Source organism: Shewanella sp. ISS20 (assembly GCF_056522965.1).
The window spans coordinates 114837-172507 of record NZ_JAWRZK010000001.1 but is presented as its reverse complement, the minus strand read 5'-3'; the positions used below and the strand labels follow the sequence as shown (position 1 = coordinate 172507).

Sequence of the window (57671 nt, the reverse complement as noted above, 5' to 3'; positions counted from 1 at the left end):
TTGGCATCTTCTACCGCTTTCAAGGTCTTGATCACTGAGAACTTCTCAATGGTTTCATGCACCTTACTGCGACGTCGAACCCCAGCGGTATCGATAATGATGTATTCACGATCATCACGTGCCAAAGGAATGTAAATACTGTCACGGGTGGTACCTGGCTCATCGTACACCACCACACGCTCTTCACCGAGAATACGGTTGGTCAGGGTCGACTTACCTACGTTAGGCTTACCAATAATGGCAAGCTTAATCGGTAAATCTTGTAGTTTAGCCTGCTCAGCTTCCGCTTCTTCTTCAGTGTAGAAACGCTCATTAGCTTGTTCTTCTGAATCTTCATCACGAACAATGCCCATGGCTTCTGCATAAGGCGCCAGTGAGTATTCAATCATGTTAGTCACACCGCGGCCTTGGGCAGCCGCCATGTGATACACTTCGCCTAGGCCTAATGCCCAGAACTCAGCACACGCAGAATCAGCATCAATACCATCAACTTTGTTAGCAACCACGAAAGTTACTTTTTGACGGCTACGTAAATGCTGAGCAATACCAATATCGGCAGCCGTTAAGCCGGCGCGAGCATCACACAAAAACAGTACAACATCGGCTTCTTCAATGGCGGCAAGTGATTGCTCAGCCATTTTGGTTTCGATGCCTTCTTCAGTACCATCAATACCACCAGTATCAACCACGATAAACTCGTAACCTGACAGGTAAGCGCGGCCATATTTCCGATCGCGAGTCAGACCAGGGAAGTCAGCCACTAGCGCATCCCGGGTGCGAGTCAGACGGTTAAATAGGGTTGACTTGCCCACATTGGGACGGCCTACCAGTGCCACTACAGGAATCATGTTCTTGCCTCATTATTTTCTTCAATAAAAAACCCCCGGAAACTTCCAGGGGCTTTATCAAAATACGCTTTGATTTATGGAAGTGTTACGGCCGCAATTTTACCACTGCGACCCTGTACGTATAATTTGTCGCCAACCACAGTAGGTTGACTGTACAGTCCATCGTCATCAATCAAGATACGGCCAACGATCTTGCCGTTAGCACGGTCCAAAAAGTGCAGGTAACCTTCAAAGTCACCAACCACTAAGTAATCGCCAAACACTACCGGAGCAGTTAATTCGCGATGAGTTAATTCTGAATTGCTCCAGCTTTCAAGGCCATTACGACGGTCTACCGAATACACACGGCTGCTGTCATCAACTAAATATAACTGTAAGCCGCTACTCGCTAAATTATGGAAACTAGAGTATTTGCGCGCCCAAACGACACGGCCTGAACGTAGCTCCATCGACACTAGGTTGCCATTATAACTGACTGCGTAAAGATTATCGCCCAAAATTAGCGGCGTCATATCTACGTCGGCCATACGAGTAAATTCGTTGCCACCTTTTGGTGAGAACACAGCTTGTTCCCACGCAGGCTGACCATTGGCTTTAACTACGACGGCAATTTTGCCATCAGCAGTACCCACAAAGAAACCACCGGCTTCATAAGATGCAGAACCTGTACCGCGCAGCGTTAACGCCGGTAAATTGGTTTCAAAACGCCATAAGTCTTTACCCGTTGCCACTTCAAAGGCTTGTAAAGCGCCAGAGCCAGTATTCACCACCACCACATCTTCAGCGACAGTAGGCTTTGACATTAATTCGCCATCGGTCTCGGCATACCACTCAATCGCGCCAGTTTCAGCATTGAGCGCGCCTAAGTAGCCAGACTCACTGCCGATAAACACTTTATCGCGCGCGGCGGTAATACCAGCGGATAAGCGTGCACCTTTGTTTTTCACTAACGGCTTATCGTTAAAGGCCTGAGTGAAATCCTGAGTCCAAACTTCTTGACCTGTGCTTTCATCAAATGCGATCACTATGCCGTTTCTGTCAGCGACAAAAACTTTACCGTAACCTGCAGCAGGTTGAAGTTGGGAGTAAAACGCCCCGACGCCATCGCCAACATTGGCACTCCAACTAATGGTTGGAAAGACAGTGGCATTAATCTCTGTCAGTTCGCTAACGGGCTCTTCTTCTACATCACTAGACGCACATGCTGTCAGTAATGAGGCTGCCATAGCGGCTGCCAATAGGGTTTTACACCAGGATGTCATCGGCCTTTTCCTTATGCCTTATTGAGGTTATCAATTTTCATTTGCAGTACTGGGCTAGCATTCAAACCGCCAACATCCGCTGCCGCTTGATAAGCTAAGCGAGCTTTATCCAGCTCCCCTTGGCGTACCAGAAAATCACCTTTTAGTTCATCACGTTGAGCAGCAAAAGCTAGATCAGTCACTTGATCTAATGTGGTTAAGGCCACAGCATATTGCTCTTGTTGCGCTTGGATGCGAGCCAGACGGATTGTCGCTATCATGTCCAAACCAGCGCCAGGCTTATCAGCAATCACTTGCTTTAACGCAGTTTCTGCTTCGCTAAACTTACCAGCTTCAACGGCAGCTTTAGCTAACATCAGGTCCATCATGGCCTGATAACCCACTTGATTAGTCTCTTTCGAGTACTGCGCAGCCTTGGTAATGAAAGCCGCGCTATCGGCTTGATTTACCACTAAAGCTTGGTAATGTTCTGAAGCAGTTTCAGCGGCTTGTAATTGCTGGTCAGAGTAATAATTCCAACCATATAAGCCACCTAAACCCACCACAGCACCTAATAAAATGGAGGTGCCATAGTCTTTCCAAAACTGTTTGATTGCGTCGACTTGTTGTTCTTCTGAGCTATAAATTTCCACGCGCATCCCCTACGTTTTTATTCTTTATTTATTAAATCAGACCGGTTAACACCTGAACTAATTGATCTCTATCAATCAGTTGTTGCATATCATTGGTACGCAGCGACTTAAGCGCTACCTTACCTGCGGCTAATTCATCTTCGCCAAGAATAAGCGCCACTTGAGCACCACTCTTGTCAGCACGCTTCATTTGCTTCTTAAAGTTGCCACCACCGCAATGAGTCATTACCTTAAGGCTTGGGTGAGTGTTTCGCAACTCTTCTGCTAATTGAGTCGCAGCAATTAAACATGCGTCACCAAATGCCATCACGTAAACATCAACCGCTGGGCCAATATCTTGGGTCAATTCGAGAGTTTCGAGCAAGAGCACAATGCGCTCCAGTCCCATAGCAAAGCCAACGGCAGGGGTATCTTTACCGCCTAATTGACCCACTAAACCATCGTAACGACCGCCTGCCAATACTGTGCCTTGTGAGCCTAAGCTCTCTGTGACCCATTCAAATACGGTGCGGTTGTAATAATCTAAACCACGCACTAAGCGCGGGTTAATGCGGTATTGGATACCAACACCATCAAGAAGTTCACACAACTGCTGGAAATGATTTTTAGATTCTTCACCTAAATAATCCATCAAGGCTGGTGCGCCGACTAATAAGGCTTGGACGGCTTGATCTTTAGTGTCTAACACGCGCAGCGGGTTAGTGTACATACGGCGCTGACTGTCTTCGTCCAGCTGATCTTTAAACTGCTCAAGGAAAGCAATTAAGGCATCGCGGTACTGAGCGCGCTCACCCGGGTCGCCTAAGGTATTGAGCTCTAATGTTACATGCTCAGTAATGCCCAGCTCTCGCCATAAGCGGGCTGATAACAATAACACTTCAGCATCTATGTCAGCGCTACTTATACCGTAAACTTCCACACCAAACTGGTGGAATTGACGATAACGACCCTTCTGTGGGCGCTCGTGACGGAACATAGGACCCATGTACCATAAACGCTGCTCTTGGTTATATAGCAAACCGTGCTCGTTACCGGCTCGTACGGTAGAGGCTGTGCCTTCTGGACGTAAAGTTAAGCTATCACTGTTGCGGTCGGCAAAAGTGTACATTTCTTTTTCAACGATATCGGTCACTTCGCCAATAGATCGCTTAAATAGATCTGTGCTTTCAACAATCGGAGTTCTGATTTCACTGTAACCATAGGATGCTACGGTATGGCGTAAAACTGCTTCTACTTTTTGCCAAATAGGACTTTGTGTTGGCAGAATGTCATTCATTCCGCGAATCGCTTGGATCTGTTTTGCCACGTTAGACTCGTCGATATCGTTGTAAATTAAAAACCGCCCGCATTATATACTTAAACCAGCGCAAAAGGCGAGGTTAACGGCGAGGAAAGCGCCGCAACTCTAGGCGTATCAATACTCTGCTAACCTAGTTTGCAAAGACCGCTGGCTGGTAAAAAGGCGAGCACCTATAGCTAATGAGCCGATGCTATGCATCGGCTCAGGGGGATAAAAGATAACTCAGTGGGTGTTACGCGTCGCTCGTTGGGATTCGGTTAGTCAGTAAACTGGCTTTAGCTCGAATTTTCTTTTCGAGTTGGTCAACTAAATCTTCATTATCTAAGCGCTCTTTTTGGCGCACACCATCAACGTAATAACCGCTCTTACGGTTACTACCAGTTAAGCCTATGTGAGAAACAAGAGCTTCACCTGGGCCATTAACCACGCAGCCGATAATAGACACATCCATAGGTGTCACTATATCTTCTAAACGCTGCTCTAAAGCATTAACCGTTGAAATTACATCAAATTCTTGTCTTGAGCACGATGGGCAAGCAATAAAGTTAATGCCGCGAGAGCGAATGCGCAGTGACTTTAAAATATCAAAGCCCACTTTAATTTCTTCAATAGGATCGGCGGCCAGTGAAATCCGCAACGTATCGCCAATGCCTTCTGCCAGTAGCATGCCTAAGCCAACCGCTGATTTAACTGAACCCGCGCGCGCCCCGCCCGCTTCAGTAATGCCAAGGTGCAACGGCTGAATAATTTGTTTTGCCAGTAAGCGATAAGACTCCACCGCCAAGAACACATCTGAAGCTTTAACGCTGACTTTAAATTGATCAAAATTCAAACGGTCTAAAATATCCACGTGGCGCATGGCTGATTCTACCAGCGCCTCTGGCGTTGGCTCGCGGTATTTGTCCATTAGGTCTTGCTCTAATGAACCGCCGTTAACGCCAATGCGAATAGGGATATTCATGTCGCGAGCGCATTCAACCACAGAGCGAATGCGCTGTTCATTGCCGATATTTCCAGGGTTTATGCGCAGGCAGTCAGCCCCGTATTCAGCCACTTTTAAAGCGATACGGTAATCAAAATGAATGTCAGCGACTAACGGCACATTGGACTGCAGTTTAATCAGCTTAAATGCTTCAGCGGCATCCATGGTCGGCACAGACACACGCACAATATCAGCGCCAACTTTTTCAAGAGCGCGGATTTGCGCCACCGTGGCTTCAACGTCTGTGGTACGAGTGTTAGTCATTGACTGAACAGCAATCGGCGCGCCATCACCGATAGCCACGTTACCTACATAAATCCGGCTGGATTGACGACGCTTGATAGGAGATTCACTAAACATCTAATACTCGCTTATTCACTCATAGGACTTGGCAGCGTAAAACGGGCAACCTTGTCTTGATAGGCAGATAAAGAAACTGGGGCGCCATTAAAGGTCATGGTCACTGCGTTAGGAGCGCCAATAATAATTTTAAACGGCGTATTCCCTTGTAATTCATCACTGAACCGGCCGTTTTAACCCCATTGACTAAGGTCTTACCGCTACCATCAATGATTTTCATCCAGCAATCACCACTCAAGCTAAGGCTCAGTTCGCCCTGACCTGTGCTCACATTCACATCAGTGGCTGCAGTACTTGCCGGTTGCGTTACTGGGGTAGCCATTAGCGTCGCGGCAGAGTTTGCCGCTGAATTGATAACTGGTGCAGTTGATTGTGTATTTGTGGCTGGCGCAGTAACCGCAGAGGGTGTTACTGCTGGCGCAGATTGTGCGCCAGCATTGATTGTGGATGATGCGGCGCCATCGATAGGCGCGTCTACTGTAGCTGCGGTATCTTCAGACTGTAATTGCTCAGCGGTGATTCCAGGAGCTAAGGCATCAGCCTCAGTCGCGAGCAGTAAATCGGCATCGTGGGCTAAACTTGGCGTCGAATGAATCGCCGCCACTTCTTCAATACTTGGCTTAGATAAATCTACTAAGGTGTCAGTATTGGATTTTTGCACCCACCACAGCACCATTAATGCCAATAACACAAACGCAATTAACCAAGTCACTAACATCAAGCGGCTATCGCGCGCTTTAATGGTGGTTTTGCGCGAAAAACTTTGCATCACCGGCTTTTCTTCACTCGGCAACTGCGCATAAATACTCGCTTTAATGGCCGCTTCATCGGCGCCAACAATACGAGCAAAGTTTTTAACATAACCTTTGACATAAATAGGCGAAGCTATGTTGTCAAAACAATCACGCTCGATATCTTCAACTATCGAGGGCCGTACATGCATGCGGGTGGCGACATCGGCGACCGACAGATTTTTAGCTAAACGCGCCGCTTGTAATATAGGACCCGCTGGCGGTATTACCTCGGGGGTAACGGCTGGGGTTGGTTCGGATATTTCAGTGTGTGATTGTGTCATTGCTGTAAACTATTCCGATACTCTTTGGCCTGATTGGAGGAAGGAAATGTGGCTAGCAATTGGATCCCATATCGCTTAGCCGCCTCCGAGTCATTCAGACCTTGTTCAATCCGTATCCCCAACTCAAGACTTTGCGGCGTATCTGCAGCTACACGTTGAAATCTCCCTAAAAACTGTTTAGCTTCGACAAAATCTTGTTGAGCTAATGGGATTTCAACTAACGCCAGCAAGGACGTAATGCGTCGGGGGTCATATTTAAGTGCAGAATTAAAGTAGTCCTGCGCTTTAGTCAATTGTCCAGCTTCTTGACTGCACAGCCCTAAATTTTCATAACTCGAGGCTGCTCTTGTATATTCTGGTTGTGCAATAGCCTGTAAAAATCGTTTTTCAGCTTGGGCATATTGTTTTTGTTGGCATAAATACACGCCAAAATTATTTAACGCATCACCGCTGACATTCGAGCTTTTAACGGCATCTTCGTAGGCGGCCAAGGCACGTTTATCATCACCCACTGATTGATAATAATACGCCATGGCCACATGGACTTCTTCCAGATTAGGCGCAAAAGACACAGCCTTATCTAAGTTAAATTTGGCTTGTTGACTATTACCCTTTTGTAAATAGGTCAAACCTAGTTGAACTCTTTCTTTCGCAGCTGCCACGGGATCAAACGTGCGCTGTTTAACTTGAATATCTGTGCCTGAATAAGTTTGCTCAGTTACGCAACCAGAAAGAGCAGCAGCTACAACCAATGTCATCAGTAACTTTGACTTATGCTGCATAGTAAGTTTGCCCTAATTAAACGTAAACAAAGAGTTAGTCTATTCTGACTGAAATTTGGCTTTGTTGCATTTGTTTTTTTGCCAGACGCTTAGTTCTGTCTCGAATATCCCCCGCCAGCTGACCGCAGGCAGCATCTATGTCATCGCCACGGGTCTTGCGCACAATCACAGTCAAACCGTATTCCATTAATACTTTTGAAAAGCGATCGATGCGAGAATTAGACGAGCGACCATAAGGCGAACCTGGGTACGGGTTAAATGGGATCAAATTCACCTTGCAAGGTGTGTCTGCCATCAACTTAGCTAATTCATGGGCTTGGTCTGTGCTGTCGTTGATGTGATCGAGCATCACATATTCAACGGTCACGCGGCCACGGTTAGCATTAGATTTTGCGATATAACGCTGAATACCGGCTAAAAATTCATTGAGCGGGTATTTTTTGTTAACCGGTACCAGTTGATTTCTGAGTTCATCATTGGGGGCATGAATACTAACGGCTAAAGCGACATCTATCGCATCACCTAATTTATCTAACGCAGGTACAACCCCTGAGGTTGATACGGTTACGCGGCGCTTAGATAATGAAAAACCAAAATCATCCAGCATGATGTCTAAGGCAGGGATCACATTGGCTAAGTTGAGCAGCGGCTCACCCATACCCATCATCACTACGTTAGTCACAGGGCGCTCACCGGTTTCTTTAGCAAAACCTAAGAAATGGCACACACGCCAGATTTGACCGACGATTTCAGACACAGTCAAGTTACGGTTAAAGCCTTGCTGGGCGGTCGAGCAGAAAGTACATTCCAGCGCACAACCTACTTGTGATGACACACATAAAGTAGCGCGGTCTTCTTCAGGAATATAAACAGTTTCAACTTCCTGACCTTCGCCAACATTAATAGCAAACTTAATGGTGCCATCAACAGATTTTTGAAAACTAGAAATTTCAGGCGCGATAATTTCGCAGCGAGCAGCCAACTTTTGACGCAATACCTTATTGATATTGTTCATTTCTTCGAAGTCGCTGACACCAAAATGATAGATCCATTTCATCAATTGATCAGCACGGAATGGCTTCTCTCCCATTTCCGCGATTAATGCCCGCATCGCTTTACGATCCAGGTCTAATAAATTGATCTTCTTTTCACTCATTTGGCTAACCTCAACAACGAATTCTGGCCACGGGGCGGCGAATTATACTCATGCAGGCCCTATTACGCTAGTCACAGTTAGGCTATCGGGCGATTAGCACTCGATAAACCCCGTACAGGGAATGATGCCGCCATGCTTATTAGCATGGCTAGCCGCACGACTCTTGCGCTCAGGTATTAATGTAGGGGAATGCTAGTCAGCGGTGATTTTTGTCAATGTGGGTTATGATTCTATGGTAAGATTGCTCTCGGTCAATGTTGGCCTAAATTTCGGAGTTATAATTTAATCATTATGATTACCCTCATCATAATCATCCTTGTCGCTGTGTTTGTTTCTTTTCTGTGTAGCGTATTCGAAGCGGTATTACTGTCTGTAACACCTAGCTATATTGCCAACTTAACTCAAACTAATCCCAACGCGGCTGCCAAATTAAGCAAGCAAAAAGAAAATGTCGAATCGCCTTTAGTGTCTATTTTGACGCTAAACACAGTAGCCCACACTGTCGGTGCTGCAGTAGCAGGCGCGCAAGCAGCTAAAGTATTTGGCGATGATATGCTAGGGGTGTTCTCCGGCGTATTAACCTTTATTATTCTGTTCTTCTCCGAAATCATTCCAAAGACTATTGGGGCAAACTACTGGCGTTCATTAGCGCCAACCGTTACCTATATTTTGTATTGGATGGAAAAACTCACCCTGCCATTAATTTGGATGTCTAAGCAAGTGACGCAGTTAATGGGTAAAGGCGACGATGGCCAATATATTCGTCAAGAAATGAGTGCCATGGCCAAAATGGGGCATGAGAATGGTGAGCTAGAAGCGCAAGAGTCAAAAATTTTAACTCAAATGTTGCAGGCCAGAGATGTGCCAGTAACAGCTATCATGACGCCAAGAACCGTGATGTTTTCTCTGCCAATCAACATGAGTCAGCAAGAGTTTATTGACCAACATATCAATAAACCTTTTACTCGCATTCCTGTGTACGCTAACGATCATGATGATATTGTTGGTTATGTGAACCGCACTGATATCTTATTAGCGAGCCGCGACACGCCAGAAGAGCCGATTGACGCGCTCAAGCGCAGTCTGATGGCCGTGCCTGAAACCGCAAAAATTTTGCCGCTGTTTGAGCGCATGATTAAGCGTAATACCCAAATTGCCATGGTGGTGGATGAGTATGGTTCAGGCTTAGGCATAGTGACTCAAGAAGATATTATTGAATCTATGCTGGGTCTTGAAATCGTTGATTTAAACGATCCTGCCGCTGACATGCAGCAATTAGCCCGTCGATTATGGAAACGCCGTATGCAAGATAAAGGCATACGTTTATCCGATGATGGTGATTTTGAACAAGTTTCCAACTAAGTACTGTGGCGGGGTAATTCCCCGCCTTCTGCATCTCATTTCGTTCTGAGCATTTCTTCATGCGTTATCGATTATCCCTAACCCATATCAATGATCCTCATTCCCACTTTGAACCTAGCAAGGTGCAATTTATTGTGGATCATCAAGGCTCACCCGTACGGATTAGCTGTCATAGCGGTGGCGCGGCCAGAATTGGCTATCAACTCCAACAAGCCAGAGAAAAGGCCAAACAGAATCAGCAAGAGTTTTTGTTTTTGCATGGTGGCGATAGTTTTCAAGGCACCCTTTATTTCCGTGAATTTAAAGGGTTAGCAAACGCTCACTTGCTTAATGAATTGCAACCAGATGCCATGGTGCTAGGTAACCATGATATTGATGACGGCAGTGCGCCGATTGTTAATTTTCTAAACACCATTAATTTCCCTTTACTGGCAGGCAATATGTTGACCGAGGCCAACGCCTCAGTATCTAGCTTACATGGCCATCCACGTCTATTTGATGTAGATCCACAAGATAATTGTGCCAAAGTGTTATTAAAACCTTTAGCAGATAAGCAGTTAGCTATTTTTGGGATCACGCTGACCGACATGGCAAAGATTGCCAATATCGATGCTGACACTCAGTTTTTATGCGCTCATGAAATTGCCCGCAATACCATAGCTAAGCTGCATCAAGCGGGTATTTATCACATCATAGTGTTAAGTCATCTTGGCATAGACGGAGATAGACGCTTAGCCCAAGATGTTGAAGGCATAAGCCTGATTGTGGGCGGCCATAGCCATACGCTGCAAGGCGATTTTAGTGACCTTGGGCTAAGCAATTTAGTGTATGGCGAAACCCATAATCGCACACCTATAGTCCACGCTGGTAAATATGCTGAAACCTTAGGCATGGCCGATATTGAATTTGATGATAGCGGTAAGGTTATACTGCTTGAAGGTGGCAATTACTTTATGCAGGACAAGCAGTTGTTACTCGATTGCGAGTCACCGCTCAGTCAAGCTGACTATGCCAATGTTTGCGCTAAAGTGCATAAACACCCGCTAATGCTAGGTCAGCAAGCACTCACTAAAATTGATGAAATAGTCAAACAGCGCTATCAACCGGCCTTAGTTAAGTTACGCCAAGACATTATCTGCCAAGTTCCCCGCCCTTTCGTGCATAACCGTTTACCGGGGCGCGCGTTTCCCCATGGCAGTCAATTAGCACCGTTAGTCAGTCAAAGCTTGTATAACCAAACCAAGCAAGACTTGGCCGTGGATTTTGCCTTACATAATGCCGGCGGCGTGAGACAATCATTGGCTGCGGGGCCTGTGTCGCGCGCGGATATTTTGGGTAGTATTTTACCCTTTGAAATCCCGCTGGTGCGTTATCACATTCAAGGTCAGTATTTACAAATGGCGTTAGAGTCCGCCATTAATGCCGCCACTAACAATAGTGTCTATGGCACTGGTACTGGCAGTTTTCCTTACACTTGGGGATTGCGCTTTGATTACGATGGCCGCTTGCCATTAGGGCAGCGAATTACGCGGTTAGAATATTTAAGTGATGCTGGCTGGCGCCAAGTTGAGCCGGATAATGCTTACACTGGAGTATCGAGCGCTTATACCGTTATGGGGAAAGAAGGCTACGATCCGTTATTGCGACGAGAATGGCAGCAAACTGTGCCGAATATCACCCTGCCTTCGGCCTTTATCGACTTTTTAAAATATGCCGATTTAACCAGCCATGCGTTGCCGACGGTTAACTATATTAGCCATAACGAATCGATACTGGTTTCAGCCATCAAAGGCTAATCACTCAATAAGGGTTAATCGCATCAGCGTATTGATGGATTAATTTTTTTTACCAAAGCTTTGATTTATAGCGCTTTAATTATTATGGCCTTGCTTACGCAATGCTTTGTGTACGAAATACTTTTATGTAGATACACAGCCGCTGCAGAGTCAAAGCTGTCATCAGTCAATCTTTCAAAACCGCGGCGCTCAAAAAAGCTAGCGTTGTTGACATCGGCATCCACATAAACTGCCTCTATTTGCTGCTGTGTTAAGCGCTGCATCATGGCTTGATGCAGCGCAGTGGCCACGCCATTTTCACCCGTTTTAGTGAACAAAAACTGGATATAGGGTTTATCTTGTTTAAAGTACACACTCACCAGCCCTATGACTTGCGTTTGTTCTTTGGCAACCCAAGTGTATTGCGTTTGCACATGCTCACGCCAAAAGTCGGTTGATATGCGCGCGTCCTTAACATAGCTACTGGCTTTGCTAGCCCCTTCTTGATTTACGCTAGACAACAAACGAGCACGAAAGGCTTCAGCAATTAATGAAGCATCATCTGGAACATAAGCGCAAATCTTAAAGGATTTCATAATTCAAGACTCATCTGAAAACTTGGGATCATCTGCCCAGATTTAATTTGATAGATTTTTTGTTGTTGCACAAATCCATGTTTACTAAATAACGGCCGCGATAAATAAGAAGCATCAAGGGTTAACTGTGAAAGCCTAGCATCTTGTCCCCAAGTAATCACTTTAGCGATTAATTGACTGCCGACGCCTAGTCCTTGATAGGCTGGGGCAATATATAAACTATCAATATAGCCAAGCTCTCTAAAGCCTGATTCCACATTAATAAAACCAATACAAGTACCTTGCTCTTTCAGTACAGCTAACCAAGATTGGCTGCGAGATAACCTTTGATGCCAATGACGTGCAGAGCGCGGCGCACTGGACCAAGCATTAATTTGTGCCAATGAATAACTTGGATGCTCAATCCCTTGTACTGCCTGATGAAATAACTCGCTCACCGCCAAGGCATAATCTTTATGGTAAGTAATAATGTGAAAATCTGGTGTCATTAATGCCACTGACATAACCCATCTACCTAGTTGAAGTATAAAAACCTATAGCCAAAATAAAAGCAGCTAAATAGCTGCTTTTATTAACTAGAAAACCCGAACTGAAATTATTGCTTGTCGATTTTACCGACAAATAAAATCTTATCAAAAGTACGGTTTAAGGTTTTGCTAGTAAAATCTTTCATCCAGCTTTGACCAGATAATGACACCACATCACCTTGAGTCACTGCCACCTGAGGACCTGCAGCCCAAATACTCGTGTCACCTTGCTGTACTTGTACATAGGTATAACCGCCAGCATTCATGGTTTCAAGTACTTTGCCTTGATACGCTTCATCAGCAACCGCTGACATTGAACAACACGCCATAACAACTGCAGCAAACATTCCAGATAATTTTAATTTCATTAGAGGCATCCTTCTGTGACTGACCCAATGACAGCCTTACTATGACTAAGCAATACCATATTCTGCGCAATCCCTGCAGTCACTTGCCACTAAAATTCTGTCCAGATCTCACATTCGCCAATCAGTTGGATAAATTATCAGCGATCAATTAAGAAGCCTTGAAATTGCGCTTCGAGTCCATTGAGCTTAATTTCGTACATTAACGCTAATTGCTCACCGAGTTTTCCGAGGGGAAACCCTTGGCGATGAAACCATACGAGATAAGGCTCTGGCAACCTTAATAATTTAAGACCTTTGTATTTACCAAAAGGCATTACCTGATTAATGGCTTCGACTAATTGTTGCTCACTCGCACCTGACACTGAATATCCTTAATGAAAAAATAACTTAGAAAATTTACAAATAACAAACATGCTTAAGGCAACTAAATAAGCATAAGGGAACCTAAGATAGTGGCGCTACTAATAGTTACTGCAATTCATTCACTGCGTAGCTAAATAATACAAAACCATCGAAAAACATGGGGTTAATTAGACCAATCTCGCATGCAGTTCAATCGTCAGTATTTTGACTTAGCGTCTCTGGCAGCCAAATCATCGCCACCAGCGCATATCCTTGACTGCGTCAAACAAAGCGAGATTGCCAAGAGTGAAACTCACCACTACAGTCAATAACAAGGAATATGACTTATCTTTAGACCCATTTAGCTTATCTGAAGCAGGCTAAGATCCCAAGTCGATAAAAGGAACTTACTATGATTATATTGGTTGGCGGAGAAAAAGGTGGCAGTGGCAAAAGTTGCCTAGCACAGAATATTGCCGTCTTTCTTAGCCGAGATTGCCATGCATCTGTCATCATGGTTGACTGCGACCCACAACGCACCACCTCAGATTGGATCCAAGCGCGTAATAATAACCCTGAACTTATCCCCATCAATTGCGTGCAGCTCTACGGTAAAATTCGTAACGATCTATTAAGTTTACAGCAGCACTATGACTTTGTGATTATCGACTGTGGCGGCCAAGATAACTTAGCTCTGCGCGCCAGCATGTCGGTGGCGAAACATGTATTAATGCCACTGCGACCTAAACGGCGCGATCTTAAAACGGTATTGCACATGGATGATGTGGTGGCAACCTGCTCCATGGTGAATCCCGATCTGCATGCTTGCTTTGTTATGACCCAGTGTCCCAATTTACCCAATCAAGCGGGCCGAATTTTAGAAGCCAAAGAAGTGTGCCGCACTTATGACATCCATGTGCTCGATGCCATCACTTACAGCCGCAATATTTATGATGACAGCGAAGAATCAGGATTATCTGTCATTGAAATCGACAAAGAAGGTAAAGCCGCAGCGGAAATTCGCGCCATAGTGCTGGAGTTTTTAGGCTTTAGTAGCACAGAAAGCCTGATTGATGACATCCGTAACAATAAACCCACGACCAATGGAGGCGCTTATGGGCATGGCCGATCTCAAGAAAGCCGTATCGTCAGCTAACCGTCAGCGCTTGCCGCCAACATCGGTCAGTATTGAAGACTTTATCGAGGAATCTAACTTATATGCCATGGGGCAATTACATGGCAACAATATGCATGTCAGTGCTATTTATGACAAACCAATACACAGCAAGGATATAGCAGGGATACCAGCACCTTTGCCGGTGCAACCACTGCGTTTAATCACGCCGTTAGCATTAGAGTTACCACTCGAAGTGAGTTTGCAAGACCCGCAAACACTGGCGAAAAACCGTAATGCGACTTTTAGTTTATCAGAGGATGCCATTAAACAACTGTCCATCATGGCTGGCGAGCAGCAGCAATCAAAGTCAAAAATCATCAGGCAACTTATTCAAGCCCATTATCAATTAAGCCCGCAGCAAAGAGCGCAACTCAGTGCGCCTTATCATGGCCTAAATGAGGAGCTTAATTAAGCTCCTCATTAGTAGTGTCAGCATGTATTAACTTGTACCCCTGTAGTCGTAGCAAGATAGCTATGACTGCTATTTTTATGCTATTTATAATCTATCGTTTAAGTCCCCCCACTGCCATGACGGCTAATTAAGAAGGCGTTATGGTCACTATCACATTCTTACTCATCATTGCCCTTACGGTAATAGCCTGGATTATAACGGCTCCATTTCGTCAAGCGCGCGTTAGACGCCGCATTATGGCAAGGCCATTCCCTAAGGCGTGGCGCCAAATCATTAAGACCCATGTTCCCTATTTTTTCTGGTTACCTGCACATCTGCAGTTAAAGCTAAAACAATTAATCATTCTATTTATTGAAGAAAAACAGTTTATTGGCTGTAATGAGCTCGTTATTACTGATGCCATCAAGGTGACCATAGCGGCGCAAGCTTGTTTGCTTTTGCTCAATAAAGAACAAGAAACCAATTACTATGACAAGCTCAGCACTATTTTGGTGTACCCGGAAGCTTTTATTGTCGAAACTGAACAGCTCGATGGCTTTGGCGTCGCCCATCGCCATAGTCACGTATTAAGTGGCGAGTCGTGGGAGCAAGGCAAAGTCATCTTAGCTTGGGCGAATGTACTCAATGATGCGACTCACCCAGGCATGGCTGGCAATGTAGTCTTCCATGAATTTGCTCATCAATTAGATCAAATCAATGGTAAAGCTAACGGCGCGCCGCAACTTAACAATGCTGCAGAATATCAATTGTGGTCTGAGGTCATGGCTCGAGAATACGCAGCCTTGCAGCAAGCGATTGCACATCAGCAAGCTCATCTCATCGATGTCTATGGCGCTACCAATGAAGCCGAATTTTTTGCGGTATGTACTGAAGTCTTTTTTGAGCAAGGCCATCAACTCAATGCCGAACATCCTAAGTTATATCAATGTTTACGGTGCTATTATCGACTCGACCCTTGTGAATGGTTACCAGAGTTAACCAAACTCTAGCATTATCTTTGATAGGCTAAATTCAAGCATAAATTAGCCTGTTGCCAAAACAATACAGCCCCTTGCATCTGCGATTCAGTTAACCCCTGCTTATTGTCAAAATACACTAAACCTATCACCTTATTTTCTAGCACTATGGCGCCTATACCGCAGCTTTTATTACGATGGCGATTGATTAAGATAGCGAGTGAATTAGCTTTAAGGGTAATGCTTGCAAGAGGATGCAAATACTCATGCCATTGTTGAGATTGGCCATAATACATCATGGTTTTATCTTCGATAACACGACCAATCAATGGGTTTTCGTCAATGGTTAACGCTAACTCGGCCTTAAGACTGCTGCAATCATCCCCATAGGCCATTTTTGGCGTCAGACTGCGCTTATCTTTAGTTAATAACAACACGCAGGCACGCTTAAGCCCCACGCCATCGACTAAGCCTTCGAGCACTAATTGCAAGATGGGATTAAAGTCAGCTTTAGCGCCAGCCAATGCCGCTAACTGAGATAAAATTTGAATTTGTTTATGCTGGGCGCTGGCAACTTGTAGCGCTTCACTCTGATTATTTTTCGGGTGTAAACTTTCAATATTGGGCGCTAAATATTCCACTAATTCATTGGCACCATAAGCATGAGTTAATTTAATCGTCGCTTTTAAGCACTTATCTAAACGTTCAGTAAACTCATGAATATCCTCCCCTAATAACTCAGCGCATTGAATAATTAAGGCATCTATCTCAGCGGGATTACCTTGCTCTAATGCGGCGCTCAATTCATTAGCCTTAATGATGCTTACGGATTCAGGTGGACAGCTTTGATGTTGACTAAGCGCGCTTTGCAGCAAGGCGCCAAGCCCCCACTGCGTGACTAATCCAAGAGTTAATTGATTAAATCGCCCCCCGATCACTTCGCGAATAGCTTGTTGCTGCTCGGCGTCCGAGAGGCACATTTGTAGCTTAATGGCTAACGACTTCACTTCTGGCTGAGCGCTACTCCAAAAAGCAGTTTCTCCCAAATGAAATAGCAGACTAGCAATAAAGACCTCTTCCCGCAGCGGCTCTTTTTGATGCTGCTGCATCATGCGTCCTATCATGGCGGCTTGAAACGAGTGCGCCATTTGCCTAAGTAGCATCTGATACACTGAGCCTGTCACTAAATCTTTTTCAATGGTGGTGCTTAAAAGCTTAGCGGTCAGGCAAATATTGCGCATCACATCAAAGCCCAGCACCACAGCGGCGCGACTTAAGGTGGTAATGGGTGGACCACCCTTATGATAAGTAACAGTATTAACTACCCGTAAAATGCGCGACGTTAACGCATTATCATGCATGATACTGCGGCTGATATTGGCAAGAGGACTGACATTATCATCAGCTAACGATTCAAGGCTGCGAATACTTGAACATAATGCAGGGAGTTCTTGTTCGCCTAGATAGTTTATCCAGTAATCGAGGCGATTTGAGGTGTGTTTTACTGGCATCCACTGCTCTACTATTGCATCCAAGTTCTATGAGTATAGGAAAGCCCCAAAAAAAATGCGGCACTAAGACCGCAAATTCACTTCAAAAGTATTAACTATTTCGATATAGAAACAAATAGTTAGAATTGTTGTTCTTCAGTAGAGCCAGTCAATGCCGTCACCGAAGAATGCCCACCTTGAATAACGGTAGTGACCTTATCAAAGTAACCTGTTCCTACTTCTTGTTGATGTGCCACGAAGGTGTAACCTTTAGCTGCGGCAGCAAATTCAACTTCTTGAACTTTTTCCACATAATGCTTCATACCTTCACCGCGGGCATAGTCGTACGCCAAATCAAACATGTTGTACCACATGTTATGGATACCAGCTAAGGTGATGAACTGGTACTTATAACCCATGTCCGACAGCTCTTGCTGGAAGCGCGCTATGGTGGCGTCATCTAAATTCTTCTTCCAGTTAAACGATGGTGAGCAGTTATATGCCAGTAATTGATCTGGGTACTGGGCATGAATCGCCTCAGCAAAACGGCGCGCTTCATCAAGATCAGGTTTTGCGGTTTCACACCAAATTAAATCGGCATAAGGGGCATAAGCAAGACCGCGAGAAATCGCTTGGTCAAGACCGGCATTAACGCGATAGAAGCCTTCGCTAGTGCGCTCGCCAGTCACAAAGTCGCGATCATATGGGTCGCAATCCGAGGTTAATAAGTCAGCCGCGTTAGCATCGGTGCGCGCAATCACTAAGGTTTGGGTACCGCTGACATCGGCCGCTAAACGCGCCGCCACCAGTTTTTGCACCGCTTCTTGAGTTGGCACTAAGACCTTGCCGCCCATGTGGCCGCATTTTTTCACTGATGCCAGCTGATCTTCAAAGTGAACGCCAGCGGCGCCCGCATCTATCATGGCCTTCATCAATTCATAGGCGTTAAGCACGCCGCCAAAACCCGCTTCGGCATCAGCAATAATCGGCAGGAAATAATCAGTGTAACCAGGCTTACCTTCATCAATCTGATTGCTCCACTGAATTTGATCCGCGCGGCGAAATGAATTATTGATGCGTGATACTACCGCTGGCACTGAGTTGGCTGGATATAAGGATTGATCTGGATACATGGTGCCAGCTAAGTTGGCATCGGCCGCTACCTGCCAACCAGACAGATAAATCGCTTCAATCCCTGCTTTGGCTTGTTGCACTGCTTGGCCACCAGTTAAAGCGCCGAGTGAATTAACATAACCTTTTTTAGCGCCACCATTCACTAAATGCCACAACTTAGCGGCGCCGCGCTGCGCAATAGTATTTTCAGGTACAAATGACCCCCGCAGACTCACCACTTCTTCAGCGGTATAAGGGCGACGAACACCTTGCCAACGTGGGTTTTCTGCCCAATCTTTTTTTAACGCATCAATTTGTTGCTGGCGATTTGGTTGTGACTGGCTCATAGACTTGCTCCTTCAGACTGGGGGATGGGCACGAACCGTTCGCGCCCATTAACTTGGTCATGCATTATTCGGTTAATAATTGGTATCCGGGTTCTGTTAAGAAATCTACCAGCTCATCTGAGGTAGTGATTTGTTCAAGCAGTACGGCAGCTTTAGTGAACTGGCCACGGGTAAACGCTTCTTGGCCGACTTCTTCTTTAACCTTGGCGAGCTCTTCCACCAACATGGATTTAAACAGGTCTTTGGTGACTAACTTGCCATTGGATAATTGCTTGCCATGGCGGATCCACTGCCAAATAGAAGTGCGGCTGATTTCGGCAGTCGCGGCATCTTCCATCAAGCCATAAATCGGCACGCAGCCATTGCCACCAATCCAAGCTTCGATATATTGCAGCGCGATGCGCAAATTAAGGCGCATGCCCTCTTCCGTACGCTCGCCTTCACACGGTGCTAACAGTTCTGCCGCTAAAATTGGAGCATCTACATCGCGGGTAATATGCAATTGATTGGTATGATTCTGGCCGATGTAATCGTTAAATATCGCCATAGCCGTATCAGCAAGACCAGGGTGCGCCACCCAAGTGCCATCATGACCATTACGCGCTTCTAACTCTTTATCCTTTTTAACTTTGGCCAATACAGCTTGATTGGTTTGCTCATCTTTGGCCGGAATAAAGGCTGCCATGCCGCCCATGGCTAGTGCGCCGCGTTTATGGCAGGTTTTAATTAACAACCTCGAGTAAGCACTTAAAAACGGTTTATCCATACCAATTTGCTGGCGATCTGGCAGCACTCTATGACTATGGTTTTTTAAGGTTTTGATATAACTAAAAATATAATCCCAACGACCACAATTAAGTGCGACTATGTTGGAGCGTAATTCATACAGAATCTCGTCCATTTCAAATACTGCCGGCAAGGTTTCAATTAAGCAGGTGCATTTAATAGTACCGGGCGCTAAACAAAAACGCTCTTCTGCAAAGGCGAACACTTTCGCCCACCAGCGCGCCTCTTCATGGCTTTGCAATTTAGGAATATAGAAGTAAGGACCTGAGCCTTTGCTCAGTAGGCGGCGATAGTTATGATAAAAATACAAGGCAAAATCCAGTAGTCCGCCAGGAATTGATTTCCCTTGAAATTGCAGATGTTTCTCTGGCAAATGCAAACCACGAACGCGGCAAACTAACACTGCTGGCTTATCATTTAACTGATATAACTTGCCGGTTTCTTCATTGGTATAAGTGATAGTGCCATTAACGGCATCGCGCAGGTTTATCTGCCCCTGAATCACCTTCTCCCACGACGGCGCTAATGAGTCTTCAAAGTCAGCCATGAACACTTTTACATTGGCATTGAGCGCGTTGATGATCATTTTACGCTCAACCGGCCCAGTGATTTCGACCCTGCGGTCACGTAAGTCGTGGGGAATGCCACGGATTTGCCACTCACTATCGCGAATAGATCGAGTTTGCGGTAAAAAATCAGGCAGTTGACCATTATCAATCAGCAATTGTTTTTGTTTACGCACTTCAAGCAAGTGATCGTGCTCTGGCATAAAGGTCTGGCATAAGCCTTCGACAAACGACAAGGCTCCTTCAGTAAACACAGCATCAACGCCAGGTATATTTTTGCCAACAATTTTTAGTGCTGACTGTTGTTCGCTAATAGTTATAGATGTCGTCGTCATTGTTATACCTCTTAATACCTAAATTCATGAGTAACTAATGTAACTAGGTTGTTCGCAAGCTCGGCTTAGCTGCTAGCCCTTAGGTGGCTGTGCTTGGCGTGGTGGATATATCCACCTCATGCTAATGGCACCTAAACCATGAAACTTCACCGCATTAGCAGCTCAACCGGCAAATGTTGAATTAGTACTAACCCTATCGCTGAACATTTGTTAAAGCAACAATACGGCAACAATATTAGCAATCACTTTACTTATGTGGCGTGCGAATTAAATTGGTAATACCAAAAAATAAAACTGCCTCAAACACCTGTTTTTAATCAACTTTATTAAGATGAGAATTAAGGTTAAAACGATAGCGAGTGACTTGTCTGACAACTGCACCAGCAAAGAGTAATTGTTTTTAAATCCGTAATTAAATTTCACCGCGTAATTATATGATTACACTTATTTATGGGATATTTGAGTGGATTAAAGACTAAGGTGTTTAGGATTATCTCTTGCGGCAACTAAGTTATCTATCCTAAAACAATAGCTTATATTTGAATGCCAACACCCATCAATCAAACGAGCGTTTAAATCTTACCTTTACGTCAACTTGATTATCGAAAGGCAGCATAAGGCGCTGAACAGACAAAATGTTAATTTGCCAACATTCAAAATATTATTGGTCAAATTGCAAAATAAATTAATAAATATGCAATTTTAGACTAAAGACTTAGTGCCGACGGCGGATGTTGTGTATTTAGCCCAAACTAGCTAAGTCACAGCCACTGATTTAACATACCGTCTGGGTTCTATATAAAACCATTGATTACTTGTCAGATCATTGCTCTTGCATAGTAAATACATGTTAATCGGCAAGATTAGATGATTAACGGCCCTCGATAAGTAGCTCTACAGCGCCAAAGATTGGTATCACGGTATTCTCATTCGCTAATCATACTTATTACTGCGCATAGCTAACTACTCAATGATCTAGCAAGTGATTAGCCAATCGCTTTAAGCAGATGTGTAGCAGCCATAGCCTATTACAGGCAAAGACTTGAATGTCGGTAAAAACTAGGCAGCAATTTAGCAAGCTCAAGCAAGGCGTTAAAAAATCGCCTCAGTTTCAAGGCTTGATGCTATTAACCCTTGTCAGTCATACCTTTGCTTAGTTATGATTGAGGCCATTCTCGATAGCTTGCAGTGACCAATGATAACCATAAAACGTACCAGACAAGTATTAGCCCTGACCGTATTGAGCCTCAGCATCAGTGGTTGCAGTGTGTTTGATTGGCTAGTGTATAAGCCCGACGTTCCCCAAGGTAACTATGTCGAGCAGCAACAAGTTGAAAAGCTGCGGATTGATATGACCAAGGAGCAAGCCGAGTATATTCTAGGTCGCCCAGTGCTGCGCGATAGCTTTGCTAATGACACTTGGTACTATGTTTATCATTTCAAAAGTGGCCGCGATGCCAGCATCATTCACAAAGAATTAATTTTAAACTTCGATGCTAATGGCAACCTGAGCCAAGTCACGGGTGATTATGAACTGAATACTGACTTTGCCACCCCGCTTGAACAAAGCCGCTTACCTATGACCAATAATCCGGCGTCTGAACCTTTGGTTCCGCAATCTCGTGGTGATGCTAAACCACTGATTGAAGAAGAAAAGCCGTTATCACAGCAGTCTGTGACCACAGATAGTGAATAATGAATAGTCAATGACTGAAACAATAAGGCCCGCAATTGCGGGCCTTATTGTTTGGTGTCTATCTGCTTTACTGAGTGACAATCACTATGGCGGCCATAGTGTTTCAGCCACCCTTTGAGCGATAACTCACATCAAATAGTCCTAAGTGCATCATTAACGAACGACCAAATCATTGCTTAAAGCTTAGCGCCAGTAATCTTATTAAGGCGACCATCATCTTTGGCTTGCTCAGCGCGGCGACGGCGCACATCTTTAGGATCGGCAATCAAGGGGCGGTATATTTCTACCCGCATCCCTGGCACTAACAGCTCGCTAGATTTTACCATGCGACTAAAACTGCCAAGCTTCACCGTATTGATATCGATTTCGGGGAAAAAATTGACTATGCCGCTTTGAACCACAGCTTCAAGCACTGTGGTCTCACCATTGACCATCACACTCACTACCTTGGCTCTGTCTGGCAGCGCATAAATAACATCAACACTAAATTTATCTAGATTAGGATTCATAACTTACCTTGGATAGACAACCTTGGCCCGCTGGCTGAACGCTTGCACCATAGAACCAACTAACTCTTCAAATATTTTACCAAAGGCCAGCGCCACTAACGGGCTAGAAAAGGCAAACTCTAATTCAAACTCGACCTTACAAGCATCATCAGTCAATTCAGTAAATTGCCAATAGCCTTGCAAATGTTTAAACGGGCCATTTTCAAGCGTGAGTTCAATGCGCTTACCTGGGATCACTTGATTGCGAGTCGTAAAGGTTTTCTTGATACCCGCTTTGGCGACATCTACTGAAGCCAACATGGTTTTACCATCAAACTCAATGACTTTACCGCCAACACAACCCGGCAAAAATTGCGGATAAGACTCGACATCATTAACCAACTCATACATTTGCAACGCACTGGCTCTCACCAAGGCACTGCGACTCAACTTAGGCATGCTTATGTCCAAAATCCAATTGCTAATGCGGCCAATAGTTTACCATGCTCACAGCAAAACATACCAACCACACATAGAGAGTGGCGAAAAAGCCAGCAACCAAATTTTCAACCTAAGCCATTGCCTAAAATATTGTTATACTGCCAATTCCAAATTCACCCTCGGCGAGTATAATTGCGGTCTATGGCTAAGAATAACTCAAAAAAATCCGCTAAAAACCCACCAGCAACGATTGCTCGCAATAAGCGTGCAACCTTCGAATATCGAATCGAAGATAAACTGGAAGCGGGCCTTTCTTTGATGGGCTGGGAAATAAAATCTATCCGTGCTGGTAAAGTTAACTTGTCGGAAAGCTTTGTGCTGCTCAAAAATGGCGAAGCCTTCTTGCATAATTGCAGCATAGTTCCCCTCAATACAGCATCAACCCACGTGGTATGTGACCCAACGCGCATGCGTAAGTTATTGTTAAACCGCCGCGAGCTTGACCGTTTAACCGGTCAAGTTGAACGTCAAGGGTATGCCATCATTCCGATTTCTATGTATTGGCGCAACCGAGCTTGGGTTAAAATTGAAATTGGCTTAGGTAAAGGTAAAAAAGATCACGATAAGCGCGAAGATACTAAGCAGCGCGAATGGTCGATTGAAAAAGCCCGAGTCATGAAGAACAAATAAACCGCCTTTTGTTCAGTTAATAGACAGTTAGCAGTGATGATGTAATTCAGTAGTAGACATTTCAACTCAACGAGTTACACTTCAAATCACGGGGGCGATTCTGGATTCGACGGGATTCGCGAAACTCCGGGAGCATGTCGAGGGGCGGTTGGCCTCGTAAAAAGCCGCAAAGTTATAGTTGCAAACGACGATAACTACGCTCTAGCAGCTTAAGGCCGCTAGCCGTCACCCACACGTCTTGCACATGGGCAGTGGATCTGACGGTCATCTTACATCGTGCTAGCGAGGGAACTCTGTCTAGGGGTGAACCGCGAAATAGTACTAGGCTCACCGGGTGTCATCCTGTCTTTCGGAGGATAAACGGTTAAACAAAAGAAAGACTAAACATGTAGCGCCTTGAGCGTAGGTTTTTCGGACGCGGGTTCAAATCCCGCCGCCTCCACCAAACCTTTTAAAAAAGACATCTTAGGATGTCTTTTTTATTGCCTGAAATAAGCTAAATCAAATACTTACCGTGCTAGGTAGTTTTATAACATCCTATAACTTCTTTAATTTTTGGGTACACTGGAGGGAACACAGCTTTCACTTCGATACCATAGTGTACCCAACATGGCCATGAGCACTACTCGCCTAACAGATACAGAAATCAAAACCGCCAAACCAAAGGATAAAGAGTACAATCTCTTTGACGGTGACTGACTTAAGCTTGTGAATAAAGCCAAACGGCTAAAAACAGTGGATACTGAACTATTACAAACCGACTAATCGTAAACGGGCCAATCTTAGCTTAGACCCGAATTCAACTCCGAAGTGCGACACTCAACAATTAAGCAGCTAATTGGTGAAACACCAGCGCAGGCTGCTTAAACTTCAAACACTTTTTGGGTCGATAGTTAATTCTATTCTGAGCAAATTCGATCAATTCATCACTCACTAGCCTCAAATCAACGCCTTTTTTGACATACTGCCGGAGTAATCCATTGGCGTTTTCATTCGCACCACGTTCACACGAACGATAAGGGTGCGCAAAATACACCTGGGTATCTAGCGCCTCTGCTATCTTTTGGTGGTTAGCAAATTCGCGTCCATTATCTGCCGTTATCGTTAGCACATGCGCCTTATAGGCGGTGTTTTTCAAGGTAGTTGTCAATCGTCGCTTTCGTTACATCTGCCGCTGACTTCGAATTGACTTTCTTTATCAAATAAAACCGAGTCTTACGCTCTAATAGGGTCACAATTGCTCCCGTTCCATGTAGACCCAATACAGTATCGATTTCCCAGTCTCCGAATCGTTCTCGACTATCGACAATCGCAGGTCTGTCGTCAATGGATACGGCGTTTTTTATGGTAGGAGCTTGCTCTACTTTACCGCGCCGATAACGCTTATGTCCTTGGCGTAAATGACGATAAAGTTTACCACCCCGGCGTTTGTCGCGTGCAATATAGCGATAAATCCACTCGTGACTGACGGGTTCCTTCACTAGGCGCAACACCTGCGAGATTTGCTCAGGGCTCCAATCCAATTCCAGCAAAAGGATGATGCTCTCTATTCGCTGCGAGGGTATCGCATATTTACTCGACTGACGCCTTATTGTGACAGCCTGCTCGTGTGCAATATCAGGCTGATAGCGTGATTGCCCTTGGCATCGTTTCACTTCCCGATAAACACTAGAGCGATGGCAATGAATGCATTTAGCTATATGTGCTATCGAAAAGCCCTGTTCTAAAAGCACGGAAATCTGGTATCGTCTTGCTTCAGTCAACTGTTGATAATTCATAGTGATACTCTTTTACTTTGGCGAGATAAAGCGTACCACTTTCAGCAGTTGGCTTCTTCTACACCTCAATTAGAGTGTCGCAGTTATTATCTGAATTCCGGAGTCATTAACAAGGTTGGTTACGGCTTCCCTATGCCATGTACGCCATAAAATGTGTGTTGCCATGAACAGGCTGATTAGCATTGCCATTGCCATGCACTGAATAAACATCAAACTTGTCGTGCTCAAGTACAGTAACGAGGTCTCAATGAACTACCAAGGTCAATGCCTATGCGGCGCTATTACATACCAACTGACAGCAAACCCAATCTTGGTTGCGCTATGCCATTGTAAAGATTGCCAGCGCAGTGCTGGCGCGCCGCTAGTGGCCTGGGCATCATTTTATGAATCATCCCTGGTATTAATGAAAGGAAAGCCCAAAACCATTAATTCATCGGGCGCCGCTATGCGCAGTTTTTGCCAAGAGTGTGGCAGCGGCTTGTTTTATCGCAATACCAACGTTATGCCCGGAATTGTGGATATTCAATCTGCAACCTTAGACGACCCAGATACACTGCCGCCAACACTGCAAATGCAAGTTGCTGAAAGGCTTCAGTGGATGAAGCACATTCATGAGTTACCTGAAGTGGATAGGTTCCCAGAGGATGACGCCTAAACTATTGCTCAGGTGAGGCAGCCAAAAACAAGCTTAAATAATTGGCGATCTAGCTGATGGTAACTAGCTTCAACTTATAATTCGCGCCTATTAGCTTAACTCGCATTCATGTCGATATGAATTAGCCATAAAATTTCGCCATCAAACAAGGCACTTATTGCCGCGGTAATTTAAGGGAAATAATGGCGGCGACGCCGATAAATATCCCTGAAATCACTAAACAGGCGGCAAGGCCTGAGGTTTGATAGACCCAGCCCGATAATAAGGTGCCAACTAAGCGCCCTAAGGCATTGGCCATATAATAAAAACCAACATCCAGTGACACGCCATCATCGCTTGCATAATTGACAATCAAATAGCTATGCAGTGATGAGTTAATCGCAAAGAGCGCGCCAAATAACATAAGGCCTATAAGTAATATGGTGCTGGCATAAAAATCAGTTCTCAGCGCTAAAGCAAGCAAGAATGGCACAGCCGTGAGTATTGCCGCCCAGCTAGCGGCCATCTTACCATTGGGCAATTGCCCATGACTCATGCCGGTAATCCGCGGCGCTAAGCCTTGAATGAGACCATAACCCATCACCCAAACCGCTAAAAAACTGCCAACCGACCAATGATCCCAACCAAGATTAGCGGTTAGGTACACAGGTAACGCCACCACAAACCACACATCGCGGGCGCCAAATAAAAATAATCGCGCTGCTGATAAGCGATTAATTGCAGGGCTCTTTGACAAAATATCAGTGAACTTGGGCTTATGTTTGGCTTTGCCTAAATCAGCCTTAAGGCTCACTAAGCTAAATACCCATACCAGTACTAATGCTAGCGCCATAGTGAGCACCGCGAATTGAAAACCCAAGAGGCTAAGTAAGGCGCCGCCCATAAAAAAGCCGACACCTTTTAAGGCGTTTTTAGAGCCTGTGAGTATGGCGACCCAGCGATACAACTGCCCGTTCTCATCTGCTGGCACTAACAGCTTAATGCTACTTTTGGCGCTCATTTTATTGAGATCTTTAGCTATGCCAGATAAGGCTTGCGCGCTCATCACCCACACCAGACTTAACATATCCGTTGGCACTAGCAGCATAGCTAGGGCTGCTATTTGCAAAAACAAACCAATATTCATGGTCTTATTTAGACCAAAGCGGGCGCCGAGTACGCCGCCCACGAGATTAGTGATTACCCCAAAAATCTCATAAAACAAAAACAACATAGCAATGTTGAGCGGGCTATAACCTAATCCATAAAAGTAGAGCACCACTAACATGCGCAGCGCGCCATCAGTAAGCGTAAATGCCCAGTAGTTACCAGTAACCACCCAATATTGGCGCATTTGCGCAGATAATGTCGTCAACATAGCCATCTTGTCCTGTGGTTAATTAGCTTTATCCATGCGGCCAACCATTAAGGCCAGTTCAGCCGTGCGATTGGCATATCCCCACTCGTTATCGTACCAAGCATACAGCTTGACCTGAGTGCCATTGATCACCATGGTCGATAAGGCATCAATAATGCTTGAGCGCGGGTCAGTTTTATAATCCACTGACACTAATGGCCGCTCTTCATAACCCAGAATATCTTGCAATGCGCCGCTCGCTGCCGCTTGTAAATATTGATTCACTTCGCGCTCAGTGGTTGGCCGACTCACTTCAAATACGCAATCGGTCAGTGAGGCATTAGCTAAAGGCACACGCACCGCATGGCCGTTTAACTTACCCTTAAGTTCAGGGAAAATATGGGTAATGGCGGTAGCTGAACCTGTACTGGTTGGAATTAAACTTAAACCGCAGGCGCGCGCGCGGCGTAAATCTTTATGGGGCGCATCCAATATGGTTTGGGTATTGGTAATGTCGTGAATTGTGGTCATAGAGCCATGCACTATGCCAAGATTTTCATGGATGACTTTAACGATTGGCGCCAAACAGTTAGTCGTACAAGATGCGGCAGTAACTATAGGATGTATGGCTTTATCATAGCGTTGATGATTAACCCCCATCACAATATTTAATACGCCCTCTTCTTTCACTGGCGCTGTCACAACTACGCGCTTAACGCCTTGGGCTAAATAGCTTTGCAGCACGGCGGTGGTTTTCATCTTGCCCGAGGCTTCAATCACTACATCGCAAGCAGACCAATCGGTATCGCTAATGGCTTGATTGCGACTGCAAATAATACGTTTACCCGCTATCACTATCTCATCGCCGTCACTGCGGGCTTCATGCTGCCAGCGGCCATGCACAGAATCAAAGGTTAGCAAGTGCGCTAATGTGGCGGCGTCCCCGGCGGGATCATTAATTTGTACAAATTCCAGCTCTGGCCAATCCCATGCGGCGCGCAGCGCTAAACGTCCCATACGGCCAAAGCCATTGATCCCAATTTTGATGGTCATAGTTATATCCTTTTTCTCTGTGTACATGTCATTGCTGATAGTTAACTACGCAGCCATGCTAAGTCTTTATCGCCATGCTAAGTCTTTATCGCCATGCTTAGCATCTATCGCTCAAGCAATAGGGCTTTACTCCAAACATAGAATTAATATATGAAATATCATATATTTAATTCTAAATTTTAGACATAAAAACTGCATTACATCGCGCGTAACTCAGTTACGCGTTAATCAGCGTCTTTACTCGTGCTTTAACAAGGGCTTTATCAATTAACTCATACCAAACTCATACCGTACCAAAATCATGCCATGCCAATAACTCGTGCCATTGTCAGCCGCATTAACAACAGAATTTAATCCTATCTGGCCGACCACCCATAGTATGCAGCGAGTGAACATTATCTTTAAAAAACAGTGCATTACTAACCGTAGCTTCAGCTAATACGCTAAGACACCAACTTGGTAACTCAGGATTAATTCGATAAAACACCCACTGTCCTTGGCGCCTATCAAGTAATAAGCCACATTGACGCAGCAGCGCTAAATGACGCGATATTTTAGGCTGAGTATCTTGCAGCGCTTGGGTTAATTCGCACACGCATAGCTCGCCTTCTTGCTGGATTAACATCAGGCAACGTAAGCGGGTGTCATCAGCCAAACATTTAAAAAACTGAGTGGGGTTAATCATTCATTTCAATCCTAATTTTTTACAAATCCCTTTGTAGACTAAGCCGTTAATGCAGTGACTTTTTGCTGCAATCTAGCGCCACTGCGCAGTCGCCTTATTGCAAGCATCAATGCAAGCATCAATACAATCATCAATACAATCACTATTAAGCACTACCAAGTTATAATATATGATATTTCACATATATGCATAGCCAAATAAACAAACAAAGCGCGCACGACTGAATGAGCTCGCTAACGCCCTTAGTTACCTGTGCAGCATTCGTCTTGCAAAAAATTCACTAGGCCTTGTAGCAACTGATAATCCGGCACGCAATACAGTAATCTGCCTTCGCGGCGCTGCGAGATAATCCCAGCCGACACTAAGGCACTAATATGGTGCGACAAGGTAGAACCGGGAATGTGCAATAATTGCTGAATTTCGCCAACAGCTACGCCTTCATGACCGCCCTTCACTAAGATTTTAAATAGCGCCAGACGAGTAGGATGACCTAATTCTTTCAGTACTTTAGCAGCGTTATCAATATTCATAAGTGACTCTATACAGTTAATTAATTCGATAGTACCAGAAATATCTATGGCAATGCGAGCATAAATCCAGCGGCACAATACCAAGCGTGTACGGTAAGGATTAAGTGTGTAGCGCTTTGCCAGAGTAATAGTGCGACTATGCTTAATCGCGCTGGCACTAGGACGGTTTCATCCTTAGCACTGCAATATTACGGCACCACAGCACTACATGCGCGCCTTATCATAGTGCATCCATAATTCTGCTATTCCAGAAATAAAGTATTGTCAGCCACCGTACTTACTACTATCATTCGATAATATTAGAAATGATTAGTGAGCCAAAACTTAACACCGCAGCGTACTTAAACACAGATATTAAGCATGACGAGTTTGATAAGAAGGCTTACATTAAATGAAAGCTCTCTTTAAAATCAGAGGATTGCCGCCATGCATAGCATAATGTTAACCATGGCGACAGCGTGCGATTTTTAATATTATGCGACTCTTAGATAACCCTAGGTGATTAACAATGAAGATGTCAGCCACAAGTAAAGATGAAGCCATTAAGTGGGCGCTGGCTCATGCCATGGCATTTAAAGCATCGCCTAGCACTGCCCGCCACGTGCCTTTTAGCCTAACGCCAACGGCTATTAGTCTTAAAAACTATCAACAATTACAAGCCGCTAGTGAGCTAATCGCACAGTTGATGGATGCGGTGTCACGCCAAGATAGCTTTTTAGATCAAGCCATCAGCCCAGTGGCAGCCAATGATCCCTTTTTTGCTGCCTTACTTAAGATGCACCGCAGTCTTTATCAAGCCAGCACTAAGCCTGAGCGCGTCCCTTTACTTGTGATCCGCAGCGATTTTCTAGATGATAAAGAGTTTGGCCCAAGGCTGGTTGAAGCCAACAGCATAGCCGCTGGCATGGGGCCATTTGGGGCCATGGCCCATAAGTTGCACCAATTTTTGCTTAGCCAAGGCCATGTCGAGCTAAACCAAAACCAAGCTCAAACCCCAGTACAACATCCAAAGCAAGCGCAGCCTTTACACATTAAAAAATCAGCACTCATTGAAAACCCAGCCATAGAGCGCTTAGCCAGTGCCATAGCCGCCGCAACCCTCAAGATAAAACACTCCTTTAATGATGACGGACCAGCAAGATTCTTGATGCTAGTGCAGCAAGATGAAGACAATGTGTTTGATCAGTATTTACTTGAGCAAGCATTGCAGCAATTAGGCATTCACACTATCCGCCGCACGTTTAGTGAGCTTGAAGGGCAACTCACAACCGGCGCGCCGCATCGACTAATGCTCAATGAGGTCGGCAGTATTGATACTGTGTATTTACGCACAGGTTATCAGTTTAAGGATTATCTTAAGCCAAACACGACCGCTAACTACTCAGATTTTATGGCCATTCGAGTATTGATAGAAAGGCATAAGGTCGCCGTTAATGCCACCGTCAGTCAGCAACTTGCCACCAGCAAGCGAGTGCAAATGCTGTTATCTCACTTAACGTCTTCAAGCTTCAGTGAATTTGGCTTAACTCTGGAGCAAGCCACATTCATAAAACCCATATTGGGTGACATGTTAGCCATCAATGCCAACAGTATTAATGAGGTAAGCTCGGCCCCACTTGATGCTTGGGTATTAAAAAACCAAGGTGAAGGCGGTGGTCACTGCCTATTTCGCGCCGATATAGCAAGTAAACTCGCTCAGTTAACCCCTGCTGACTATCCAGAATGGTTATTGATGCGCCGCATTCATCCGCGCCCAAGTACTACGCCAACCTTAGTGGTGCGCCATGGCGAGCTTGAAGTGGTACATGATTTAGTCGCAGAAATGGGGATTTTTAATGTGTGGTTTGACGGTAAGCCAGCGCTAGCAAATTGTACTTTTCCGCAAGAATCAGCTAAGCCAATGACGACTATGCCAAGTTCAAGCCTTGCCAGCCAGGTTCCAAATTCAAGTTTTGCCGGCTATTTAATTCGCAGTAAATCTGCCAAGGTCAATGAAGCTGGCATACACAGCGGCCAAGGGGTACTTGATTCATTGATGCTGATTGATGCTGATTGATGCTGATTGATGCTGATTGATGCTAGTCTCGATTAAACCTATGGCATAAGTAAACATTAAGTCGCAGAGTTAACATATCGCGGCAGTGAAACTAGATAATCATTTTTACGCAGCGCCACTTTGATCTATGGCTATTGATTCAAAAGCGCTGAATATTTTACCTTCGCGCCACAATGGGGCGTTATTGTGCTCGGCAAGTTGATAGGCCCAACTGCTAACGGCTTGAGATCGCAAACTATCACAAGTGAAATAACGACCGAGTTCAACATTGATATTTGGGCCATGTTCGATAATATTCTGGTTAAACCAGCGGTCGCGATGAACTATTGCGGCCAAATGATCGCGCTTGGCATTGTTGCAGCGGCTATGGGCTAACACAAAGTTATGACCAAGATCGCTTGGGTAACGCGCCCACGGGATAAAGTGATCAACTTCACCCGATTCGTTTAGCGGTTTTTGACAGTAAAAACAGCAGCCAGACTGAATATCTGCAAGCACAGGTCTAGCCTTACGAAGAGCATTGCGATCGCTACCAAATAAAAACTCTGACAAGTTGCCTTGGCTGCCAATCAATTGATGATTGGCAGGATAATCACATACCTTTTGCAGCCAATGGCTACGCGTCAATGACACCACTAAATCATGAAAACGGCGGAAACAATAAGCTATGCCGGGATTGAGCACTATATGGTCTTGCTCGCTATGGTGCGGGTAGTAAAAACACTCAGCTTGGCCAGCCAATAATTGTAAGCGCCACAACGGGCCATTTTTAAAGGTTGTGCGGGTTTTACTCATGAGTTTGCGCCAATCGGGGTGGCCTTTTAACTGTGTAATGCTATTCACCCCTTGGCGGCGAAACTCAGCCAAGGCATTGATAAGTGCAGACTGACTACCCGAGTTTTGCCGCAAGATTACGGATTGTGAGCCTTGGCTGCCATAAGGGAGTGATTGCTGCCAGTAAAGCTCGATAAATTTCTCAACTAATTCATCTATGCTAATGCGATTTACCAGCGTCTTATCATCAAGGTGTGGCCGTTCGATACAAATATCTGCCAAGGCATGCAGTAAGGCAAACTTGTAGGTAGCAACAAAGTCCCCTTCCACCAATAGGCGTTGCAGGTAGCCAATAAACTCTAGCTGTTTGGCGGCATTTACTTGTGTCATTACGCCTTAACACCCTGCATAGTCAGCACTACTGTTTGCCATTGCACCTGGTTGCGGCCTAATTGGTCTTGCTCTAGCGCAGAAGATTGCAGCAAATGCAAACCTAGTGGTTCACCAAGACGAGTTAATTCATCAAGACTCACTGGATGCATGACTCGTTCATCAGGGCTATCGCCATGGCGCAAACTAATAATGAGTTTACCTTGCGCCTTAAGAAGGCTGGCAAGATTTGTCAGAGCATCACTTCTATCACTTGGCTCAATATGCATCCATACGGCGCTAAGTAAAATCAAATCAAACTTGATAGCCAATGCCTGAGTCAGCCCAAGCGTTGGCAAGGCATCATTCAACCAAATAACAGGCAAGGGATGCTCGCATTGTAGCGATGCGGTATGTGCCTTACCGATAGCCGCCAACGCTTGGGCAGGTTCAATGGCATAGACTTGCACAGGATGCTCATGGGTTGACAGCTCGGCCAAATACTTGGCATCGCGGCCAGCGCCAGCACCTAAATCCAGCAAGCAACAACATGATGGAGTAATGCCAGCAGTGATAAGCACATGTTCAAGCACATTGACCCATGCTTGATGCACAGCGCTAAAACTGGTGGAGTGATACTGCTCGGCCAGCGTGCTGGCATGATCATTATAAAAACGCTGGCTCATCTTGACTCTACTCTGGTTACCTAAAAGGCATTAACTGCCAATCACTTAGCGCGAATAGCTTGAGTGTATCATGGCTACTGAGCCATTTTGGCAATGTCACTCACAAGTTGACTTGAAATTCATGGGGTAATTCACGGTCTGACTGAACTGTGATGAGCGTTTATCTAAGGGCTAACTTGTGATTTTAATTCAGGTAATTAGTCTCATTGATAAATCTAAAGACCAATCACTTACTTTAGACCCATGATAAAAATATCGACTATTGCTTTAAGGATGGGAGAACATCATATTTTTTAAGGGTTTGGGTTTGGCTTACCCTAAGCAGTTACCCCTTAACATTAACTGTGACTAGCCATTAGGCGCAGCTAGAACTTCTGTCATTCGGATGGCTTTCTTGCCAGTCGATTTGCACTTGTTTTACTTTTTCAAGCATTTGTGGCTGCAAAAACAAGGCAACTAAGGTCGGGTCAAACTGCAGGCCTGCGCCATCGGCTATGGCTTGGCAAGTGTCGGTTAGTGACCAAGAATCCTTGTAGGAGCGGCAGCTAGTTAGAGCATCAAATACATCGGCAATGGCAACTATGCGGCCAAATAAAGGGATTTCTTCGCCTGCTAAACCAAAGGGATAACCACTACCGTCCCATTTTTCGTGATGAGTTAAGGCGATATCGCGCGCGGCTTTTAATAAGGGAATATCATGATCCCCGATAATTTCTGCGCCGATAATCGGATGCAGCTTCATGATATTCCATTCACTTTCATCAAGCGCCCCAGGTTTTAGCAAGATATGATCCGGCGTACCAATTTTACCAACATCGTGCATAGCCGCGGCATGAAACAAAATATCAGCATCTGTGTCAGATAAACCATAGGCAAGCCCAAGTAAGCGACTGTAATGACTCATACGAATGACATGGTAACCGGTTTCATTATTTTTATATTCGGCGGTGCGGCCAAGCTTTTGAATAATCAATAAACGGGTTGATTCTAATTCTTCAAACCGCACTAAAGATAAATGGTTTTTAACCCGGGCGAGCACGCGCGCGGCGCTTATAGGTTTAGTAATATAATCAACGCCTCCCGCCTCAAACCCTAAGGTCTCATTGGGTTCATCGACTAAGGAAGTGACAAAAATAACCGGAATTTTAGCGGTGCGCGGATTGTGTTTAAGGTGCTTACAGACCTCAAACCCTGTCATGTCAGGCATCATCACATCAAGCAAAATAATATCTATGGCGGGATATTTAAGGTTCTCTAGGCGACTAATTGCATCTTTGCCAGATTGCGCGAAATACACGCAGTAATTCGCTGACTCCAAAATCGCCTTAAACAGCAATAAGTTCTCTTTAATATCATCCACAACCAAGATGTTAGTCATATTATTGTGACCCTGCCCGTAGTGGTAACACAATATGGATTTGGGTATGAGTAGCTTGCGATTGGCAACTGATCTTACCGCCATGTTTATGGGCTATGACGCAGACATTCGCCATGGCAAAACTCACGAACACATCAGAGGTATCATGTGTATCGGCCAAGGGGTCGCTCCATGCTTCAATGGCATCCATGGACACCATAGGGCCTTTATGACTAAAGATAAAATCAGCATGAGTGTCCAAATCACGCACCGAAAGTTGAATTGTGTCGCTTGAGCGCCCGGACATAAAGTTAAGCACCGCCCTAAACATCTTATCTAACAGACTGTTATCCGCCGCCAGCGTTAAGCCAGAGGTGCTTTCGATATTGGCCTCTATGGCATGTTGGTTTTTTACCGACGTCAGCAAGTCACTCAAATAGCGCTTAACTGGCACGGTATTTAAGCGAATTTCGGTCTTTTTAAGATGGAAATACAAGAGTAATTGATTAAGGCGCTTTTCGGATTTAGTTAAAATCGGCAAGCAGCTCTGGGCATCACTATTAAGCGCGACTATGGCTTCTTTATTTTGCGCAAGTTCATGACTTAACATGCGAATAGACAAACTTATCATTTCAAGCGCGGTCGGTTGCATTAACCGCACTTTAATTCTTGAGATTAACTCATTCTTATTAAAGGGTTTAGTGACATAATCCACCGCGCCTAAGGAAAATGCCTTGAGCTTGCCTTCCACATCATCAAGTGCTGATAACACGATAACCCGCGTGCGCCAAATCCGATCCCAGCGGCGCAAGCGTTCTAACACCTTGTAACCGTCGGTTTCTGGCATCATGATATCCAATAACACTACATCGTAACTATCTGACTCTAATAATTTAATGGCATCTGCGCCATTTAAGGCGAAGGCCACATCATAATAATCTGAGCCTAAAATACTGCGCAGTAATTTTAAATTTGCCAGTTCGTCATCGACAGCAAGAACCCGTATTTTTCTATCCATGGGATTGCTCCATTTGCTGGTTTAGTTGTTCTGCACTTTGATCTATAACCCCAATTGCGCCGGTAAAATCAAAATCTTCGGTTAACTCCACCAGCAACCCCGCTAACTCGGTTAATCCATAGCCGAGTAACTGCTGGCTCAAACATTCAAGCTCTGCATCATCAAGCATACCTCGCCCTAGCTTTTCCCTAAAAATCAATAACTTTTCTAATAATCCATCAATCTCTATCAGCTCAATATTCGAGTCTAACGTTAGATTTTTTTGCGGCTCAAGCGGTAACTTGTTAATGGCGGACGTGACCGCAAATAAGGCATCTTCTAACTCGCTTAATAAGCCTAATAATTTAGCCCCTGGCGCCGAGTCACTTAAGGCATCGTCGAGAAGTCGCGTAGCATCATACAAATTTGCCATACCAAGCCCCCCTGCGACCCCTTTAAGTTTATGAGTCGCGCCCTTAGCTCGCTGATACTCATTCTTTTCTAAGCATTGATTAATTTCGGTGACCAAGCTTTGCCAATTGCTTGGAAATTCCCGCAACATTTTTAAATATAGGCTCTCATCGCCCCAATTATGCAAGGCTTTATCGACTTGAATACAGTGGCGGACATTAGCAAATCTGTCATGTTGCTCTAGTGCTTCTTGCGCTGGAGTGAGCACACTATCAACGCTGGATAGCTCAAAATGCAAAGGAACTAATTTGGCCATTTCACTATTAAGATGTGCAAAATCAACTGGCTTCATCACAAAGCCATCCATGCCCTCATCAAGACATTGGTCAACATCGCGCCGCATGCCGCTTGCCGTTAAGGCGATTACTGGCACTGGGCGCCCTTGCTTAGCTGCATATTCCTTAATGCGTTTATGGGCCTCAAAGCCATTCATATTGGGCATATGAATATCCATTAACACCAGATCGTACTGACCTTCGGCTAACTCAAATAATTCCACTGCCTCAAGACCATCTTTTGCCCAATCAATCTGATGCTGCTCTCGGCCTAAACGGGTCTGAATTAATTCGGCATTAACCGCCACATCCTCTGCCAACAAGATTTTTAACGGCTCAAGCAATCGATAGCAGGTAAGCGGATTATCTTCTTGAAACTGCACCTTAGTTTGATCTTTAGCCGCCGGAGCATAAATGGTGAAATAAAAGCGCGAGCCAACACCAAGCTCACTTTCAACCCACATTTGCCCGCCCATTTTTTCCACCAATTCGCGGGAAATGGTTGTGCCAAGCCCGGTGCCACCATAACGGCGAGAAATAGAGCCATCTGATTGCACAAAAGGTTTAAAAATATGTTCTAGCCTATCGTTAGCAATTCCAATACCAGTATCTGCCACCACAAAATTGACTAGTCCGCCTTGGCTACTATCGGTCAGGTAAGCACTTACTTTAATTTCGCCTTTTTCGGTAAATTTAATGGCGTTACCAATAAGATTAATCAGCACTTGCCTCAGTTTGGCGGGATCAGAAACCACTAAATTGGGCACGTTAGCGGCCACTTGATAACTAATTTTCAAGCCATTTTTCAGAGCTTGTAGCTCCATGAGATTAATCACAGAACCTAAGGTACGACGTATATCAAAGGCTAAACGCTCAAGCTCCACTGAGCCGCGCTCTAATTTAGTTAAATCTAAAATGTCATTTAATAAGCCCAGCAAAGAATGCGCTGATTTAGAGACTGTCGTGAGATGGCGTCTTTGCTCCCGCGTCAGCTCAGTATCTAGAACTATTTCTGTCATGCCGATGACAGCATTCATTGGGGTGCGCAGTTCATGACTCATATTAGCCAAAAACTCTGACTTAGTACGGTTGGCTAATTCCGCCTCATCTTTGGCGTTACGCAAACGTACTTCGGCGGCTTTTCTGTCGCTAATATCCCTAAGCACCATAGTGTAAGTTTGCTGGTATTTACTGCGCACGCAGGTCACAGATACTTCTACCGCAAACAGGGCGCCGCTCTTATTAATGGCGAGCGTTTCCACTTGCGAACGCATTTTTTTAGTGGTGCCGACTAACAAGCTAGTAAACCAAGCATCGATATTCGGGATATGATCGCAGTCCGCCATGACTAACGCTAAGTTCTGGCCAAAGATCTCTTCTGCGCGAAAACCAAACAGATTTATCGCTGTGCGATTCAGCTCTTTAATAGTGCCATCAGGGTCAACCACTAACAGCGCATCACTCATAGTATCTAAGGTGGCCCGCAGTTGATGCTCGGCTTGCTGCAAGGCTAACGTGCGGACATTCACTTTTTGCTCCAGCGACATATTTAAATCGCGCACCCGCTTTTCATAAGCCTTGAGTTGGGTGATATCTGTGCCTACCGCCACATAGTAACGTTTAAGGTGCTCGCTGGTATTAATGGGCGCAAAGTGCACATGTAGCCAAGAAGGATTATTAGGGGTGGTGGCATCTTTAAGTAACACATCAGCGCACTCACTATTAGTGATGGCTTGAGTGAGCGTGGTTACCGTTGATGCTGGGGTAAATTCACTGTCTAAATAACGGCACGTTTGCCCAATGATAGGGCCCACCGCATTGTCATGTCCTTGGCTATAGGTTTGATTGGCATAAACCACAGGGAAATGAAATTCTGCGGTATCAAGGATCGCTAGGCTAATGGTCGATGTCGCCATAGCGCCATCTTTAAGCTGTAAGTCGTGGCGAAGATAACGATTAGCCTCTTGTAGCTTAAGATAATCTTGCTGCATGGTTTGATATTGTTTAAGTAACCCTAGCAACGGCTGCCAAGCCGCTGTTACTGCGCGCGGTAATTTTAAACTCATGCTTTGCGGCGCCGCATTAGCTGACCCGCTTTGCTCTATGACATAGTGCGATAACTGCAATAAGCGATTAAGGCCACGGGTGATGTAAATAAACCATGCTGCCGTTAACACGAGCAATAAGATGATCAGCTGCAATGAGCGCCAAAACCAGTCTTGCTGTAATAATTCTGGGGAGGCTTGCAATGGCGTCATCGCCAATTGTAAATGCCAAGGATGCAGCGGCTGTAAGCTTGGATAAAAGGCGACTGTGGTTGAATTGAGCTTACCGCCCTCGCTTGGCGTGCTCGATTCACGCGCCGCATAATCAATGCGCCATTGCAGTAACCCCTTATCATCGCTTAATAATAGCGATTGCCAGCCAAAGGCCTTTTTGTCTTGTTGCTGCACTTGTAGAAAAGATAACAGGCGTTCTGCATCAATCAGCCACAATAAATAATGCCCCCCAACTTTGGCTTTAGTGATAAATGCTAATTGCTGCAACGCCTTGTCGTTAACCACTAAGGCATACAAGCTCGGAGCACTGTGAGTGATGCGCGGGTTTTGCAGCCAAACCTCGGCGTAGATTTGATTCACCTTAGCCGCAGACAGAGATAAAGAGGCAGGTAGCACAGAGGCATGTACGCTTGGGTCATCAAGTAACTGCGCTTTGGGGTTATGAGTCACCAATTGGTGGTCAGTATCATAGAGGCCGATAAAATCAAATTCAGGGAAAATCTGAGCTAATTGTCCTAACTTATCGCTGTCACTGATATCTTCGGCAAACTTAAGTTCATCAAAAGCAGTGGTAGCCAGTATGGCTTGTTGTTGCCATGCAATTAATTGTTTACCTAAGGCATCGCCCACGTCTTGGGCGTGATAGTCAATCAGGACTTGATGTTGAGTATGACCCGTTTGCGCTTGATGCTGGAATTGCAGCCATAGCCAACCGATAGGCACAAGTAGCAATAACCCCATCCCTAGTAATAATTGACTCCTTAATGACATTATCCCTAACATCCAGCATCTCCATAATTGGATAAACTAGAGTATAGCCAAGCTTAGTTAAGTTGATGAATTATCGATTAAGAAATCCCAGCCAATTATCATGCGTCAGCTCAAACCAACAAGGCTTGCGGCCATTGTTCTGGGTTAAAAATCTGTGCTCATGGCCACAGATTAAGCATTCGCAGTGCAAGTGATAATGAAAATAGTTATCAATTGACTTTTATTTGTTTACAATAAGTCATCTTTTGCTGTTGGTGTTTGGATTTGTTGGTGTTTAGATTACAGTCTTCCACATTATCGTTTAGCCTCAGGCTGCTTGCAGCCAGCATTGGCAGCTATGGCTGCACGCTCGCTATTTGCACGGCGCTGCATCAGGTATTAACGCTCTCGCCACTGGATAAAGTCTATCTAGTGACCATGTTAGCCTTTGTTATCTTCATCCTTTTAAGTTTACTAAGTCTTTGCCTGCGCTCTTTACCTAAAGTGCTAGGGTTACTTGCCGGCTTAAGTTTGTTATCTCTCGCCACAGTTCGCTACTTGGCTCCATTTGAGGCCATGCCATTATGAAAGAAACCCTTTATCGCTCCATGCTGTGGATCCATACCTGGTTTGGCTTACTGTTATCTTGGCTATTACTACTGGTCTTTTTTGCTGGCACCTTAAGTTATTTTCGCTATGACTTTAATGTGTGGAGTAAGCCTGAGATCCACCAAAACGTGCTGCAAGATTACGCTAGCAGCCGCGTTAGCGCCCAAGTGCAACAAGCGCAGTACTACTTAAGCACCAATGCCAGCCATGCCGCCACTTGGAGTATTCAATTGCCGCGCCAACGCCAACCTTATATCAGCGTGGGTTGGAGCGAGCCTAAACCTGAAGGCAAATCCCGCGGTAAAAGCGTCAGTCATTTTATTACCCATGACAATCAAGTGATTACTGAAACTCGCGATAGTAAAGGCGGCAATTTCTTCTATCGCCTGCATTTTGATTTGCATTATTTGCCCGGCAATATTGGCCGCTACCTCATAGGTATTGCCACTGTCTTTATGCTGTTTGCGCTGATAAGCGGCATTGTTATTCATAAGCGCTTCTTTAAAGATTTCTTCGCATTAAAATTGAACAAAGGCCATAGATCTTGGTTAGACAGCCACACGATTAGCTCAGTGTTTGGTTTGCCTTATCATCTAGTGATTAGTTTTACTGGCTTGATTGCGTTAATGTTTTTATACATGCCGCTACCGCTGGACTTAGAATTTAACGGCGATAGGCAGCAGATGCAGGCACAGGTGGACCCAACCTCTGTGCGCACTGAGGCAAGTCTCGAACTGAGTGCTGAGCCCGTCATCGACATAGCTAGCCTAATTCATAACAATCAGCATTTATGGGCCAATTTACCTGTGCGCCGCATTAGTGTGCAGCACCCAGGGCGCGTTAACAGTCAGGTAGTCATTGAAGCTAATACCGAGCAGCAAATTACTGAAAAAGAACCTAAATGGGTGTTTAACGGCATAAACGGTGAGCTGATTAGCCAAACGCCACGTACGTCATCCATCATAGTTGAAACCTATGACACTTTACTGGCGCTGCATACAGGTCGCTTTGCCGACAATGGCTTACGATTATTATTAGGATTTGCCGGGTTATTAGGCTGCTTGATGATAGCCTCAGGCAATATTTTATGGGTGAAAAAGCGCCTACAAAAACGCACTATGAGCGCGGCTGACAGTGTTGGCTTAAGCCTAGTTCAGCGCTTAAATCTAGGCTTTATTAGCGGCTTACCGCTGGCCACTGCGGTGTTTTTACTGAGTAATCGCCTATTGTTGCCAGACTTAGCCCAGCGCGCCGATTGGGAAGTGCATTGCTTTTTTATCGCCCTTGGCGCTTGGCTATTCTTAAGTTTACTCGGCCTTGGTTCATGGTTTAGCGGTTTACTACTGGCAGCGCTTGCTTGGCTGGCAGTGCCCGTCATTAATGCCCTGACATCTGAGCACCTCATCAGCAATATTTCCCTTGGCCAATGGCCGTTAGTACGGGTGGATATACTTGCGTTACTGATTGCTGGCATGCTGTTTGGCGCCGTTTGGTATGCTTATGCGCAGCGCCAAAGTGTGAATGTTACTGCTAAAGGCAACAGCGCTAATCTTGCCGTTAAGGCCAAACGAACAGCTAATCCTAAGCTTAATGGAGCACAATCATGAGCCTAATCATTTTTAGTCTAATGCTGGTTGCCATGGGCTTATTTTCAGTGGTGAGCCAGCAAGGCATAGCCAAACGCTTTGGCATTAAACTTAAATCCAAGGTGCGGACCAAGTGCAAATACTTAGCCTCAATATTATTAAGCGTTAGCGCCTTAGTGATGATAATGACAGCTGGGGCTTACGGTTTGATTGTATGGACCTTACTGCTAGCCGTCGTGGCGCTAATAATGATTGCTTTAAGTGACTGGCCAACAATCAATAGCGGCAACTATTAATCTCTGCCGCTTAAATCTAACTAGTGACCAACATAAATAAAGGCCTGCAATGCAGGCCTTTATTATGCTTTGGCTTTATTGGTGCCACTTCTTACATGGGGCGCTTTTATCGTTAGCTCTTAGCGCTCTCCGTTAACGCCTAGATGCAACTAGTTAATATCTTGCGCTTTAGTGCCCTTAGGTAAAGGCAAGGCCTTAAGCTCGGGCACAGGTTCAACGTTAATTTTTTCATTTAAGTAACGCAGTGCCGCTTGCAGCTGCGCATCCTCACCTTTATAGCTCTCATGAGGTAAGTTTTCGACTTCAATATCTGGAGTCACGCCTAAGCCTTCGACTATCCAGCGACCATCCATAGCGTACTGCGGATATTCAGCCACTCGCGCCATGCCATTATCCGCAAGAGTATTGCGCCCAGATAACCACACCCCAGCGCCGGCGGTTTGCTTGCCAATGAGCGGCGCTAACCCTAAGGCCTTAATACCCGCCGCAAAGGTTTCACCGTCTGAATAGGTTAACTGATCGGTAAGCACGACTAAGTGGCCGCGGAACGTCTGCTGCATATTGACGTAAGGCGTGCCTTGAGTGGGCTGCCAAAATGCCCAAGCGCGGCGCAATAATTTCTCAATAATCCAACTATCAATATTGCCACCACGGTTACGCCTAACATCAATAATTAAGCCCTGTTTGTCATAATTGGTGTAAAACTCTCGGGCAAAATCATTGATATCATTGTGCCCCATGGCATAAAGATGCAAGTAGCCGACCTTATTGGCCGTACTGCTTGATACTGAATGACGATTGGCCACCACCCAGTCTTGATAACGCAGTTTGGCATCATCCTCGGCAGAGATAGGCGTGACTAATGTTTGATGGGTTTGCTGGTTTTGATCCGCGCGACTTAAGGTGAGTAACACAGGTTGCGCCACTTGATTACTGAGCAAACGGCTGACATCGGCCATAGAGCGCACCAGCTGGCCATTAATCGCCACCAACTTATCACCGACTTTGGCATTCACCCCAGGTTTTGCCAAAGGCGGCGCGGCATTAGGCAATTCAATGTCATGTCCATAAATGGATGTCAACACCACGCCATTCGCCGTTTGCTTAAGTTGCCCACCTAAGCTTGCGACTTTAGGTAAATCCGCTTGCTTACTGACATCGCCGCCACGCACTTGGCTATGGAGTGAATTAAGCTCAGCCATCATTTGTTCAAATAAGTCATTGAGCTCATATCTGTCGGTTACCCGCGCCAATAATGGCTGATATTTTTGTTTAACGGCCTGCCAGTCAAGGCCGCGCATCTTAGGATCATAAAACTGATGTTGGTGCATTTGATGAGCATCATCAAACAATTGCTGCCACTCAGCCACAGGATCTAAGCTCAATTGCCACGGGCTTAATGATAGGGTCGCCTCAGCCAGAGAACTTGGTAACTTATCGCTGGCATCCACAATAATTAAACTGGGTTTTGGCAGTTGCTGCTGTAATAACAAGCGTTTTTTATCTGGTGACAGTGCAAAATAGGCTATGTTATCAGCCACTTTAGTCGCGCTGGCTTTACCTGCCTCAAAGCTAATAAACTGCAAACTGGGCTGACTATCAGGCTTATTGTCGCTATCTAATACATATAAGCCTTTATCTGTGGGTTGCAGATTCTGGTAATTACCGCTCGCAACCGGCACTTGCCATAACCTTTGCGCTAATCCGTCCCAGTCCACACTAACGAGTGGTGATGGGGTTTTATCGCTCGTAGCTTTCGCTGGCTCAGGGGTTAACTCTGTCACGGGCGCGAATGGAAATTGCGCCTCTTTAGTTAAGGCTAAGGCAAAAATTTGGCTGCGGCGATCAAACACTGGCCCCATGTTACGATCGCCCCACGGGCTAGTAGGACTCGAGCTAAATTCGCGGTTAGATAAGAAATACAGCCACTTGCCATCGTCACTAAATCTTGGTGAAAACGACTCGTATTTATCTGAGGTTAAATACTCAGTGCGCTTATCTACTAGCGAATACAAAAGGATTTGCGACCTTTGCTGGCCAATTTTGGCCTGAGTGATAGCAATGAAGCGACTATCGGGTGACCAGATTAAATCAGGGTGCGGCCCTAAGCCTTCACTGCCCGATAAAATGAGCTGATTGGTGCGCGCCTTAATGCTTAATAACCAAATATTGCCTTGATAATCATCATGCAATAAATAGCGGCCATCGGGAGATACTGCTAAGGCTGTGCGCAAGGTATCGCCCTTTTCGGTCAGCTGAGTGGCGTCTTGACTGCCATCAGCGGCTAATTGCCACAATTGCTGCTGTCCGGCTTGGGAGCCAATAGCATAAATCCACTGCCCATCTGGGCTTATAATGGCTTGACTCATGCGGGCATTATCTGGGCTGGCAACGCTGACTAAACGCCGCCCCTTTTCACCCACTACCGCTATTTTTCCTCGCGCTGTGACTATGGCTTGGCGGCCATTGGCAGCAAAACTGACATGGGATAAATAGGCTAAAGGATCGCTAATGCGATTAGGCTGTTTTTGGCTGAAATCGGATTGCAAACTTATGACAGGCTGAGTAACGCTTGCGCTTTCTATATCCAGCACTTCAATATCAGCGCCCCGCGACCACACCAGCTTGCCATGTTTAAGGTTGGCTTGGCGGATAGGATAATCTGTGTAATGGGTGATTTGCGTTAGCTGATTATCATCAAGATTTAAGCGCCAAATATTATCTAAGCCACTCTCATCACTAATAAAATACATTTGCTGCTGCCACAGCATAGGTTGGCGCAGTGAGCCTTGATGTTCAGCTAGCAAACGAGTGGCCTCAGTGTCTGTCTCTAACTGATATTGCCAAATCTCGCCCTTAGCGCCGCCGCGATACACCTGAGCATTATCGCCGCTGGCTTGCAGACCAAAACGCACGAAGAACACCCGCTTGCCGTCACTGGTAATATCGCCTTCGATGGCATCCACTAGCGGCACATCTTGAGTTATCAAGCTGTGAGGCGACACAGTTTTGAGCAGCCAGCGGTTTGATGGCCCCAAGGTTTTATCTGTGGCATATAAAATATCGCCACTTGGAGTAAAGCCTTGCAAGCGAACGCGATGATCTTCAAAGGTCGCGCGCTTAGGCACGCCGCCATTGATGCTCATCACATAAACTTCATCGGCGCCATCATAATTGGCGACAAAGGCAAGCAGCTTACCGTCTGGTGAGATATGCGGATGGGATTCAAGCGCCGCTTGACTGGTTAACCGAGTGGCAACGCCTTGATTAAGCGTTTGTTTCCAAATATCCCCTTCAGCGGTAAACACTAAAGTATCTTGATGGATATCTGGCATCCGATAATAGCCAAGGCCAGTTACTGAGTTTAAATCAGCGCCTAACGCTTGGGTGTTGGCAGCACCATCAGCAGCTGCCAAGGTGAATAACGGCGCAGTGAGCAGTAAACTACAGAGTAAATAAAGCGGGCGGTACGTCATAATTTCAGCATCCCTAAACTATTGTTTTATTTTTGTGACAATAACTTAGCAAATTGACTGCTGGATTTATAGCCAGAGTTTGTTAGTAAAGTTTGTAGTGAGTGATTGCAGCCAAAACTTATTGCTAGAGTTCATCTATTTTTCAATTCATCAATTCAGCGCACGCCCATAAAAAAGGCCAGCGCGAGCTGACCTTAGGTAAACGCAGACAATAAATAAACGCAGTCAATTAAGCCTAATTACTTATACGGCCAATCGATACCCAGCCACGCCTTGAAAAAGGCTTTTTGACTATCACTCGCCCCAGCCATAGGTTTAATCTCAAGCTTGCCCTGAGATTTCTCCTCTAAAATCATTGTGGTGGTTTTAAGGGTATCGTTACTGAAATAACTGAGCTCCACTTTATCGCCCGGCTCAAAATCTTCAAACCGCTTAGTTAAACCGTCAGGGGTGACTTTAAGGCCATTAATGGCCACCAGTTCATCGCCTTCATGCAGGCCTGCGCGCCACGCCGCGCCATCACGTTTAACATGCTCAAGCTTCAAGCTGCCTTTGGCGGCTTTTACCCCAAAGTTAGCCTTAACCGCTTCTTCTTTGCCATAAGTAATGCTTAAGCCCGCCATGGCCAACAGTTCTGGGAAATTGGCTTGCCACGGACTATCGATATGGATTTGCCACCAAGGGTCATAAGATTTACCCGCTAACGAAGCCAAAATAGTTTTAACATCTGCCACCCCAAACGCCGCCGGTAAACGATAATCACGATATAAACGCTGATGCACATCACGATAAGAATGCTTAAGGTCAGTATCTTCTAACAGATTAAAATCTAAGGCTAATGACACTAAGTAACCTTCGGAATAGATATTTACCCCATGGTTAGTACCGTAATCGCCGCCTTGCTCGACCCAAGTGGATTCACTGGCTTCGGCCACCGACTGCTGCCGAGCACCGGGGCGGTTAAGGTTATCGTTAATCCGTTTAGCTAAATCTTCCATAAACTCTTGATGGGTAATGACGCCAGCGCGCAGCAATAACTGGTATTGAAAATAACTGGTGGAGCCTTCAGAAAGCCACAACAAGGGCGTGATAGTTTCTTGCTGATACTGATACTTGGCTAAGCCTTCAGGGCGATATTGCTTGACGTTCCACGTATGAATAAATTCATGGGACGCTGTGCCGATAAAGCCGACATAGTCTTTGCGCTCCCTAAAATTAAACCTAGGCAACTGAATAATGGTGGAATTTAAATGTTCAGTAGCGCCGCGCTCGCCATTCGTGGCATGCACCATATAGACGTAGCGCTCAAACGGATAATCATCCCAAATGGCGCTGGCACTGCCACTGAGTTTTTTAAGATCGAGCGCTATTTGATCAAGATCGTAATTGCCCTCGCCCCACACCACGAGCTCATAATCGCGGCCATTGGCACTAAATGTGCGCACCTGACTAATACCGGTTTCAATGGGCGAGTCCACTAGCACATCATAATTGGGTGCCACAAAAGAGTGAGGCTGCCAGCCTGAGGTCATGCCGGAATAACTGCGCCACTCATCAGGCACTTGCATGTTAACGCGCAGGCTATCTTCACGAAATTCTGGACTGTAAACAAACACGCCGCTGGCATCTAAAAATGCATGGCTGGCATCAATATGGCGCACCCGACTCCCGAGTAAATCGGCATGCAATTGATAGGTCACTCGCACACTGGTGGGCGCAGTTAACTCAACTTGCCACTCACCGCTCGCCACTCGGTTAACACTCAGTGGTTTCCCTTGGGCGTCATAGGCCTTAAATTCACGCAAACCATCAGCCAACGGCAGTATTTGATACTTACCAGTGCGCCACACGGGCAAGTTAATGGTGAGGGCTGACGCCACAGTTTCGGGAAAAATAACTTCTACATTAGCCAGTTGATGCTCAGGCCGAGTCAAATCAATGTTATATTGGACGTCGCTGTAGGCGGCAAAGCTAAAAAAGGTACCTATCGCAACAAATACGCGAAAATCAGGTTTCATGGCTTAATCCTTCTGTTATCATCCTTTTTACAAAGTTTCTGGAGTATAACAAGTAAAATCAACAGTCTCAGCATTAATTAACACAATTAACATAATGCACCACCTTATTTGGAATAGCTGATGCCCTTATTTGCCATTCAATGGTTTATTGTTTTATTTGTCTTGTTCGCAGGTCAAGTTCACGCAAGCGTAACTATTGACGATGAAATTGCCGTCAGAGAAACACCGCAAGCCTTATATGACAACTTAAATGTACAACTTAATAGTGACAGTAAACCATTAAGCCTGACCCGCTTGAGTCACCGCAGCTGGGGGCTAAATCAAGACGCCTTGTTCCGCCAATACTATCTGTTTATTCGCTTAAGCATGGAGCCTGGGGTGACTGTGCCGTCAAGCCATCCTGATAACTCGAAGCTGATTGAGATGTTAGCGTCATTTGCCAAGACCCCATACCAACAAGCTGTAATTGAAGTGCTCAAAGGGCGCATCATAGGTAAAGAGCAATACAACTACCCACAGGTAGAAACTCACTATCAAGCCGCGCTAGCGTTAATTAAAGAGAACACCTCGCAAGAAGCGCGGTTGCTTAGATTCACTATTCATGATCATCTCGGCTCCTTGTTGTTATTAACTAATCAAAAACAACCTGCATTACAGCACCTTGAAGCCATGCGTGAGCGCGCGCTACACTTATCATCGCCCTACTTATTGGCTTATTCCAATTCACGCCTTGGCAAGTTTCACACCCAATTTGAGCAGCATAGACAAGCGCTGCAATACTTCTCCCAAGCGCACCAATTGGCCAGTACTACCCAATCGCCCAAATTATTAGCCCTGATTAATTTTCGAATATCTCAGGTTTACCGAGAGCTTGGCCAACTGGATGATGCTCTCCAGCATGCCCACAAGGCCGCCGATAGCTTTATGGTGTTAAAGGATGATGCCTATTTGTCACAAGCCATGAGCGCCATCGCCATGATTTATGCTAAACAAGAGTCATGGCAACAAGCCATTGATTACTACCTTAATGCCCAAGCCATAGATAAGCGCCGTCAAAACATTATCTTCATGGCCTTAAATTATCATAATCTGGGTGAGGCTTATGCCAACATTGGCGATTTAAACGCTTCAATCTCATCACTATTGCAAGCAAATCAAACATTTACCAATAAAAAAACTAACCATTATTTGATTCATAACGAGATATTGCTGGCGCAAGTTCGCAATAAACAGCAAAACTATCAAGAAGCCATTAAGCACGCCAACAAGGCGATTACCTTGGCCCTTGAAAGTAATAATCTGGAAGTGGAAGTCGAAGCCAAACAGCATTTAATTTTTGCATTAGAACACTCAGGCGAAATCACTAAAGCCCTCACCTTAAGTAAACAAGTATTAGTGCTAAAAAAACAATTGATACAACAGGCTAAGCCCCACGATGACGTGAATGCGGCGCTGCAACAACAGCGCTTGAAAATTGAGTTAGATACCGCCAAGAGCCGCGTAGCTAAGCAAGAAAGAAACATACATTTCGCCCAAATTGCGGCGCTGTTTAGTACCCTTGGGCTGTTAACCGCCTTATTAGTGTTAGCCACCATTTGGCGTAAGCATTATTTAAACGCAAAACAATTAAGTTACTTAACACGCCAAGCGCTGCAAGAACCTATTACCTTATCCCCTGGGTACAACTCATTTATTGCCAACCTTGAAAATTCTTGGTTAAGCCAGCCAGGCACGATTGCCTTAATGACTGTCCAATCGAATCCCAATCAGGATTTGTTACTGGGGCAAGAGGATTTCAGTCACTATTTTCAGCAGCAACTGGGTGAACTGGCCGCATTATCCGAGCTTGAAATCTTTGCCTTAAGGCCAGGTCTCATCGGAATTTACAGCCAGCAAGTACTGACGCCCGATGAACTTGTTAGCATCATAGAGTCAGCGTGGACATCAGCGCAGAAGTGGTCGTTAGGGCTGGTAAACCTGCCATTTCTAGCCAATAAATATGTGCCGATTAATGCTAAAACCTTGTATCAGTGTCTGCAATTTGCCTGCGCTGGCGCCTTAAGTTTGCAGCAGCATCAAGCCTTTGTGAGTTTTCATACCTTAGACTTCACTCCGCCCACTATTTTTACCACTCAGCTGTATATGCGTTTAACCCAAGCCATCAATCGCGGCTTAATTCGAGTCACCTGCAGTTGTGATAAACAGCAAATTACTTGGCCAAGTAGTGGCGCGCAGACACAGAGCACAGAGTGAGATGCGTAAATATCAAAGCTCAGATGAATTTTTATGTATTTTCTGTAGGTTACATTTGCACTTCATTGAGCTTTAGATACTATTACATTAGTTTCACTCACAGTTAAGAGACTGATACCTTAGGTGACTCGGAAAAATTATGGATAATTTTACCAACAACACGCAAGCGGCACATCTCAAGCACAAGCTACAACTGGCTAAAGAAGCAATGCTGCAGTTAGAAGCTGACCGCGACGCCAAGCTGCAAACCTTATTATCCCTGATTAATCACTTAAGTAGCGCCTGTAAAGGCCACAACACTGAGCTTGATAATCGCCTCAACAAGCTTAAAAACCAGCTCAATAGTTACGACAAGTTTGAGTTTGTCGCCGCCGATATTATTGATTTGCAACGCTTACTTAAGGGCCACTCCAGTGAAGTATTAGTGCGGCTTGAATCAGGGCGCAGCCATATAAATGACCTGACCCAAGAACTGTTAAGCGTGCAGCAGTTAGAGGGTCCCAGTCGTCATGAACTCAGCTATTTTCGCCAAGCCAATAGCCAGCCCTATAGCAATGTATGGGAATACATACCTAAACTTGAGCTATTACTGGAGCATTTTCACAGCCTGCTAAGTAGCCAGCTACCCGCCAATACTGAGCTTAATGTCTTACCTAAGTTTCAATTGCTGGCCGAGGATTTGTTTGAACTGCTTGCCAAAATTGAGTTCCCAGCCACCCAGCAAACCCAAATAAATGACCTTGTGTCTATCCTCAAACATGACTTGAATGCCGACCAACTGCTACTCACTTATCAGCAGTTATTAACCTTAGTCATCGACACTATTTATCAAGAAAAAACCGCGTCTCAAGAGTTTTTATTCGCGCTCAACCATACCTTAACCACAGTGCGCGATGCCGTCGGTCAAGGCATGACTCACTATCAACGCAGCTCGCAGCTTAAGACCCAATTAAACCACGAAATCTTTACCCGCATTGATGACTTAAGTCGCCAAAGCTTAACCTCACAGCCGATAGAGCAACTTAAGCAACTAGTGACTGAACAACTGGCCTGCATCCACAACACCTTAACGCGTAAAGATGCCATAGAGCAGCGCGAGCAGCTATTGCTGCAAAAGACCATGGATGGCCTTCATAAAAAAATCGACAACCTTAACAATGAGGCCACAAGCTATAAAGAGCGATTTTTCGAGCAGCAAAAAATCAATATGCTCGACAGCTTAACTCAATTGCCGAACCGCGCCGCGCTTGATCAAAAAATGGAAATTGAATATCGCAGCGCCATTCGCCAGCAACATACCTTGTGGCTCGCCATACTCGATATCGATCATTTTAAAGAGATTAATGACGCCTATGGTCATACCTCGGGAGATAAAGCGCTGCAAGTCATAGCCACCGCCCTGCGTCAAAGCCTCAGGGAAAGCGAGTTTGTTGCCCGATATGGCGGTGAAGAATTTGTGTTGCTAATACCAGGAGTATGCCAAGATGATATTGAGCAACTACTTAATCGTGTTCGTGAAAAAATAAAAAATGTTCAATTCAAATTTAAACAACAACCCGTGATAATAACGGTGTCGATAGGCGCAGCGCAGCTTGCTAGCTCAGAAACCATCCAAGATACCTTTGAGCGAGCCGATGCCGCTCTTTACCAAGCCAAGCACCAAAATCGAGACTGCGTCATTATCGACTAATCATGGGATCGTGAAGTGATATTCACTCAGCAAGGAGTGGCTTATGATAGTGAGAATCAGCCCCAAAGGCAGCATGGACCAACTGTCGCAATTAGAAGTGCAGCGCCTTAAACAAAGTTCTCAAAGCGATCTTTACCAACTGTACCGCAATTGTTCGTTAGCTGTGCTCGCCTCAGGCATGCATACCGACAACGCCTCAGTATTATTTGATAAATATCGAGATTTCCAAGTAAACGTCCTCACCCGTGAGCGCGGTTTACAACTGGAATTAATCAATCCGCCCGAGCAAGCCTTTGTGGATGGTGAGATTATTTTAGGTCTGCAAGAACACCTGTTTTCTGTACTGCGCGACTTACTTTATGTCAGCAATAAATATGACAGTTTTAATCATATTAACCTCAGTAATTCGAGCCATATTACCGATGTCGTGTTTGATATTTTGCGCAATGCTAAAGTGCTGCCCACCAATCGCGACCCCAACATAGTGGTGTGCTGGGGCGGTCATAGTATCAACGAGATTGAATACAACTATACCCGCGAAGTCGGCTATCAAATGGGGCTAAGAAAGCTCGACATTTGTACTGGTTGTGGTCCTGGCGCTATGGAAGGCCCTATGAAAGGCGCCGCCATAGGCCACGCTAAGCAGCGCCTGCATAATGCCCGTTATATTGGCTTAACAGAACCCAGCATCATAGCGGCCGAGCCGCCCAATCAAATAGTTAATGAACTGGTAATTTTGCCAGACATTGAAAAACGCCTTGAAGCCTTTGTGCGCCTTGGCCATGGCATAGTGATTTTCCCAGGGGGCGCAGGTACCGCTGAAGAACTTTTATATCTACTGGGGATTTTACTTAATCCGCAGAACGAGGATATCCCCTTCCCCTTGGTATTAACTGGGCCCAAAGAAAGCCGCGCCTATTTTGAAGAGATTGATGCCTTTATTCACGCTACTTTAGGGCCAGAGGCACAAGCTAAGTACCAAATCATTGTCGAAGATCCAAGTGCTGTGGCTTTTTACATGAAGCAAAGCATGGATCAAATCAAAGCCTATCGACGCGCAACTAAGGACGCTTATCAATACCAATGGGCGCTTAAAATTGAACCAGAATTTCAATTACCTTTTATTCCAACCCATGATGTAGTGGCTAATTTAGCATTACAGCTTGATTGTGAAGATAAAGCTAAGTTAGCGGCTAACCTAAGACGCGCCTTTTCTGCTATTGTGGCCGGCAATGTGAAAGCCGATACTTTAGCGCTCATAAAGCAGCAGGGACCCTTTGAAATTCATGGCGATCCACAATTAATGGAACGCATGGATAAGTTATTACAAGCCTTTGTCAGTCAACAACGAATGAAGCTTCCCGGCAGTGCCTATGTGCCCTGTTATAAAATAGTGAAATGAACAATTTATTAATCATAGACGGCATGAATCTCACCCGACGATTACATGCCACCATGGGAGCCCCGCTTGATGGGGCTCAATTACAACTGCGCCTAGAACATGCCTGTGAAAAACTTAAACGTTTGCATCAACCCAGCCACTTAGTGATAGTGTGGGATGGTGATGCTATCTCTTGGCGCAAACATTTATACCCAGACTATAAAAAAGGGCGTAAGTCTATGCCTGAAGATCTCGCACAAGTGTTGCCCGCAATAAAGCAGGCCCTCACAGCGCAAGGATTTTACGGCTTACAGGCAGAAAGCGAGGCCGATGATGTCATCGCCACCTTAGCTTGCAAACTCACGGCCCATCAAGGCCATGCCATCATAGTCTCCACCGATAAAGGCTTTAGCCAATTACTGCATCCGCATATCCGCCAATGGGATTACTTTTCTAAGGCGCCGTTTGATCACGCGGCGCTATGCGCTAAATTGGGCATAGAACTTAACCAATTACTCGACTTTTTTGCGCTGGCAGGTGATAGCGGCAATAAGATCCCTGGGATCACTGGCATAGGCGGTAAAACCGCCGCAGAATTGTTAAAGCAGTATCAGCACTTAGCTAATCTGTATCAGCATATCGATGAAGTGCCAGACAAGCTGCAGCAAAAACTGATTGCTGGCAAAGAGCTAGCAAGGCTTAGCTATAAGCTCGCCAAACTGAATCAAGAGTTACCGCTCGCGGTCAGCCTTAATCAATTTCGCTGCTAAACACTGTATTGTCACAACCATCAAAATGGCAGTTGTTAATTAGTTGCAACAAAAGGTAACAATTCCATTTTGTGACGGGGTGATTCTCGCGTTATCTTTAAACCATATTGTTTAAGGATATCATTATGAAATTCAAACTCGCTTGGGTGGTTGCCACCCTCTTTGTAGCTTATGTCGTATTTGTCGCTGTGGTGGTGTTTATGTATGAGCCGCAGCCGCAAGATTTAGATTGGGATGATAGGCAACTATTTAATCAACAAACCATAGCCAAACTTGAACTCGGCCAAGAGAAACAGCAGATCATTACTTTGCTCGGCCCTGCCGACATCTCTGAGGCCAAGCCTGTGACTAATGGCACCTTAACTGTATTGTTCTACCGCACTCAGCATGTGTCATCGGACGGTAAAACCAGCCGTGATGAATGTACGCCGCTGCTATTTTTAGATAACAAGCTCACGGCTTGGGGCAATGACAGTTACCAATCGTTTCTTGATAGCCCCTTTGCACTGGCCAATTAAACTAAATTGGCTAAGCAATCACGCGCCTTAACGCCTTAGACGCTAAACGTAAAAACATAACAATGTAAAAAATTAAAATAAAAAGAGTGGCTACACAGCCACTCTTTTTTATAGGCTTTTGATGCCTTTATTTCTCTATTGGGTTGATTATCAGGCTTGCCCCCGAACCAACCAAAACCTGCGGTCTACTCCTCAGCATTGGGCCTAGGTTGATAGGCTTCACCAGCAGATAACCACTGCGGCGCGGCGCTACCTTTAAGGTAATGGTCAAAATACTGTTTCATTTTTATGCTGTAATCGAGCTTATTTGGGTACTTTTTCAAATGATGCGGCTCGTCTTGATATTGCAGCATAACCACTTCTTTGCCAGCGCGGCGCATGGCTAAATACATCTCAACCCCTTGCTCCCACGGCACAGCATCATCTTTATCGCCAAACATTATCATCATAGGGGTGGTGATGCGGTCAGCATAAAATACTGGTGAATTTTCAATATACTTTTGCGGCGACTCAAACAAGCTATCACCTATGCGGCTTTGGCCTGTTTCGTATTGAAATTGGCGCGCAAGGCCAGTGCCGTGGCGAATGGCTGAATAGGCACTGGTCATATTACTCACAGGTGCGCCGCTCACCGCCGCATTAAACATAGGGGTTTGAGTAACCACAAACGCCGTTTGATACCCACCCCATGAATGGCCATGGATCCCCACCGCATTAACATCGGCTATGCCCATATCAATCAGCTTTTGTACGCCCGAGGTTAAGGCCAAAGTGGATGAATGCCCTGGGGCGCCGATTTCAAAGCGAATATCGGGCAAAAATATGGCGTAGCCGTTAGCAGCATACCATGCAAAATTGGGGCGATGGTTAATTTTCATCTCAGGAAAGGCGTGCAATCTATCGCTCATAAAGCGATAAAAATACACTAACACAGGCACAGGTTTGCCCGCTTGATAGTTGGTTGGGGTAATAAGCACACCATCAAGAGGTTTACCATCCGCCCCTTGCCATTGCACTAATTGCGCCGCTCCCCAGTCAAAGGCTTGGCGCTGCTTATCCAGCTCAGTCAGGCGCACAGCTTGCTGCGGCTTAAGTAATGGGCTTACATATAAATCAGGATATAAATCAAAGCGTTCTTGGCTAAAGACTAGCGTATCAGCATCCCTTGCGCGCGCCAGTAGCTTAATTTTTACTTTGGCGGATTGAGGAGCACTGCCTGCTAATGCTTTAGTACCGAGAATACCAACGTTAAGCTGATGCAAGCTATCGCTTTTCGTGCGCTCATTATAAGCATGCACTAATACAGCATCCCCAGCGCGCACTGTGGCGGGGCGCTTACTATCGGCGCTTATGACATCATCCACCAAGGCTTGCACTCGATATTGCTCTGCCGCCTCACGTCCCGAGGTGAGGTTAAGCGGCGCTTTTCCTAAGCTAGATAACTGCCAAATATCGTATTTGTCATACACAAGCACGGCCGAGTCATCATCAAGCCAAGGCCCTACCCCATAACCTGGGGCAGCCTTAGGGTAATCATTATCTTCATCGGCAAAAGGCGTGCTAATAGCTGCGGTTAATACTGAATGCTTCTGCGCCGCGACATCGTAAAGCTTGACTTGGCCTTGATGAAAATACACTAGATAGCGGCCATTAGGTGACAGACTTGGCGCTTGGTCGCTGCCTTGCTGAGTTAGTACTAAGCGGCGCTCACCTGTAGTTAAATCAAACAGATAATAATCACGATAAAACCCCGCCCAAGTGATCATCGTTAAATAAGGCTTATCACTACTCATCAGCACTTGATTACCCATCTGCGGCCAATGCACAGTCGCGACTTCACTATCGGCTAATTGCTGCACGGTTAGGCTCTTAGTGTTCAATGCCGCCCAATAGTTATGTTCAAGCTTGCTGCTGTATTGCTTAATTTCATGGGGCTTAATGCGCGGGTCGTCGCCATGCCAGACATTAAGTTCACGCTGGGCGGTGACTTTATCAATGTTAAACAGCTCAGCTTGCTGGCTAATTTTAGCGAGCGGCAAAATGCGGCTCACCTCAGGCACGCGGCCAAAAAATAAATAATCGCCCGCCTCATTAAAGCGCAGCTGAGCGTAGCGATTAAGTGGCCAATTAGCATCTGTCTTTATCGGCATGAGGCGCTCATGCTGGGTTAACCACAATTGATAGTGACGCGCATCAATATGCAAACGGCTATCGCCCAAGGTAAAGGCTTGCTGCTTGCCATCATCACTAATAGCAAGCGCCCCAACGATAGGAGTGATACTGCCAGTTGCGCTAGCTGCCTCATACACAGATGATTTATCACCACTGATACCATCCACCAGCAGGATATGGCTGCCCTCTTTGCTTACCTCAGCCAGTAGCACCTTAGGGCAATGTTTAGCAAAGGCGTAGCGGCTTACGGCATCAAAGTGCACTTGCTTCGCACTATCCAGCAGCACTAAGATCAAAGGCCGACCGATATCATCTTTAGCTGGCTTATGTCCGTTAGCATCTTTAACCTCTTGCTTGCTAGCGTTAACACTTAACTCGTTCTTAACGGCTTTTTTATCTGTTTCAGCTGCCTCAAACCAAATCGCTAATACTGTGCCACTTGGGTTAAAGGCAAAGGATTCGACCCCAGCAAAGGTTTGTCTGTGGCCTGTGTGAGTATCGAGTAGCGCCATGCCCGCGGTTAACTTTTTGAGGGTCTGTTTATCTTTAGATTCTTTTTCAAATAAGCTTAAGGGTAATTTCACTGCCACAAAGCGACCATCGCGGCTAATTTGCGGGTTACCCGCGTTAGCAATTTGATAGCTAAGGCTATTATCTGTGCGCTTAATGAGTACTTCACTATCACCGCGATCTGGACTCACTTCCACCGCCAACACTTCACCATTGGCCGATAACTGCGGCGCAGCGAGCGATTTAAACTGCATCACATCGGTTAACTCAAGGGTGCGCGCGGTCGCAGCGATACTCAAGTCTGGCGCTATGCCGGCCAAGACCAAGCTTGCGATTAAGGTTAAGGGTAATAACTTCAAAGGGAGCCTCTTTTATTGTTATTAGACTAAAGATTTTTTAGCACTTTGGCCTTACATCAGCATATCTGCTATGGTTTGACACCACTTAGGCGCACTAAACACTGTGACTTAACTCAGC

General features: G+C 45.4%; 45 protein-coding genes, 1 other RNA gene and 2 pseudogenes (1 of these 48 only partly in view). 18 read left to right on the top strand and 30 right to left on the bottom strand.

The genetic code is table 11. From position 1 onward, the window contains the following. From der to rlmN, 8 genes and pseudogenes are all read right to left on the bottom strand, one after another. A protein-coding gene (gene der, locus AC1HDP_RS00795; RefSeq protein WP_140931905.1) for a ribosome biogenesis GTPase Der crosses the window boundary here: on the bottom strand, positions 1 to 848 show its 5' portion. 619 nt of this gene lie to the left of the window's left edge; 848 of the gene's 1467 nt are visible here — the first part of the coding sequence; its start codon is at positions 846 to 848; its stop codon lies beyond the left edge, outside the window. Between the two features lie 74 nt (positions 849 to 922). Further along, positions 923 to 2110, bottom strand: coding sequence for an outer membrane protein assembly factor BamB (gene bamB / locus AC1HDP_RS00790; RefSeq protein WP_479637276.1), 1188 nt, complete (start codon positions 2108 to 2110; stop codon positions 923 to 925). 11 nt (positions 2111 to 2121) lie between these two features. Next, positions 2122 to 2742, bottom strand: coding sequence for a tetratricopeptide repeat protein (locus AC1HDP_RS00785; protein WP_479637275.1), 621 nt, complete (start codon positions 2740 to 2742; stop codon positions 2122 to 2124). Between the two features lie 31 nt (positions 2743 to 2773). Further along, positions 2774 to 4048, bottom strand: coding sequence for a histidine--tRNA ligase (gene hisS / locus AC1HDP_RS00780; RefSeq protein WP_479637274.1), 1275 nt, complete (start codon positions 4046 to 4048; stop codon positions 2774 to 2776). 226 nt (positions 4049 to 4274) lie between these two features. Next, entirely contained in the window at positions 4275 to 5384 is a 1110-nt protein-coding gene (gene ispG, locus AC1HDP_RS00775) for a flavodoxin-dependent (E)-4-hydroxy-3-methylbut-2-enyl-diphosphate synthase (RefSeq protein WP_140931897.1), read from the bottom strand. An 11-nt stretch (positions 5385 to 5395) separates the two neighbouring features. Next, a pseudogene (locus tag AC1HDP_RS00770) lies at positions 5396 to 6459 on the bottom strand (RodZ domain-containing protein). Next, a complete protein-coding gene (gene pilW, locus AC1HDP_RS00765; protein WP_479637273.1) occupies positions 6456 to 7241 on the bottom strand; it encodes a type IV pilus biogenesis/stability protein PilW in 786 nt (261 codons plus the stop codon). Before pilW ends, AC1HDP_RS00770 begins: the two are co-directional and overlap by 4 nt. 34 nt (positions 7242 to 7275) lie before the next feature. Continuing rightward, the gene (rlmN, locus tag AC1HDP_RS00760; protein WP_140931893.1) at positions 7276 to 8397 is read right to left on the bottom strand and encodes a dual-specificity RNA methyltransferase RlmN; all 1122 of its coding nucleotides are present in this window, start codon (positions 8395 to 8397) and stop codon (positions 7276 to 7278) included. A gap of 291 nt (positions 8398 to 8688) precedes the next feature. Here rlmN and AC1HDP_RS00755 point away from each other — a divergent pair, with 291 nt between their 5' ends. Both AC1HDP_RS00755 and AC1HDP_RS00750 read left to right on the top strand, forming a co-directional pair. Continuing rightward, positions 8689 to 9759: a CNNM domain-containing protein gene (locus AC1HDP_RS00755; RefSeq protein ID WP_479637272.1), complete on the top strand. Its 1071-nt coding sequence runs from the start codon at positions 8689 to 8691 to the stop codon at positions 9757 to 9759. Between the two features lie 59 nt (positions 9760 to 9818). After that, entirely contained in the window at positions 9819 to 11555 is a 1737-nt protein-coding gene (locus AC1HDP_RS00750; RefSeq protein WP_479637271.1) for a bifunctional metallophosphatase/5'-nucleotidase, read from the top strand. 65 nt (positions 11556 to 11620) lie between these two features. Here AC1HDP_RS00750 and AC1HDP_RS00745 read toward each other — a convergent pair whose 3' ends face one another. From AC1HDP_RS00745 to AC1HDP_RS00730, 4 genes are all read right to left on the bottom strand, one after another. Then, on the bottom strand, positions 11621 to 12130 hold the full coding sequence (locus AC1HDP_RS00745; protein ID WP_479637270.1) for a GNAT family N-acetyltransferase: 510 nt from the start codon (positions 12128 to 12130) through the stop codon (positions 11621 to 11623). Further along, complete coding sequence (locus AC1HDP_RS00740) at positions 12127 to 12633, bottom strand: GNAT family N-acetyltransferase (RefSeq protein WP_479637269.1); 507 nt, start codon at positions 12631 to 12633, stop codon at positions 12127 to 12129. Before AC1HDP_RS00740 ends, AC1HDP_RS00745 begins: the two co-directional genes overlap by 4 nt. Positions 12634 to 12725: 92 nt before the next feature. Next, on the bottom strand, positions 12726 to 13025 hold the full coding sequence (locus AC1HDP_RS00735) for an NrfJ (protein ID WP_479637268.1): 300 nt from the start codon (positions 13023 to 13025) through the stop codon (positions 12726 to 12728). 137 nt (positions 13026 to 13162) lie between these two features. Beyond that, positions 13163 to 13387, bottom strand: a complete 225-nt coding sequence (locus AC1HDP_RS00730) for a DUF3820 family protein (RefSeq protein ID WP_479637267.1) — start codon at positions 13385 to 13387, stop codon at positions 13163 to 13165. A gap of 392 nt (positions 13388 to 13779) precedes the next feature. Between AC1HDP_RS00730 and AC1HDP_RS00725 the strand changes: the two genes are divergently transcribed. The 3 genes from AC1HDP_RS00725 (at position 13780) to AC1HDP_RS00715 (ending at position 15945) form a co-directional block, all read left to right on the top strand. Continuing rightward, complete coding sequence (locus AC1HDP_RS00725) at positions 13780 to 14523, top strand: division plane positioning ATPase MipZ (RefSeq protein ID WP_140931881.1); 744 nt, start codon at positions 13780 to 13782, stop codon at positions 14521 to 14523. Next, entirely contained in the window at positions 14483 to 14956 is a 474-nt protein-coding gene (locus tag AC1HDP_RS00720) for a ribbon-helix-helix protein, CopG family (protein WP_479637266.1), read from the top strand. Before AC1HDP_RS00725 ends, AC1HDP_RS00720 begins: the two co-directional genes overlap by 41 nt. A 140-nt stretch (positions 14957 to 15096) precedes the next feature. Further along, positions 15097 to 15945, top strand: a complete 849-nt coding sequence (locus AC1HDP_RS00715) for a M90 family metallopeptidase (RefSeq protein ID WP_479637265.1) — start codon at positions 15097 to 15099, stop codon at positions 15943 to 15945. 2 nt (positions 15946 to 15947) lie between these two features. Here AC1HDP_RS00715 and AC1HDP_RS00710 read toward each other — a convergent pair whose 3' ends face one another. The 3 genes from AC1HDP_RS00710 to aceB all read right to left on the bottom strand — a co-directional run bounded on the left by AC1HDP_RS00710 (position 15948) and on the right by aceB (position 20549). Further along, positions 15948 to 17423 (bottom strand): HDOD domain-containing protein, encoded by a 1476-nt coding sequence (locus AC1HDP_RS00710; RefSeq protein ID WP_479637264.1) that lies wholly within the window; start codon positions 17421 to 17423, stop codon positions 15948 to 15950. Between the two features lie 119 nt (positions 17424 to 17542). Then, positions 17543 to 18862, bottom strand: coding sequence for an isocitrate lyase (aceA, locus tag AC1HDP_RS00705; protein WP_140931873.1), 1320 nt, complete (start codon positions 18860 to 18862; stop codon positions 17543 to 17545). 64 nt (positions 18863 to 18926) lie between these two features. Continuing rightward, positions 18927 to 20549 carry a malate synthase A gene (gene aceB, locus AC1HDP_RS00700; protein ID WP_479637263.1) on the bottom strand — a complete coding sequence of 541 codons (1623 nt, stop codon included), beginning with the start codon at positions 20547 to 20549 and terminating at the stop codon, positions 18927 to 18929. Between the two features lie 1195 nt (positions 20550 to 21744). Between aceB and bamE the strand changes: the two genes are divergently transcribed. Continuing rightward, the gene (bamE, locus tag AC1HDP_RS00695; protein ID WP_479637262.1) at positions 21745 to 22245 is read left to right on the top strand and encodes an outer membrane protein assembly factor BamE; all 501 of its coding nucleotides are present in this window, start codon (positions 21745 to 21747) and stop codon (positions 22243 to 22245) included. 176 nt (positions 22246 to 22421) lie between these two features. Here bamE and AC1HDP_RS00690 read toward each other — a convergent pair whose 3' ends face one another. Next, positions 22422 to 22754, bottom strand: coding sequence for an RnfH family protein (locus AC1HDP_RS00690; RefSeq protein ID WP_140931867.1), 333 nt, complete (start codon positions 22752 to 22754; stop codon positions 22422 to 22424). 3 nt (positions 22755 to 22757) lie between these two features. Then, on the bottom strand, positions 22758 to 23192 hold the full coding sequence (locus AC1HDP_RS00685; RefSeq protein ID WP_479637261.1) for a type II toxin-antitoxin system RatA family toxin: 435 nt from the start codon (positions 23190 to 23192) through the stop codon (positions 22758 to 22760). Positions 23193 to 23375: 183 nt separating this feature from the next. Between AC1HDP_RS00685 and smpB the strand changes: the two genes are divergently transcribed. Next, positions 23376 to 23864: an SsrA-binding protein SmpB gene (gene smpB, locus AC1HDP_RS00680; RefSeq protein WP_479637260.1), complete on the top strand. Its 489-nt coding sequence runs from the start codon at positions 23376 to 23378 to the stop codon at positions 23862 to 23864. Between the two features lie 90 nt (positions 23865 to 23954). Next, positions 23955 to 24309: a transfer-messenger RNA gene (gene ssrA, locus AC1HDP_RS00675) on the top strand. 381 nt (positions 24310 to 24690) lie between these two features. On the opposite strand, the pseudogene AC1HDP_RS00670 reads toward ssrA, so the two are convergent. Then, positions 24691 to 25642, bottom strand: a pseudogene (locus tag AC1HDP_RS00670) (IS30 family transposase). A 247-nt stretch (positions 25643 to 25889) separates the two neighbouring features. Here AC1HDP_RS00670 and AC1HDP_RS00665 point away from each other — a divergent pair. Further along, entirely contained in the window at positions 25890 to 26297 is a 408-nt protein-coding gene (locus AC1HDP_RS00665; RefSeq protein ID WP_479637259.1) for a GFA family protein, read from the top strand. Between the two features lie 154 nt (positions 26298 to 26451). On the opposite strand, the gene arsJ is transcribed toward AC1HDP_RS00665, so the two are convergent. The 4 genes from arsJ to AC1HDP_RS00645 all read right to left on the bottom strand — a co-directional run bounded on the left by arsJ (position 26452) and on the right by AC1HDP_RS00645 (position 29901). Further along, on the bottom strand, positions 26452 to 27660 hold the full coding sequence (arsJ, locus tag AC1HDP_RS00660) for an organoarsenical effux MFS transporter ArsJ (RefSeq protein WP_479637258.1): 1209 nt from the start codon (positions 27658 to 27660) through the stop codon (positions 26452 to 26454). Positions 27661 to 27672: 12 nt separating this feature from the next. Continuing rightward, positions 27673 to 28686: an ArsJ-associated glyceraldehyde-3-phosphate dehydrogenase gene (locus AC1HDP_RS00655; protein WP_479637257.1), complete on the bottom strand. Its 1014-nt coding sequence runs from the start codon at positions 28684 to 28686 to the stop codon at positions 27673 to 27675. Between the two features lie 337 nt (positions 28687 to 29023). Next, positions 29024 to 29371, bottom strand: coding sequence for a metalloregulator ArsR/SmtB family transcription factor (locus AC1HDP_RS00650; RefSeq protein ID WP_479637256.1), 348 nt, complete (start codon positions 29369 to 29371; stop codon positions 29024 to 29026). Between the two features lie 242 nt (positions 29372 to 29613). Continuing rightward, entirely contained in the window at positions 29614 to 29901 is a 288-nt protein-coding gene (locus AC1HDP_RS00645) for an ArsR/SmtB family transcription factor (RefSeq protein WP_479637255.1), read from the bottom strand. Between the two features lie 508 nt (positions 29902 to 30409). Between AC1HDP_RS00645 and AC1HDP_RS00640 the strand changes: the two genes are divergently transcribed. Beyond that, a complete protein-coding gene (locus tag AC1HDP_RS00640) occupies positions 30410 to 31957 on the top strand; it encodes a glutathione synthase (protein ID WP_479637254.1) in 1548 nt (515 codons plus the stop codon). A 105-nt stretch (positions 31958 to 32062) separates the two neighbouring features. On the opposite strand, the gene AC1HDP_RS00635 is transcribed toward AC1HDP_RS00640, so the two are convergent. The 5 genes from AC1HDP_RS00635 to AC1HDP_RS00615 form a co-directional block, all read right to left on the bottom strand. Continuing rightward, positions 32063 to 33121, bottom strand: coding sequence for an HNH endonuclease (locus AC1HDP_RS00635; protein WP_479637253.1), 1059 nt, complete (start codon positions 33119 to 33121; stop codon positions 32063 to 32065). After that, positions 33121 to 33786, bottom strand: coding sequence for a class I SAM-dependent methyltransferase (locus AC1HDP_RS00630; protein ID WP_479637252.1), 666 nt, complete (start codon positions 33784 to 33786; stop codon positions 33121 to 33123). Before AC1HDP_RS00630 ends, AC1HDP_RS00635 begins: the two co-directional genes overlap by 1 nt. A 355-nt stretch (positions 33787 to 34141) precedes the next feature. Then, positions 34142 to 35164, bottom strand: a complete 1023-nt coding sequence (locus tag AC1HDP_RS00625; RefSeq protein ID WP_479637251.1) for a response regulator — start codon at positions 35162 to 35164, stop codon at positions 34142 to 34144. A gap of 1 nt (position 35165) precedes the next feature. Then, positions 35166 to 36161 (bottom strand): response regulator, encoded by a 996-nt coding sequence (locus AC1HDP_RS00620; RefSeq protein ID WP_479637250.1) that lies wholly within the window; start codon positions 36159 to 36161, stop codon positions 35166 to 35168. Continuing rightward, a complete protein-coding gene (locus AC1HDP_RS00615; protein ID WP_479637249.1) occupies positions 36154 to 39936 on the bottom strand; it encodes an ATP-binding protein in 3783 nt (1260 codons plus the stop codon). The genes AC1HDP_RS00620 and AC1HDP_RS00615 overlap by 8 nt, the downstream gene beginning before the upstream one ends. 270 nt (positions 39937 to 40206) lie before the next feature. Here AC1HDP_RS00615 and AC1HDP_RS00610 point away from each other — a divergent pair, with 270 nt between their 5' ends. From AC1HDP_RS00610 to AC1HDP_RS00600, 3 genes are read left to right on the top strand one after another with little or no spacing between them, the layout of a single operon-like run. Then, positions 40207 to 40503 (top strand): hypothetical protein, encoded by a 297-nt coding sequence (locus AC1HDP_RS00610; protein ID WP_479637248.1) that lies wholly within the window; start codon positions 40207 to 40209, stop codon positions 40501 to 40503. Further along, on the top strand, positions 40500 to 42131 hold the full coding sequence (locus AC1HDP_RS00605) for a PepSY-associated TM helix domain-containing protein (RefSeq protein ID WP_479637247.1): 1632 nt from the start codon (positions 40500 to 40502) through the stop codon (positions 42129 to 42131). Before AC1HDP_RS00610 ends, AC1HDP_RS00605 begins: the two co-directional genes overlap by 4 nt. Then, the gene (locus AC1HDP_RS00600; RefSeq protein ID WP_479637246.1) at positions 42128 to 42406 is read left to right on the top strand and encodes a hypothetical protein; all 279 of its coding nucleotides are present in this window, start codon (positions 42128 to 42130) and stop codon (positions 42404 to 42406) included. The genes AC1HDP_RS00605 and AC1HDP_RS00600 overlap by 4 nt, the downstream gene beginning before the upstream one ends. 149 nt (positions 42407 to 42555) lie before the next feature. On the opposite strand, the gene AC1HDP_RS00595 is transcribed toward AC1HDP_RS00600, so the two are convergent. Then, positions 42556 to 45882, bottom strand: a complete 3327-nt coding sequence (locus tag AC1HDP_RS00595) for a S41 family peptidase (RefSeq protein WP_479637245.1) — start codon at positions 45880 to 45882, stop codon at positions 42556 to 42558. Between the two features lie 239 nt (positions 45883 to 46121). Next, on the bottom strand, positions 46122 to 47900 hold the full coding sequence (locus AC1HDP_RS00590) for a M61 family metallopeptidase (protein WP_479637244.1): 1779 nt from the start codon (positions 47898 to 47900) through the stop codon (positions 46122 to 46124). A 120-nt stretch (positions 47901 to 48020) separates the two neighbouring features. Here AC1HDP_RS00590 and AC1HDP_RS00585 point away from each other — a divergent pair, with 120 nt between their 5' ends. The 5 genes from AC1HDP_RS00585 (at position 48021) to AC1HDP_RS00565 (ending at position 54512) form a co-directional block, all read left to right on the top strand. Beyond that, positions 48021 to 50153, top strand: a complete 2133-nt coding sequence (locus AC1HDP_RS00585) for a tetratricopeptide repeat protein (protein ID WP_479637243.1) — start codon at positions 48021 to 48023, stop codon at positions 50151 to 50153. Positions 50154 to 50289: 136 nt separating this feature from the next. Then, positions 50290 to 51843, top strand: a complete 1554-nt coding sequence (locus tag AC1HDP_RS00580; RefSeq protein WP_479639792.1) for a GGDEF domain-containing protein — start codon at positions 50290 to 50292, stop codon at positions 51841 to 51843. A gap of 43 nt (positions 51844 to 51886) precedes the next feature. Continuing rightward, positions 51887 to 53245, top strand: coding sequence for a nucleotide 5'-monophosphate nucleosidase PpnN (gene ppnN / locus AC1HDP_RS00575; RefSeq protein ID WP_479637242.1), 1359 nt, complete (start codon positions 51887 to 51889; stop codon positions 53243 to 53245). After that, positions 53242 to 53994: a flap endonuclease Xni gene (xni, locus tag AC1HDP_RS00570; RefSeq protein WP_479637241.1), complete on the top strand. Its 753-nt coding sequence runs from the start codon at positions 53242 to 53244 to the stop codon at positions 53992 to 53994. The genes ppnN and xni overlap by 4 nt, the downstream gene beginning before the upstream one ends. Positions 53995 to 54119: 125 nt before the next feature. Continuing rightward, on the top strand, positions 54120 to 54512 hold the full coding sequence (locus tag AC1HDP_RS00565; RefSeq protein ID WP_479637240.1) for a DUF3192 domain-containing protein: 393 nt from the start codon (positions 54120 to 54122) through the stop codon (positions 54510 to 54512). 185 nt (positions 54513 to 54697) lie between these two features. Here AC1HDP_RS00565 and AC1HDP_RS00560 read toward each other — a convergent pair whose 3' ends face one another. Beyond that, positions 54698 to 57553 carry a S9 family peptidase gene (locus tag AC1HDP_RS00560; RefSeq protein WP_479637239.1) on the bottom strand — a complete coding sequence of 952 codons (2856 nt, stop codon included), beginning with the start codon at positions 57551 to 57553 and terminating at the stop codon, positions 54698 to 54700. Positions 57554 to 57671 lie beyond the last annotated feature (118 nt).

What these genes read in the sequence shown, in the direction of transcription:
- bamB (WP_479637276.1), bottom strand. Translation starts at nt 2,110, where the DNA reads ATGACATCCTGGTGTAAAACCCTATTGGCAGCCGCTATGGCAGCCTCA.
- AC1HDP_RS00715 (WP_479637265.1), top strand. Translation starts at nt 15,097, where the DNA reads ATGGTCACTATCACATTCTTACTCATCATTGCCCTTACGGTAATAGCC.
- arsJ (WP_479637258.1), bottom strand. Translation starts at nt 27,660, where the DNA reads ATGGCTATGTTGACGACATTATCTGCGCAAATGCGCCAATATTGGGTG.
- AC1HDP_RS00685 (WP_479637261.1), bottom strand. Translation starts at nt 23,192, where the DNA reads ATGCCTAAGTTGAGTCGCAGTGCCTTGGTGAGAGCCAGTGCGTTGCAA.
- bamE (WP_479637262.1), top strand. Translation starts at nt 21,745, where the DNA reads ATGATAACCATAAAACGTACCAGACAAGTATTAGCCCTGACCGTATTG.
- AC1HDP_RS00640 (WP_479637254.1), top strand. Translation starts at nt 30,410, where the DNA reads ATGAAGATGTCAGCCACAAGTAAAGATGAAGCCATTAAGTGGGCGCTG.
- AC1HDP_RS00605 (WP_479637247.1), top strand. Translation starts at nt 40,500, where the DNA reads ATGAAAGAAACCCTTTATCGCTCCATGCTGTGGATCCATACCTGGTTT.
- aceA (WP_140931873.1), bottom strand. Translation starts at nt 18,862, where the DNA reads ATGAGCCAGTCACAACCAAATCGCCAGCAACAAATTGATGCGTTAAAA.
- AC1HDP_RS00655 (WP_479637257.1), bottom strand. Translation starts at nt 28,686, where the DNA reads ATGACCATCAAAATTGGGATCAATGGCTTTGGCCGTATGGGACGTTTA.
- AC1HDP_RS00720 (WP_479637266.1), top strand. Translation starts at nt 14,483, where the DNA reads ATGGGCATGGCCGATCTCAAGAAAGCCGTATCGTCAGCTAACCGTCAG.
- AC1HDP_RS00650 (WP_479637256.1), bottom strand. Translation starts at nt 29,371, where the DNA reads ATGATTAACCCCACTCAGTTTTTTAAATGTTTGGCTGATGACACCCGC.
- AC1HDP_RS00710 (WP_479637264.1), bottom strand. Translation starts at nt 17,423, where the DNA reads ATGCCAGTAAAACACACCTCAAATCGCCTCGATTACTGGATAAACTAT.
- xni (WP_479637241.1), top strand. Translation starts at nt 53,242, where the DNA reads ATGAACAATTTATTAATCATAGACGGCATGAATCTCACCCGACGATTA.
- AC1HDP_RS00625 (WP_479637251.1), bottom strand. Translation starts at nt 35,164, where the DNA reads ATGACTAACATCTTGGTTGTGGATGATATTAAAGAGAACTTATTGCTG.
- AC1HDP_RS00690 (WP_140931867.1), bottom strand. Translation starts at nt 22,754, where the DNA reads ATGAATCCTAATCTAGATAAATTTAGTGTTGATGTTATTTATGCGCTG.
- AC1HDP_RS00740 (WP_479637269.1), bottom strand. Translation starts at nt 12,633, where the DNA reads ATGTCAGTGGCATTAATGACACCAGATTTTCACATTATTACTTACCAT.
- AC1HDP_RS00735 (WP_479637268.1), bottom strand. Translation starts at nt 13,025, where the DNA reads ATGAAATTAAAATTATCTGGAATGTTTGCTGCAGTTGTTATGGCGTGT.
- AC1HDP_RS00615 (WP_479637249.1), bottom strand. Translation starts at nt 39,936, where the DNA reads ATGTCATTAAGGAGTCAATTATTACTAGGGATGGGGTTATTGCTACTT.
- AC1HDP_RS00755 (WP_479637272.1), top strand. Translation starts at nt 8,689, where the DNA reads ATGATTACCCTCATCATAATCATCCTTGTCGCTGTGTTTGTTTCTTTT.
- rlmN (WP_140931893.1), bottom strand. Translation starts at nt 8,397, where the DNA reads ATGAGTGAAAAGAAGATCAATTTATTAGACCTGGATCGTAAAGCGATG.
- ispG (WP_140931897.1), bottom strand. Translation starts at nt 5,384, where the DNA reads ATGTTTAGTGAATCTCCTATCAAGCGTCGTCAATCCAGCCGGATTTAT.
- aceB (WP_479637263.1), bottom strand. Translation starts at nt 20,549, where the DNA reads ATGACGACGACATCTATAACTATTAGCGAACAACAGTCAGCACTAAAA.
- ppnN (WP_479637242.1), top strand. Translation starts at nt 51,887, where the DNA reads ATGATAGTGAGAATCAGCCCCAAAGGCAGCATGGACCAACTGTCGCAA.
- AC1HDP_RS00565 (WP_479637240.1), top strand. Translation starts at nt 54,120, where the DNA reads ATGAAATTCAAACTCGCTTGGGTGGTTGCCACCCTCTTTGTAGCTTAT.
- AC1HDP_RS00630 (WP_479637252.1), bottom strand. Translation starts at nt 33,786, where the DNA reads ATGAGCCAGCGTTTTTATAATGATCATGCCAGCACGCTGGCCGAGCAG.
- AC1HDP_RS00645 (WP_479637255.1), bottom strand. Translation starts at nt 29,901, where the DNA reads ATGAATATTGATAACGCTGCTAAAGTACTGAAAGAATTAGGTCATCCT.
- AC1HDP_RS00725 (WP_140931881.1), top strand. Translation starts at nt 13,780, where the DNA reads ATGATTATATTGGTTGGCGGAGAAAAAGGTGGCAGTGGCAAAAGTTGC.
- AC1HDP_RS00600 (WP_479637246.1), top strand. Translation starts at nt 42,128, where the DNA reads ATGAGCCTAATCATTTTTAGTCTAATGCTGGTTGCCATGGGCTTATTT.
- AC1HDP_RS00635 (WP_479637253.1), bottom strand. Translation starts at nt 33,121, where the DNA reads ATGACACAAGTAAATGCCGCCAAACAGCTAGAGTTTATTGGCTACCTG.
- AC1HDP_RS00665 (WP_479637259.1), top strand. Translation starts at nt 25,890, where the DNA reads ATGAACTACCAAGGTCAATGCCTATGCGGCGCTATTACATACCAACTG.
- AC1HDP_RS00620 (WP_479637250.1), bottom strand. Translation starts at nt 36,161, where the DNA reads ATGGATAGAAAAATACGGGTTCTTGCTGTCGATGACGAACTGGCAAAT.
- AC1HDP_RS00745 (WP_479637270.1), bottom strand. Translation starts at nt 12,130, where the DNA reads ATGAAATCCTTTAAGATTTGCGCTTATGTTCCAGATGATGCTTCATTA.
- AC1HDP_RS00750 (WP_479637271.1), top strand. Translation starts at nt 9,819, where the DNA reads ATGCGTTATCGATTATCCCTAACCCATATCAATGATCCTCATTCCCAC.
- AC1HDP_RS00590 (WP_479637244.1), bottom strand. Translation starts at nt 47,900, where the DNA reads ATGAAACCTGATTTTCGCGTATTTGTTGCGATAGGTACCTTTTTTAGC.
- smpB (WP_479637260.1), top strand. Translation starts at nt 23,376, where the DNA reads ATGGCTAAGAATAACTCAAAAAAATCCGCTAAAAACCCACCAGCAACG.
- AC1HDP_RS00595 (WP_479637245.1), bottom strand. Translation starts at nt 45,882, where the DNA reads ATGACGTACCGCCCGCTTTATTTACTCTGTAGTTTACTGCTCACTGCG.
- pilW (WP_479637273.1), bottom strand. Translation starts at nt 7,241, where the DNA reads ATGCAGCATAAGTCAAAGTTACTGATGACATTGGTTGTAGCTGCTGCT.
- AC1HDP_RS00585 (WP_479637243.1), top strand. Translation starts at nt 48,021, where the DNA reads ATGCCCTTATTTGCCATTCAATGGTTTATTGTTTTATTTGTCTTGTTC.